Annotated in this window: 48 protein-coding genes (2 of these 48 only partly in view); 22 read left to right on the forward strand and 26 right to left on the reverse strand. The window is 74.1% G+C overall.

What is annotated here, in order from left to right:
• Positions 1-902: the 3' portion of an AfsR/SARP family transcriptional regulator gene (locus ACLJTM_RS24455; RefSeq protein WP_411106242.1), read on the forward strand. Its footprint begins 2,491 nt before the window's first position; the window shows 902 of its 3,393 coding nt (coding positions 2,492-3,393); the start codon falls outside the window, past its left edge; its stop codon occupies positions 900-902.
• A gap of 62 nt (positions 903-964) precedes the next feature.
• On the opposite strand, the gene ACLJTM_RS24460 is transcribed toward ACLJTM_RS24455, so the two are convergent.
• The 3 genes from ACLJTM_RS24460 to panB form a co-directional block, all read right to left on the reverse strand.
• Positions 965-1,816 carry an ABC transporter permease gene (locus ACLJTM_RS24460; RefSeq protein ID WP_411105856.1) on the reverse strand — a complete coding sequence of 284 codons (852 nt, stop codon included), beginning with the start codon at positions 1,814-1,816 and terminating at the stop codon, positions 965-967.
• Positions 1,813-2,835 (reverse strand): ATP-binding cassette domain-containing protein, encoded by a 1,023-nt coding sequence (locus ACLJTM_RS24465; RefSeq protein ID WP_411105857.1) that lies wholly within the window; start codon positions 2,833-2,835, stop codon positions 1,813-1,815. Before ACLJTM_RS24465 ends, ACLJTM_RS24460 begins: the two co-directional genes overlap by 4 nt.
• 187 nt (positions 2,836-3,022) lie before the next feature.
• Positions 3,023-3,892 (reverse strand): 3-methyl-2-oxobutanoate hydroxymethyltransferase, encoded by an 870-nt coding sequence (gene panB / locus ACLJTM_RS24470; RefSeq protein WP_411105858.1) that lies wholly within the window; start codon positions 3,890-3,892, stop codon positions 3,023-3,025.
• A 274-nt stretch (positions 3,893-4,166) separates the two neighbouring features.
• On the opposite strand from panB, the gene ACLJTM_RS24475 reads away from it, so the two are divergent.
• The gene (locus ACLJTM_RS24475) at positions 4,167-5,195 is read left to right on the forward strand and encodes an endonuclease/exonuclease/phosphatase family protein (protein WP_411105859.1); all 1,029 of its coding nucleotides are present in this window, start codon (positions 4,167-4,169) and stop codon (positions 5,193-5,195) included.
• A 64-nt stretch (positions 5,196-5,259) separates the two neighbouring features.
• On the opposite strand, the gene ACLJTM_RS24480 is transcribed toward ACLJTM_RS24475, so the two are convergent.
• Complete coding sequence (locus ACLJTM_RS24480) at positions 5,260-7,014, reverse strand: NAD+ synthase (protein WP_411105860.1); 1,755 nt, start codon at positions 7,012-7,014, stop codon at positions 5,260-5,262.
• Positions 7,015-7,164: 150 nt separating this feature from the next.
• Positions 7,165-8,439, reverse strand: coding sequence for a DUF4352 domain-containing protein (locus ACLJTM_RS24485; protein WP_411105861.1), 1,275 nt, complete (start codon positions 8,437-8,439; stop codon positions 7,165-7,167).
• A 586-nt stretch (positions 8,440-9,025) separates the two neighbouring features.
• On the opposite strand from ACLJTM_RS24485, the gene ACLJTM_RS24490 reads away from it, so the two are divergent.
• Both ACLJTM_RS24490 and ACLJTM_RS24495 read left to right on the forward strand, forming a co-directional pair.
• Positions 9,026-9,751, forward strand: a complete 726-nt coding sequence (locus ACLJTM_RS24490; RefSeq protein WP_411105862.1) for a DUF998 domain-containing protein — start codon at positions 9,026-9,028, stop codon at positions 9,749-9,751.
• A 50-nt stretch (positions 9,752-9,801) separates the two neighbouring features.
• Entirely contained in the window at positions 9,802-10,689 is an 888-nt protein-coding gene (locus tag ACLJTM_RS24495; RefSeq protein ID WP_411106243.1) for an alpha/beta fold hydrolase, read from the forward strand.
• 37 nt (positions 10,690-10,726) lie between these two features.
• Here ACLJTM_RS24495 and ACLJTM_RS24500 read toward each other — a convergent pair whose 3' ends face one another.
• From ACLJTM_RS24500 to ACLJTM_RS24510, 3 genes are all read right to left on the reverse strand, one after another.
• Positions 10,727-11,380: a DUF305 domain-containing protein gene (locus ACLJTM_RS24500; protein ID WP_411105863.1), complete on the reverse strand. Its 654-nt coding sequence runs from the start codon at positions 11,378-11,380 to the stop codon at positions 10,727-10,729.
• Positions 11,377-12,051 (reverse strand): DUF3105 domain-containing protein, encoded by a 675-nt coding sequence (locus ACLJTM_RS24505; protein ID WP_411105864.1) that lies wholly within the window; start codon positions 12,049-12,051, stop codon positions 11,377-11,379. Before ACLJTM_RS24505 ends, ACLJTM_RS24500 begins: the two co-directional genes overlap by 4 nt.
• A 68-nt stretch (positions 12,052-12,119) precedes the next feature.
• Positions 12,120-12,674 (reverse strand): hypothetical protein, encoded by a 555-nt coding sequence (locus ACLJTM_RS24510; protein WP_411105865.1) that lies wholly within the window; start codon positions 12,672-12,674, stop codon positions 12,120-12,122.
• Between the two features lie 172 nt (positions 12,675-12,846).
• Between ACLJTM_RS24510 and glnA the strand changes: the two genes are divergently transcribed.
• On the forward strand, positions 12,847-14,208 hold the full coding sequence (gene glnA / locus ACLJTM_RS24515) for a type I glutamate--ammonia ligase (protein ID WP_411105866.1): 1,362 nt from the start codon (positions 12,847-12,849) through the stop codon (positions 14,206-14,208).
• Positions 14,209-14,268: 60 nt separating this feature from the next.
• Here the strand turns inward: glnA and ACLJTM_RS24520 are convergent, their stop codons facing one another.
• A complete protein-coding gene (locus ACLJTM_RS24520) occupies positions 14,269-14,493 on the reverse strand; it encodes a hypothetical protein (protein ID WP_411105867.1) in 225 nt (74 codons plus the stop codon).
• A 159-nt stretch (positions 14,494-14,652) separates the two neighbouring features.
• Between ACLJTM_RS24520 and ACLJTM_RS24525 the strand changes: the two genes are divergently transcribed.
• Positions 14,653-15,324 carry a histone deacetylase gene (locus ACLJTM_RS24525; protein WP_411105868.1) on the forward strand — a complete coding sequence of 224 codons (672 nt, stop codon included), beginning with the start codon at positions 14,653-14,655 and terminating at the stop codon, positions 15,322-15,324.
• 587 nt (positions 15,325-15,911) lie between these two features.
• A complete protein-coding gene (locus ACLJTM_RS24530; protein ID WP_411105869.1) occupies positions 15,912-18,899 on the forward strand; it encodes a bifunctional [glutamine synthetase] adenylyltransferase/[glutamine synthetase]-adenylyl-L-tyrosine phosphorylase in 2,988 nt (995 codons plus the stop codon).
• Positions 18,900-19,059: 160 nt separating this feature from the next.
• On the opposite strand, the gene ACLJTM_RS24535 is transcribed toward ACLJTM_RS24530, so the two are convergent.
• The 3 genes from ACLJTM_RS24535 to ACLJTM_RS24545 form a co-directional block, all read right to left on the reverse strand.
• A complete protein-coding gene (locus ACLJTM_RS24535) occupies positions 19,060-19,959 on the reverse strand; it encodes a phosphatase PAP2 family protein (protein ID WP_411105870.1) in 900 nt (299 codons plus the stop codon).
• Positions 19,960-20,078: 119 nt separating this feature from the next.
• Positions 20,079-21,110, reverse strand: coding sequence for a LacI family DNA-binding transcriptional regulator (locus tag ACLJTM_RS24540; RefSeq protein WP_411105871.1), 1,032 nt, complete (start codon positions 21,108-21,110; stop codon positions 20,079-20,081).
• Positions 21,111-21,136: 26 nt separating this feature from the next.
• A complete protein-coding gene (locus tag ACLJTM_RS24545; protein ID WP_411105872.1) occupies positions 21,137-22,879 on the reverse strand; it encodes a glycoside hydrolase family 13 protein in 1,743 nt (580 codons plus the stop codon).
• A gap of 222 nt (positions 22,880-23,101) precedes the next feature.
• On the opposite strand from ACLJTM_RS24545, the gene ACLJTM_RS24550 reads away from it, so the two are divergent.
• Genes ACLJTM_RS24550 through ACLJTM_RS24570 form a run of 5 tightly spaced genes read left to right on the forward strand, consistent with a single transcriptional unit; the run spans position 23,102 to position 28,903 of the window.
• A complete protein-coding gene (locus ACLJTM_RS24550; protein WP_411105874.1) occupies positions 23,102-24,385 on the forward strand; it encodes an extracellular solute-binding protein in 1,284 nt (427 codons plus the stop codon).
• A gap of 7 nt (positions 24,386-24,392) precedes the next feature.
• The gene (locus ACLJTM_RS24555) at positions 24,393-25,421 is read left to right on the forward strand and encodes a carbohydrate ABC transporter permease (RefSeq protein ID WP_411105875.1); all 1,029 of its coding nucleotides are present in this window, start codon (positions 24,393-24,395) and stop codon (positions 25,419-25,421) included.
• A 2-nt stretch (positions 25,422-25,423) separates the two neighbouring features.
• Positions 25,424-26,263 (forward strand): sugar ABC transporter permease, encoded by an 840-nt coding sequence (locus tag ACLJTM_RS24560; protein ID WP_411105876.1) that lies wholly within the window; start codon positions 25,424-25,426, stop codon positions 26,261-26,263.
• Positions 26,264-26,312: 49 nt separating this feature from the next.
• Positions 26,313-27,902, forward strand: coding sequence for a glycoside hydrolase family 13 protein (locus tag ACLJTM_RS24565; protein WP_411105877.1), 1,590 nt, complete (start codon positions 26,313-26,315; stop codon positions 27,900-27,902).
• Positions 27,887-28,903 (forward strand): LacI family DNA-binding transcriptional regulator, encoded by a 1,017-nt coding sequence (locus ACLJTM_RS24570; RefSeq protein WP_411105878.1) that lies wholly within the window; start codon positions 27,887-27,889, stop codon positions 28,901-28,903. Before ACLJTM_RS24565 ends, ACLJTM_RS24570 begins: the two co-directional genes overlap by 16 nt.
• A gap of 64 nt (positions 28,904-28,967) precedes the next feature.
• On the opposite strand, the gene ACLJTM_RS24575 is transcribed toward ACLJTM_RS24570, so the two are convergent.
• Complete coding sequence (locus ACLJTM_RS24575; protein ID WP_411106244.1) at positions 28,968-29,411, reverse strand: VOC family protein; 444 nt, start codon at positions 29,409-29,411, stop codon at positions 28,968-28,970.
• A 164-nt stretch (positions 29,412-29,575) separates the two neighbouring features.
• Here ACLJTM_RS24575 and ACLJTM_RS24580 point away from each other — a divergent pair, with 164 nt between their 5' ends.
• Positions 29,576-31,273: a carbohydrate-binding module family 20 domain-containing protein gene (locus ACLJTM_RS24580; RefSeq protein ID WP_411105879.1), complete on the forward strand. Its 1,698-nt coding sequence runs from the start codon at positions 29,576-29,578 to the stop codon at positions 31,271-31,273.
• Positions 31,274-31,410: 137 nt separating this feature from the next.
• Positions 31,411-36,789 carry a pullulanase-type alpha-1,6-glucosidase gene (gene pulA, locus ACLJTM_RS24585; RefSeq protein ID WP_411105880.1) on the forward strand — a complete coding sequence of 1,793 codons (5,379 nt, stop codon included), beginning with the start codon at positions 31,411-31,413 and terminating at the stop codon, positions 36,787-36,789.
• A 121-nt stretch (positions 36,790-36,910) separates the two neighbouring features.
• Here the strand turns inward: pulA and ACLJTM_RS24590 are convergent, their stop codons facing one another.
• The 9 genes from ACLJTM_RS24590 to glnII form a co-directional block, all read right to left on the reverse strand.
• Positions 36,911-37,435: a GNAT family N-acetyltransferase gene (locus tag ACLJTM_RS24590; protein WP_411105881.1), complete on the reverse strand. Its 525-nt coding sequence runs from the start codon at positions 37,433-37,435 to the stop codon at positions 36,911-36,913.
• Between the two features lie 25 nt (positions 37,436-37,460).
• Positions 37,461-38,171, reverse strand: a complete 711-nt coding sequence (locus ACLJTM_RS24595) for a TetR/AcrR family transcriptional regulator (protein ID WP_411105882.1) — start codon at positions 38,169-38,171, stop codon at positions 37,461-37,463.
• Positions 38,172-38,245: 74 nt separating this feature from the next.
• Complete coding sequence (locus ACLJTM_RS24600) at positions 38,246-39,289, reverse strand: PDR/VanB family oxidoreductase (protein WP_411105883.1); 1,044 nt, start codon at positions 39,287-39,289, stop codon at positions 38,246-38,248.
• Positions 39,286-40,182 carry a metal-dependent hydrolase gene (locus ACLJTM_RS24605; protein WP_411105884.1) on the reverse strand — a complete coding sequence of 299 codons (897 nt, stop codon included), beginning with the start codon at positions 40,180-40,182 and terminating at the stop codon, positions 39,286-39,288. The genes ACLJTM_RS24600 and ACLJTM_RS24605 overlap by 4 nt, the downstream gene beginning before the upstream one ends.
• A gap of 126 nt (positions 40,183-40,308) precedes the next feature.
• On the reverse strand, positions 40,309-42,231 hold the full coding sequence (locus ACLJTM_RS24610) for a hypothetical protein (RefSeq protein ID WP_411105885.1): 1,923 nt from the start codon (positions 42,229-42,231) through the stop codon (positions 40,309-40,311).
• Positions 42,232-42,346: 115 nt separating this feature from the next.
• The gene (locus tag ACLJTM_RS24615; RefSeq protein ID WP_411105886.1) at positions 42,347-43,141 is read right to left on the reverse strand and encodes a tyrosine-protein phosphatase; all 795 of its coding nucleotides are present in this window, start codon (positions 43,139-43,141) and stop codon (positions 42,347-42,349) included.
• Positions 43,142-43,175: 34 nt separating this feature from the next.
• A complete protein-coding gene (locus ACLJTM_RS24620) occupies positions 43,176-43,775 on the reverse strand; it encodes a rhomboid-like protein (protein ID WP_411105887.1) in 600 nt (199 codons plus the stop codon).
• A 251-nt stretch (positions 43,776-44,026) separates the two neighbouring features.
• The gene (locus ACLJTM_RS24625) at positions 44,027-44,632 is read right to left on the reverse strand and encodes a winged helix-turn-helix domain-containing protein (RefSeq protein WP_411105888.1); all 606 of its coding nucleotides are present in this window, start codon (positions 44,630-44,632) and stop codon (positions 44,027-44,029) included.
• 450 nt (positions 44,633-45,082) lie between these two features.
• Entirely contained in the window at positions 45,083-46,102 is a 1,020-nt protein-coding gene (gene glnII / locus ACLJTM_RS24630) for a glutamine synthetase (RefSeq protein ID WP_411105889.1), read from the reverse strand.
• 193 nt (positions 46,103-46,295) lie between these two features.
• Between glnII and ACLJTM_RS24635 the strand changes: the two genes are divergently transcribed.
• On the forward strand, positions 46,296-47,234 hold the full coding sequence (locus ACLJTM_RS24635; protein WP_411105890.1) for a Gfo/Idh/MocA family protein: 939 nt from the start codon (positions 46,296-46,298) through the stop codon (positions 47,232-47,234).
• Between the two features lie 48 nt (positions 47,235-47,282).
• Here the strand turns inward: ACLJTM_RS24635 and ACLJTM_RS24640 are convergent, their stop codons facing one another.
• Together ACLJTM_RS24640 and ACLJTM_RS24645 are read right to left on the reverse strand one after the other, a co-directional pair.
• A complete protein-coding gene (locus ACLJTM_RS24640) occupies positions 47,283-47,819 on the reverse strand; it encodes a hypothetical protein (protein WP_411105891.1) in 537 nt (178 codons plus the stop codon).
• A gap of 250 nt (positions 47,820-48,069) precedes the next feature.
• Positions 48,070-48,441 carry an ArsC/Spx/MgsR family protein gene (locus ACLJTM_RS24645; protein WP_411105892.1) on the reverse strand — a complete coding sequence of 124 codons (372 nt, stop codon included), beginning with the start codon at positions 48,439-48,441 and terminating at the stop codon, positions 48,070-48,072.
• A gap of 106 nt (positions 48,442-48,547) precedes the next feature.
• Between ACLJTM_RS24645 and ACLJTM_RS24650 the strand changes: the two genes are divergently transcribed.
• The gene (locus ACLJTM_RS24650; RefSeq protein WP_411105893.1) at positions 48,548-48,799 is read left to right on the forward strand and encodes a hypothetical protein; all 252 of its coding nucleotides are present in this window, start codon (positions 48,548-48,550) and stop codon (positions 48,797-48,799) included.
• 6 nt (positions 48,800-48,805) lie between these two features.
• Here ACLJTM_RS24650 and ACLJTM_RS24655 read toward each other — a convergent pair whose 3' ends face one another.
• On the reverse strand, positions 48,806-49,984 hold the full coding sequence (locus tag ACLJTM_RS24655; protein WP_411105894.1) for a PP2C family protein-serine/threonine phosphatase: 1,179 nt from the start codon (positions 49,982-49,984) through the stop codon (positions 48,806-48,808).
• 89 nt (positions 49,985-50,073) lie between these two features.
• Here ACLJTM_RS24655 and ACLJTM_RS24660 point away from each other — a divergent pair, with 89 nt between their 5' ends.
• The 3 genes from ACLJTM_RS24660 to ACLJTM_RS24670 all read left to right on the forward strand — a co-directional run bounded on the left by ACLJTM_RS24660 (position 50,074) and on the right by ACLJTM_RS24670 (position 53,242).
• A complete protein-coding gene (locus ACLJTM_RS24660) occupies positions 50,074-50,829 on the forward strand; it encodes a VIT family protein (protein ID WP_411105895.1) in 756 nt (251 codons plus the stop codon).
• A gap of 90 nt (positions 50,830-50,919) precedes the next feature.
• A complete protein-coding gene (locus ACLJTM_RS24665; RefSeq protein WP_411105896.1) occupies positions 50,920-51,807 on the forward strand; it encodes a TIGR01777 family oxidoreductase in 888 nt (295 codons plus the stop codon).
• A 166-nt stretch (positions 51,808-51,973) separates the two neighbouring features.
• On the forward strand, positions 51,974-53,242 hold the full coding sequence (locus tag ACLJTM_RS24670) for an FAD-dependent oxidoreductase (protein WP_411105897.1): 1,269 nt from the start codon (positions 51,974-51,976) through the stop codon (positions 53,240-53,242).
• 79 nt (positions 53,243-53,321) lie between these two features.
• Here ACLJTM_RS24670 and ACLJTM_RS24675 read toward each other — a convergent pair whose 3' ends face one another.
• Positions 53,322-54,761: a regulator gene (locus tag ACLJTM_RS24675; RefSeq protein WP_411105898.1), complete on the reverse strand. Its 1,440-nt coding sequence runs from the start codon at positions 54,759-54,761 to the stop codon at positions 53,322-53,324.
• A gap of 173 nt (positions 54,762-54,934) precedes the next feature.
• On the opposite strand from ACLJTM_RS24675, the gene ACLJTM_RS24680 reads away from it, so the two are divergent.
• The 3 genes from ACLJTM_RS24680 to lipA form a co-directional block, all read left to right on the forward strand.
• Positions 54,935-55,252: a hypothetical protein gene (locus ACLJTM_RS24680; RefSeq protein ID WP_411105899.1), complete on the forward strand. Its 318-nt coding sequence runs from the start codon at positions 54,935-54,937 to the stop codon at positions 55,250-55,252.
• A 74-nt stretch (positions 55,253-55,326) separates the two neighbouring features.
• A complete protein-coding gene (lipB, locus tag ACLJTM_RS24685; RefSeq protein ID WP_411105900.1) occupies positions 55,327-56,124 on the forward strand; it encodes a lipoyl(octanoyl) transferase LipB in 798 nt (265 codons plus the stop codon).
• A 112-nt stretch (positions 56,125-56,236) separates the two neighbouring features.
• A protein-coding gene (lipA, locus tag ACLJTM_RS24690) for a lipoyl synthase (RefSeq protein ID WP_411105901.1) crosses the window boundary here: on the forward strand, positions 56,237-56,937 show its 5' portion. The gene runs 247 nt beyond the window's last position; 701 of the gene's 948 nt are visible here — the first part of the coding sequence; the start codon lies at positions 56,237-56,239; its stop codon lies beyond the right edge, outside the window.

Consider the following 56,937-nt stretch of genomic DNA (forward strand, 5'->3'; position numbering starts at 1 on the left):
TCGGCACGGCCCGCGCACTCGGCTACCGCTGGGAACTGGCCTCCGCCCTCCAGCTGCGCGCCAACATCCTCGCCAACCGCGCCGACTGGGCGGGCGACGCCGCCCGTGACGCCGACGAGAGCCTCGCCCTCTTCCGCGAGCTCGGCGACGCCTGGGGCTGCGCCGAGGCGCTCTCCGCGCGCGCCGAGTCCCGGGAGAAGCGCGGCGAGTACGGCCCGGCCACCCGGGACTACCGCGAGGCCATCGCCTACGCCGAACGCCTCGGGGCCAAGGCCCAGGTGGCGGTCCTGCGGGTACGGATGGCGGGCACCCTCGCCGAGGACGGCAGCTTCGAGGAGGCCGAGCAGATCCTCACCGAGGCCGCCGACACGGTGCAGCGCTACAGCAACGAGGCCCTGCCCGCCGCACGGATGTTCCTCGGCAGCATCCTGGGACGCACCGGCCGCTTCGCCGAGGCCCGTGCCCAGCTCCAGCTGCTCCGCGAGGAGTTCGCCTTCGGTGCCTTCGCCGTCTTCGACAACTTCCTGCTCGGCACGCTGGCCTGGCTGGACAACCGGGAGGGCGCGCACGAGGACGCCCTGAAGCGGCTGCGCCAGGCCATGGCCACCGCCTGGGATCCGATGGCGCGGCTGGTGGCGCCCCAGATGCCGGCCGTCTACCTGATGGGCGCCGCCCTCGCGCTGGCCTCGCCGGGCGGCCCCCGGCGGGAGTACGACGCCGCGCGGCTGCTCGGCGCCTACCGGGCCCATCTGCCGCCGGGGCACTTCCCGGTGACGACGGAACGCGAGGACGCCGCCCGTACCGAGGAACTGGCGCGGGCGGCGCTGGGCGACGCCGCCTTCGAGGCGGCCTGCGCCGAAGGCGGCGGCCTCACCCTGGAGGAGGCCACCGCCCTGATCTGACCCGGGCCCGTCGGGGCCCGTCCGGGACGCGATCCGAACGGACCGATCCGACCCCGGCCGGATCAGGTCTTCTGGCGGAACTTGCGGACCGCGAGCGGCATGGTGACGGCGGTGAGGCCCACCGACCAGGCCAGCGTGATCCACACGGAGTTGCCCAGGGCGGTCCCGTTGATCAGGCCGCGGGCCGCATCGGCCAGGTTCGACAGCGGATTGACGTCGGTGAAGCTCTGCAGCCAGCCCGGCATCGTCGTCGGCGGCGCGAAGATCGAGCTGCCGAACTGCAGCGGCATCAGGACCAGCATCGCCATGCCCTGGACCGCCTGCGCGGTCTTCAGGGTGAGACCCAGCAGGATGAAGATCCACATCAGCGAGGCGCCGAAGACCGCCGACAGCCCGATGGCGAGGAAGAGGTCCAGCACCGAGGACTTGATCGACAGGCCGAGCAGGAAGCCCATGCCGAGCAGGATCGCGATGGCGACCATCATCCGGCCGAGCTCGACCACGATCTTGGCGATGAGCACCGAGGAGCGGGCGATCGGCATGGACCGGAAGCGGTCCATCACGCCCTTCTTGAAGTCGTCGTTGACGCCGGTGCCGACCCCCATCGCGATGTTCATGCCCATCATCGCCATCAGGCCGGGCACCACGTAGTTGACGTACTCGCCCTGGTTGCCCTTGCCGGAGATCGCACCGCCGAAGACGAACACGAACAGGAGCGTGAAGATGACCGGCATGAACAGGACGTCGAACATCGACTCCGGATCCTGCTTGATCTGCAGGGCGTTGCGCCGGACCAGGGCGCCGATGTGGCGCAGGTTGCCCCGCAGGCCGATCCGGCCGTCGGCCTCGGCCCGCGGACCGGCGGGCGCAGGGGCCGCGGCGGTGGTGGGCTTCGTCGTGGTTACGGTGCTCATGCCGCGACCTCCTCGGTCTTCTCGGTGGGGACGCAGTCCTCGGCGGAGAGGGGCTTCTGGCCGGTGATGGCCAGGAACACCTCGTCGAGGCTGGGCAGGTAGGTGCCGAGGTCGGCGATCGCGTGCCCGCGGGCCGCCAGCAGGCCGACCACGGCGGTCAGCTGCTCGTCGCTGAGGATCGGGACGAGCAGGACGCCCTCGTCCGGTACGGCCTGGGAGCCGGCGACGCCGTCCAGGCCGGCCTCGGCCAGCGCACGGGCCATGCCGGGCAGGTCCGCCGGGTCCACCGGGCGGATCTTCAGGGTGCGCCCGCCGACCCGGGCCTTCAGCTCGTCGACCTTGCCGTTGGCGATGACCTTGCCGCGGTCGATGACCGTCAGCTCGCTGGCGAGCTGCTCGGCCTCCTCCATGTACTGGGTGGTGAGCAGCACGGTGGCGCCCTCGGCGACCAGCCGCTGCACCTCGTCCCACACCTCGTTGCGGGTGCGGGGGTCCAGACCGGTGGTCGGCTCGTCCAGGTAGAGGACGGCCGGGTTGCCGATCAGCGAGGCGGCCAGGTCGAGCCTGCGGCGCATGCCGCCGGAGTAGTTCATGACGGCCTTCTTGGCCGCCTCCGTCAGGGAGAACCGTTCCAGCATCTCGTCCGAGCGGCGCCGGGCGTCCTTGCGGGAGAGGTCGAGCAGCCGCCCGATCATGTAGAGGTTCTCCCAGCCGGAGAGCTTCTCGTCGACCGAGGCGTACTGGCCGGTGAGGCCGATGGTGCGGCGCAGCTGCCGGGGCTGGCGCACCACGTCGTAGCCCGCGACCCGGGCGGTGCCCGCGTCCGGGACGATCAGGGTGGACAGGCAGCGCACCAGGGTGGTCTTGCCGGCGCCGTTGGGCCCGAGGACCCCGAGGACCGTGCCCTCACGGACGTCCAGGTCGACACCGTCGAGGGCCTTGGTCTCGCCGTAGTGCTTGACCAGCCCCCGCACCTCTACGGCATGGGGGTTCTTGTCGTTTCGCGTCATGTCCCTCATGGGACCACCCGCCACTGACAAAGCACCGACAAGTGACCGACAGCCGGCCGACAGGCAGCCGGCCGCGAGCGGTCCCCGCCCTCCGGCGGCCGGCACCGGTCCGACGGCCCGGCGCCCGGACGCACGGCGGCCCGCCGACCCGCGGGTCGACGGGCCGCCGGATGCAGCGGGGGCATCCCCCCGGGGATCAGTGGAAGGCGTGCTCCGCCTGCGGGAACCCTCCGCCGACCACGTCCTCGGCGAAGGCCTTCGCCGCGTCCCCCATGGTCTGGCGGAGGTTCGCGTACTGCTTCACGAACCGCGGCAGCTTCCCGCTCGTGAGGCCCATCATGTCCGTCCACACCAGTACCTGCGCGTCGCACTCCGAGCCCGCGCCGATGCCGACGGTCGGAATGTTCAGGGACCGGGTGACCTCGGCGGCCAGCTCGGCCGGGACCAGCTCCAGCACCACCGCGAAGGCGCCCGCGTCCTGCGCCGCCTTCGCGTCGCGCAGCAGCCGGTGGGCGGCCTCGTCGCCGCGGCCCTGCACCCGGTAGCCCATGGCGTTGACGGACTGCGGGGTCAGGCCCAGGTGGGACATGACGGGGATGCCGGACTGCACGATCAGCTCGGTCTGGGGCAGCGAACGCTCGCCGCCTTCCAGCTTCACCGCTCCCACACCGGCCTCCTTGACGAGGCGGGTCGCACTGCGCAGCGCCTGCACGGCGCCTTCCTGGTACGAGCCGAACGGCAGGTCTCCGACGACCAGGGCCCGGCTGGTGCCCCGGACGACGGCCGCCGACAGCAGGGTCATCTCGTCCATCGTCACGGGGACGGTGGTCTCGTACCCGAGGTGGCAGTTGCCCATCGAGTCGCCGACCAGGATCACCGGGATGCCGGACTCGTCGAAGACGGACGCGGTCATCGCGTCGTAGGCGGTGAGCATGGGCCACTTCTCGCCCCGCTCCTTGGCGAGGGTGAGGTCGCGGACGGTGATGCGCCGGGTGCCCGTGCCTCCGTACAGGGTGGGGGAGGCCGACGGGGCGGATGCGCGGGCAGGCGAAACGGCATGCGTCATTGCAACGGCTCCTTGTGTCATCTCGAGGCACCCTCACGGCGTCCCCGGACTCCCCTCCATGGTGGCACCTGCCCGGCCCGAGGCGGAAGTGGGACGTGCCACGTCCGCCAATGTGCGCGTTTCGTGACAAGCGGAACCCCCGGGTCGAGGCCGTTCGTCCTCCCGGACGTACGACCGCGACAGACGGTCGTGATGTAGGGCACGGAAGGCCCCGTCCATCGCCTAGGGTCAAGGGGCGGGGACTGGGCGCGAGCACGGCAGCGAGGGCAGTGGCATGGCACAGGCGTACATGACGGAGACGGGAAACGGCGGCTCGGAGCCCGAGCCCTCCGGAACCCGCTTCCGGCGCCGACTGGCCGCCTTGCGGGGTGACCGGGGGATCTGGCGGCGCGGGCTGGTGCTGGCCGCCCTCTCCCTCCTGATCTCCCTGATCATGATCTTCCACGCCGAGCTGCCCAACGACGTGGGCAACCTCGGCAGCCTCACCGAGACCTTCCTGCCCTGGCTGGGCGCGGCGATCCCGCTGCTGCTGGCCGCCGCGGTCTTCCGCCGGTCCGCGACCGCGCTGATCGCGGTCGTCCTGCCGGCCGTGGTCTGGGCGAACCTGTTCGGCGGACTGGTCACCGGGAAGTCCGGGCCGGGCGGCAACCTCGTGGTCGCCACCCACAACGTCGACGCCGACAACCCCGACCCGCAGGGCACCGCCGCATCCGTCGCGAAGTCCGGCGCCGACGTGCTGGCCCTGACGGAGCTCAAGGCGGGCGCCGTCCCCGCGTACGAGAAGGCGCTCGCCGCCACGTACAAGTTCCACGCGGTCGAAGGCACCGTCGGGGTGTGGAGCAAGTTCCCGCTGACCTCCAGCAAGCCCGTGGACATCCGGCTGGGCTGGACCCGCGCCATGCGCACCACGGTCGCCACGCCCTACGGGGACATCGGCGTCTACGTCGCCCACCTGCCCTCGGTGCGCGTCAAGCTCAACGCGGGCTTCACCGCCAACCAGCGCGACGACAGCGCCGACGCGCTGGGCTCCGCGCTGGCCTCCGAACCGCTCAAGAAGGTCATCCTGCTCGGTGACCTCAACGGCACGATGAACGACCGCGCCCTGTCCGAGGTCACCTCGCAGATGCGCTCCACCCAGGGCGCGGTCGGCGACGGCTTCGGCTTCAGCTGGCCCGCCCCGTTCCCGATGGCCCGGATCGACCAGATCATGGTCCGCGGGATCACCCCGGAGGCCTCCTGGACCCTGCCGCGCACGGGCAGCGACCACCTCCCGGTGGCGGCCCGGGTGACCGCCCGGCTGTAGCCCGCCCGGCGCACGGCCCGGCCGTACGGCTCCCCGCCGGCCGGGCCCCGCCCCGCAGCGCAGGTCAGGCCTGCTCGCGCCAGCCGTTGGTGAGGGGCAGCCGGCGGTCCTTGCCGAAGCCCTTCGCGGAGATCTTCGTGCCCGGCGGGTACTGGCGGCGCTTGTACTCCGCCGTGTCCACCATCCGCAGGGTCCGCGCGACCAGCTCCGGCTCGAAACCGGCCGCGACGATCGACTCCATGCCCTGGTCGCGGTCCACGTACAGGGCGAGGACCGCGTCGAGCACCGGGTAGTCGGGCAGCGAGTCCGTGTCGACCTGGCCCGGGCGCAGCTCCGCGCTCGGCGGCTTCACGATCGAGTTCTCCGGGATCGGCGGGGTCTCGCCGCGCTCGGCCGCCGCCCGGTTGCGGTAACGGGCGAGCCGGAAGACGTCCGTCTTGTAGACGTCCTTGATCGGGCCGTACCCGCCCACCGAGTCCCCGTACAGGGTGGAGTAGCCGACGGCCAGCTCCGACTTGTTGCCCGGCGCGAGGACCAGGTGGCCCTCCTGGTTGGACAGCGCCATCAGCAGGGTGCCGCGCAGCCGCGACTGGAGGTTCTCCTCGGCGAGGCCGGTGAGCGCCAGCGAGGCCGTGTACGCGTCGAACATCGGCTCGATGGACACGGTCCGGAAGTTCAGGCCGGTCCGCCGGGCCAGGTCGGCCGCGTCCCCCCGGGAGTGCTCCGAGGAGAACTTCGAGGGCATGGACACCCCGTGGACGTTCTGCGCGCCGACCGCGTCGCAGGCGATCGCCGCGACCAGCGCCGAGTCGATCCCGCCGGACAGCCCGATGAGGACGGAGCGGAAGCCGTTCTTGAGCACGTACGCCCGCAGGCCCACGACCAGCGCGTCGTAGACCTCCTCCTCGTCGTCGAGGCGGTCCGCGTACCCGCCGGTGACGACCGGCTCGTACGGGGCCACGGGCTCCTCGGAGAGGATGACGCGGTCGATGCGCAGCCCGTCGTCCACCACGCCCTCGGGGGCGTCGGCCCGGTCGGCGGGCAGGTCGAGGTCGACGAGCACGCAGCCCTCGGAGAACTGCGGGGCGCGCGCGATGACTTCGCCGTCCCGGTCGACGACGATCGAGTCCCCGTCGAAGACCAGGTCGTCCTGGCCGCCGATCATCGCCAGGTAGGCGAGGGTGCAGCCGGCCTCCCGGGCCCGCCGGCGGACCAGTTCGAGACGCTGGTCGTCCTTGTTGCGCTCGTACGGGGAGGCGTTGACGGAGATCAGCAGCCCGGCCCCGGCGGAGCGGGTGGCCGGGACGCGGCCGCCCTCCTGCCAGAGGTCCTCGCAGATCGCGAGGGCCACGTCGACGCCGCGCACCCGGACCACCGGCTGGGTGGTGCCCGGCACGAAGTAGCGGAACTCGTCGAACACGCCGTAGTTGGGGAGGTGGTGCTTGGCGAAGCGCAGCACGACCTGCCCGCGGTGCAGCACGGCGGCCGCGTTCTCCGGGGAGCCGGCGGGCCTGCCGAGCCGGGGGACGGCCTTCTCGGTGCGGTCGAGGTAGCCGACGACGACCGGGAGGTCACCGAGGCCCTCGGCCGCGAGGCGCTCCGCCAGGGCGCGCAGGGCGGTGCGGGAGGCCTCGACGAAGGAACCGCGCAGGGCGAGGTCCTCGACGGGGTACCCGGTCAGCATCATCTCCGGGAACGCCACCAGGTGGGCCCCCTGTTCGGCGGAGTGCCGGGTCCAGTGGACGACCGAGTCCGCGTTGGCGGCGATGTTGCCGACATGCGAGTCGATCTGATTCAGAGCGAGACGAAGGTGAGGCACGGGCCCAGTCTAATCGTCTTTCTGACGCGATGTCCTGGAGCCGGGGTCCCGGAGGGGCCCGCAAACGGTGCGGGGCGCCCCCGTCCGGGGACGCCCCGTCTGGGGACGGCCTCGTCCGGGGACGCCCCGCACCGCCGCGGGGACGGCGGGTCAGCTGATCGGGCCGCTCCAGACCGCGTCGTCGTAGTCGCTGGGCAGGCCCGGCGAGATCTCGAAGTGCAGGGTCTTCGACTCCTTGGCCACGTCGAAGACGAAACCTCCGGTGGCCGATTCGCCGGGCATGACCGAGCCCTTGAACAGCTTCGGCAGCGAACCGTCGAAGACCATCTCGGTCTCGGTGCCGTTCTCGTCGCGGGCGTGCGGCAGCGCCGTGGTCACGTCGATGGGGGCGTCCGACTTGTTGGTGATCTTCACGGTCACCTTGACCCCGCGGCCGGTGCGCTCCTGGGGGTAGGCGTTCTTGCCCACCGTGTACGCGGTGGCCTCCTGCACGGTGACCTCGACCCCGTCCGGATAGGTGAACGTGCCGCCCCAGGGCAGCGCGGAGGTCTTTCCGGGGATCTGCGAGGGCGAGGACTTCGGCGCGGGGCTCGACGGGTAGGCCGGGTAGCTCGGGTCGTCGAACGGGTCGCTCTCCGCCAGGTCCCGGTCGATCTGCTCGTCGAGCTTCTCCACCATGGTGGCGGTGAGGAGGAAGCCGCCCGTGGCCGTGCCCAGGCTGAGGACGCCGAGGACGATGCCGATCACGGCCATCGCCTTGCGGGGGGCGCCCCGGTTCGCCCTGACGAGGCCGCCGATGCCCAGGCCCAGCCCGGTCAGGCCGAGGATGGCGCCGGCCCAGAAGAGGAAGGGGGCAATCCCGACGAGGGCGCCGACGCCGCCGAGGACCAGGGCGGCGATCGCCAACCCGTTCGTGGTCGGGGCGGCCTGCGGATAGGTGGGGTACGGGACGCCGGTGAAGCCGGGCCCGCCCCAGGGGTTGCCGGGGCCGCCGGGCATCCCGGGCGCGGCGAACTGCGAGGCCGGGGCCTGGGGGGTGAGCGGGGCCTGAGGGGTCGGCGGGGCGAAGGGCGACGGCGCGGGGGCCGGAGCCCCGGCGGGAGTGGCCGCCGCGGGGGCCGGCGCGGGGGCCGGAGCCTCGGCGGGAGTGGTTGCCGCGGGGGGTGCGTCGGCCGGGCGTGCGTCGGCCGGGGCCGGGTGCTTCTCCAGGGAGGTGGGCCGCGCGGGCGCGGGGGCCGGAGCCTCGGCGGGAGTGGCCGCCGCGGGGGGTGCGTCGGCCGGGGGTGCGTCGGCCGGGGCCGGGTGCTTCTCCAGGGAGGTGGGCCGCGCGGGCGCGGGTATCGGGGGTGCGTCGGACAGGGGCGTGCCGGCCGGCTCGGTGGGCGGGCCGGGCGGGTTGCTGGGCGGATTCGGCGGTGTGCTCATACCGGCGGGCGCATCCTTATGTCGCGACTGGGGTGATCACCGGACAGCGTGCCACGCCGCCCCGCGCACCCCTCCGGGTTTTCGGGATCCGCCTCGGAGCCGGCGGTCCGCCCCCGGCCGCGGCCGACCGGAACCGCAGTCGGCGCCAACACCCCCTGCGAACAGGCCCGTTGGCTTCGCGGGCCGCGGTGGCCGAGGGTGCCCGATGCCCCCGCCCGCGGGGCGGCCCACCCGGGCCGCGGGCCCGGCGAGCGCCACATCGTTGCCGAGTCGTTGGACTTCGGCAGAACCCGGAGCGGCCCGGCCCTCCCCGGGCAGGGATGCCCGCCCCGCCCGGGACACCAGGCCTCCGGGCAACGCGATGCGCCGCGCAGGCGTCCTCCGGGGCGTGCAGCTCAGCCGGACAGCCCAGCGGCGGCCGGCGGAACCGCCCGCACGCCCTCCGCGGCGGCCCGTCGGGCCCCGCGCGGTACCGGCGCACCCCCCGGCGCACCCCCCGGTGCACCCCCCGGTGCACCCCGCCCCGGGGGCGGGTGTCCGGCGACAGGACCGACCGCCCCCGGGCGTGCCTAGGATCGGAACCACCATGTCCCAGAACAGCTCTTCCGCGGGCTCGTCACGGAGCTCCCCGCCGTTCGGCGCCCGCCCGGTCGCCGCCCTCGTCGGCCTCGGTGCGGCCGCGTACACCGCCTGGGTGCTGGAGGTCGTCTTCGCCACCGGCCTCAACCCCGTGGAGACGTACGTCAGCGAGCTCGCGGCACAGGACCAGCCGCTCGGCGGCCTGTTCCGGGCCACCGACTTCACCGCCGGCCTGCTGGTCTTCGCAGGCGGGCTGCTCGCCCTGCTGAGGCTCGTCCGGCACCCCGACTCCCGCCGCCTCTGGGCGGTCACCGGCTGGGCCGGCGTCACCCTGTTCGGCGCGGCCACCGCAGCCGACGCCTGGCTGCCGCTGAGCTGCGCCCCCACCGCGGACCCCGAGTGCGCCGCCCGGGAGACCGCCGGGCTGGTCCCCGCCACCCACCAGGCGCACGCCGTCAGCAGCAGCCTCGCCATGACCGGCGCCCTCATCGGCCTGCTGGCCCTCACCCACGCAGCGCGCCGCCACGGCCGCCTCGCCCCGCTCGCCCGCTTCGGCCCCGCCCTCGTCGTCCTCGAACTGCTCGCGACCGCCTGGACGCTGACCTCCGTCGCCCTGTTCACCGCCGGCCGCGGCACCTGGGCCCTCGGCGCCGGCCAGCGGCTCCAGGTGCTGCTCGTGGCGCTGTGGCTCGGCCTGCTCGCCCACTCCGTCCACAAGGAGGGCCGCACGTGACCCGCCGGCCCGCCCACGGCGCGCCCGGCCGCTCCGTGCCCGCCCGCTCCGTGCCCGGCCGCATCGTCCGCGGCGCGGGCGGCGACGCGGTCCCGCTGCACGTCCTGGTCGAGGGCAGCGGGCCGGTGTGCGTGCTGAGCGCCGGGCTCGCCATGGCCTGGTTCGACTGGGACGCGGTCGCCGCGCGGCTCACCGCCGCCGGCCGCACCGTCGTCCGCTTCGACCGCCCCGGACACGGCCTCAGCGGCCCGGCCCGCACCCCGGCGAGCGCCGCCGGGGAAGCCCGTCGGATCGCCGGGCTGCTGGACGTCCTCGGGCTGGCCGGACCGGTCACCGTGGCCGGTCACTCCATCGCCGGGTTCCACGCCGAGGCGTTCGCCCGCCTGTACCCGGGGCGCACCGCCGCCCTGGTGCTGGTGGACTCCAGCGTGGAGGAGGACCCGCACGCCCTCTGGCCCGCCGCCCTGCGCGCCGCCGCCGCCCGCGGGCTCGGCCGGGCGCTGACCGCCGCCGGGCTACCGGCCGCGCTGGGCCCGCCGGCCCGGCGCGCCACCGTACGGGCCTCGCGGACCGGCGGCGCCGACCCCGCGCCGCGGGACCTCGTACGCCGCTGCTACCGCACCGGCCGGGTCTGGCGCGGGGCCCTGCTGGAGAACGCCGGCTACCCGGACACGGCCGCCGAGGTGCTCGCGCTGCGCCGTACGCACCCCCTGGCCGCCCCCGCCACCGTCCTCGTCGGCCACGACGGAGGCGGCGGCCGCGGCACGCAGCGCTGGCTCGACCGGCAGGCAGCGCTCGCCGACCGGCTCGGGGCCCGCTTCGACGTCGCCGCCCCCGCCGGCCACCTGGTCATGCTGGACCGCCCGGAGCAGGTGGCCCGGGCCATCCGCACGGCCGCGGACACCCGGACCCCGGCAGCACGGATACCGGGCCCCTGACCGCGGAACCGGAGCCCCTGACCGCGGGTCCGGGGACCTAACCGCGGGGCGCGGCCCCGCGCTTGGCGAGCATGTCCGCCATCAGGGTGAGCTCCGACTGCTGGGCCTCGGCCATGCCCTGGGCCAGGGCCCGCTCGGCGGGCGTCACGCACTGCCGCGCACAACCCTCGGCCATGGCGACGCCGCCCTTGTGGTGGTCGGTCATCAGCTGGAGGTAGAGCACCTCCGCCTCCCGGCCCGACACCGTGCCCAGCCGGGTGATCTCCTCCTTGGTCGCCATGCCCGGCATCAGCGCGCCCGGTGCGGCGGTGTGCGCCCCGTGGCCCGCATGCCCGTCACCCGTTCCCATCCAGGACATCGGCGGCTCGCCCGCCACCGTCTTCGGCAGCCCCCACAGGTCCAGCCAGCCCAGCAGCATGCCGCGCTGGTTGGCCTGGGTGTTGGCGATGTCGTACGCGAGGCTGCGCACGGCCTCGTCCTGCGTACGGTCCCGCACGACGAAGGACATCTCCACCGCCTGCTGGTGGTGGACGGCCATGTCCCGGGCGAAGCCCGCGTCGGGGGAGTGCAGAGCGGGCGTACGGGGAGCCGCGTCCGCGCCGCCGCCGCTCGCCGCGGAGACCGTGGCCGCCGCGGCGAACAGCAGGGCGAGCAGGACCGCGGCGCCGGCGGCCCAGTACGTACGGCTCACTTGTCGGCCAGGCCGTTCGTGCAGGCCGCGCCGGGCTCGGGGGTCTGCGGGCCCTGGACGTACCGGGTGAAGAACTGCGCCACCCGCGGGTCGTCCGCCGTGTCCACGGTCAGCTGCTTGCCCCAGGCGCTCAGCATGATCGCGCCGGCCTGCTCCTTGACCGGGCTCATCAGCGAGTACGGGGTCTTGCGGACCGTCTCGGCCAGCTTGTCCACCTCGCCCTTGGCGGCCTTCTCGTTGTACGTCACCCAGACCGCGCCGTGCTCCAGCGAGTGGACGGCGTTCACCTCGGGCAGCGGGTTCGCGTACACGTCGCCGTTGCAGTTCATCCAGCGCGGGTGGTGGTCCCCGCCGACCGGCGGGTTCATCTCGTACTTCACCGGGGTCTCGACGTGGTTGCGGCCCAGCTTCTTCGCGTCCCAGGTCTGCTCGCCGGCGACGGGGGCCTTGGCGGCCGCCTCCTTGGCGTCCTGCTTCTCCTGCTGGTCGATCATCACCCAGGCGCCGAAGCCGACGAGGGCGGCGACCACGAGCGTCGAAGCGGTGATCGCGACAGCCTTGTTGCGCCGGTCGCGGGCCTTGTCGGCCCGGCGCATCTCGGCTATCCGCGCCTGGCGGGACTGCTGGTCCTCGCGGTGGTTGCGGTCGTTGTTGCCGGTCCTGCTCGCCATGTGCCGTGGTCCTTCTGCTGAGGGGGGTGGAGGGTGGATCCGGTGGTGCGCGTGCGGCGCCGGACCCGTCAGGTCCGCAGCACTTGGAGGGCGTGGAGGTCGGGGGCGCGGGCGAGCGTCCCGGCGGGCCGGGGACGCGGCGCCACGGCCGGGCGGGCGCCGGGTACGGGGCCCGTCCGGCCCCCGGCCACGGCGGGCGGCGGGACGGGCAGGACCCCCGGGGTGACGTGGGCGGAGCCCGAGCAGCCCGGCGGCCCGGAAGGGGACAGGCAGACGGGGCCCGCCGGATACCCGGCGGGCGCGCCCGGCCGCACGTGCCCCGCGGGCCGTGCGTCCGGTACGTACCCCGCGTCCGATGCGTGCCCCGCGGGCCCCGTGTCCCGTACGTGCCCCGCGTCCGGTGCGTGCCCCGCGGGCCTCGCGTGTCGTACGTGCCCGTCGCCGGAGGCGGCCTGGACCCCGGCCGCGCCGGGCCGTGCGCACAGGAACAGCGCACCCGCCAAGGCCCCGGCCAGCACCGCCGCCAGCACCCCGGCCAGGACTCCGGAGGCCGTCGGCAGGACGGCACGGCGCGTCGCGGGACGCCCGCGGCGTCCGCCCTGCGTGTGCTCCCGGCCCCCCATGGGCGCAGATGGTAATGCTCATGACGGGCCTGCGGTCAGGTCGGGGGTGCCGCGACCTCGGGCAGGTGCGTAATGTGGCGGAAACCACCGCTGGCGATACTGGGCCGACCCGACTGTGCCCGCGCTCTCGCGGCGATGGTGCACAGGCCGTCTGAACTGCGAGGATGAAGGCATGGACAAGCAGCAGGAATTCGTCCTCCGGACGCTTGAGGAGCGCGACATCCGCTTCGTGCGCCTGTGGTTCACCGACGTACTGGGCTTCCTGAAGTCCGTCGCGGTCGCCCCCGCGGAGCTGGAGCAGGCCTTCGACGAGGGCATCGGCTTCGACGGCTCCGCCATCGAGGGCTTCGCCCGGGTCTACGAGTCCGACATGATCGCCAAGCCGGACCCGAGCACGTTCCAGATACTGCCGTGGCGCGCGGAGGCCCCCGGGACCGCCCGGATGTTCTGCGACATCCTGATGCCGGACGGCTCACCGTCCTTCGCGGACCCCCGCTACGTCCTCAAGCGCATCCTCGCCAAGACCTCCGACCTCGGCTTCACCTTCTACACCCACCCGGAGATCGAGTTCTTCCTGCTGAAGGACAAGCCGCTGGACGGCTCCCGTCCGGTGCCGGCCGACAACTCCGGCTACTTCGACCACACCCCGCAGAACGTCGGCATGGACTTCCGCCGCCAGGCGATCACCATGCTCGAATCGATGGGCATCTCGGTCGAGTTCAGCCACCACGAGGGCGCCCCCGGCCAGCAGGAGATCGACCTGCGCTACGCGGACGCGCTGTCCACGGCCGACAACATCATGACCTTCCGCCTGGTCATGAAGCAGGTCGCCCTGGAACAGGGCGTGCAGGCCACCTTCATGCCCAAGCCCTTCTCCGAGTACCCGGGTTCGGGCATGCACACCCACCTCTCCCTCTTCGAGGGCGACCGCAACGCCTTCTACGAGTCGGGCGCCGAATACCAGCTCTCGAAGGTCGGCCGCTCCTTCATCGCAGGCCTGCTCAAGCACGCCGCGGAGACCGCGGCGGTCACCAACCAGTGGGTCAACTCCTACAAGCGCATCTGGGGCGGCTCCTCCCGCAGCGCCGGCGCGGGCGGCGAGGCCCCCTCGTACATCTGCTGGGGCCACAACAACCGCTCGGCCCTGATCCGCGTCCCGATGTACAAGCCGGGCAAGACGGGCTCCTCCCGGGTGGAGGTCCGCTCGATCGACTCGGGCGCCAACCCCTACCTGACGTACGCGGTCCTCCTCGCGGCGGGCCTCAAGGGCATCGAGGAGGGCTACGAACTGCCGGCGGGCGCCGACGACGACGTCTGGGCCCTCTCCGACGCCGAACGCCGCGCGATGGGCATCGAACCCCTCCCGCAGAACCTCGGCGAGGCCATCGCCCTGATGGAGCGCAGCGAACTGGTCGCCGAAACCCTCGGCGAGCACGTCTTCGACTTCTTCCTGCGCAACAAGAAGCAGGAGTGGGAGGAGTACCGCTCGGAGGTCACGGCCTTCGAACTCCGCAAGATGATGCCGGTGCTGTAACGCCGGCCGCCGTCCGGACTCCCGGGCCCGGTGGGCGCCGCCCACCGGGCCCGGGGCCGTTCAGGGCGCCGTTTCGGGTGACAGCACCGGGGAGGCGGCGGCGTGTTCCGTGCAGGCCGCCCACCAGCTGTCGCCGCCGGCGGAGGAGACCTGCACGCTCCATGCCGCGGGGCGGGGGCAGGGGGCCGCCCAGGTGCAGTCGCCCCGCGCTGACAGGGTGCCGCTCCGGTGGTGGTCGGCCGACCAGGGGTGCTTCTCCTGGAGTTCCATGACGTGCGGTTCCATGACGGACAGACAAGCACGGGTGCCTGCCGCCGCGCAGCCGAACGGGACGGTCCCCGGGCCCGGCCGTGCCGGGCAGGGCCCGGTAGCCTGGCGGGGTGGTGCGCTGGGCGGCAGGTGGCGGCCGGAAGCGTTCTGCCGGGCCGGTGAGGAGGGCGAGGCATGGGTGTGCACACCGCCGTGTGGTCCGGGCCGGTGCGGCAGGTGCCCGAGCGGGTCTGGTACGCGTCCTACGGGTCCAACATGCACCTCGACCGGCTGGCCGCCTACATCGCCGGCGGCACCCCGCACGGGACGGCGCGGACGTACCCGGGCTGCCGGGACCGGCGGGCCCCGGAGCGGTCGATCGCCGTCGAGCTCGACGGCGCCCTGTACTTCGCCACCGAGTCCATGGTGTGGACGGGCGGCCGCGGCTTCCACGATCCGGGCGCGCCCGGCCGGATGCGGGGGCGCGCCCACCTGGTGACCGTGGGTCAGCTGTCCGACATCGCCGCGCAGGAGATGTACGGAGTGCCGGGCGCGGACCTGGACCTGACCGGGGTGCTCCGTGACGGCCGGGACGCCGTGGGCCCCGGACGGTACGAGACGCTGATCTGCCCCGGGGAGATCGAGGGGATTCCCGTGGTGACGTTCACCGCGCCGTGGTCCCTGCACGACGTCGAGCTCCTCGCGCCTTCCGCCGCCTACCTGCGGTACCTGGCCGGCGGACTCCTGGAGTCCGGGCCGTGGTCCGAGCCGGACATCGCCGCCTACCTGTCCGCCTGCCCCGGCGCGGCCGGCCTCTGGACGCCGGAGCAGGTCCTGGACCTGCTGACGGCCGGCCTCCCCGGGTGACGCCGGGGGCCCGGGCCCGCCGGGGCCGCGCCCCCGGGTTCCAGGCGGGCCGCCGGGGCGCCCGCGGAGAGCATCCGCGGCTCCGACCAGGAGGCGGAGGAGCCGAGCCCCGTCGTGCGGACCGTGCCGCCGGCGGCACGGTCTGCGAGCAGGCGGCCCGCAACGGCGACCGCGCCGTGGCCGGCCGGGCCACCGGCTAAACCCGCCGCCCAGCCCGGCGCGCGGCCCGCCGCCCCGCCCCCGCCGCCCGGCTGCCCTCGGCGCCCGACCGGTGGCTGATCCCGCCGTCCGGGCGCCCGGCCGTCCGCCGCGGCCCGGCCCCCGGCCGCAGGCTGAACCCGCCGCCCGGCCGTCCGCCCCGACCCGCCGCCCGACCCGGCCCAGCCCCCGCCGCCCGGCCCGGCCCCCGCCGCCCGGCCCAGCCCCCACCGCCCCGCCCGGCCCCGGCCCCCGGCCCGCCGCCGTGGCGGCGCGTTTGTGGTGAGTCGACGGGGGCCCGGCGTGATCGGCGGCGCATCGCCTAGGCTCAGCCCCAGGCACGCCAGGGCAGGGGCAGCCGATGACCGACGACCGCGGGAGGCGGCGGGATGACAGTCCCGGGACGCAGGAGCAGCACCTTCATCCGGCTGCTGCGCAGCGGGTTCACCGACCCGTCCGCCGCCGCCCGGCTGCTCGACGCCGACGCGCTGGCCGCCGTACGGGCCGATCCGGTGCTCCTCGACGCGCTCGGCGCGACCGCCGACCCCGACCTGGCCCTCCTCGGGCTGGTCCGCCTCGCCGAGGCGCAGCCCCCCGAGGAGCTGCCAGGCCTCCTCGACACGCTCGTCAGCGCCAAACCGCTGCGCGACCGGCTACTCGGGGTGCTCGGCGCGTCCGAGGCGCTCGCCGACCACCTGGCCCGCCACCCGCTGGACTGGCAGGCCCTGGTCACCTACGAGGCCGCCGACCTCCACCCGGGCCTGCGCGAGTTCGAGAAGGGGCTGGCCGGGGCGCACGACCCGGTCGCGCTGCGCGTCGCCTACCGCCGCTGCCTGCTCTCCATCGCCGCCCGCGACGTCTGCGGCACCATAGACGTCGCCGACACCGCCGCCGAGCTCGCCGACCTCGCCACCGCCACCCTCCGCGCGGCCCTGCGCATCGCCGCCGCCGCGGCCGCCGAGGACGCGGCCGCCTGCCGGCTCGCCGTCATCGCGATGGGCAAATGCGGCGGCAACGAGCTGAACTACGTCTCCGACGTCGACGTCATCTTCGTCGCCGAGGCCGCCGCCGGCGTCGACGAGGCGAAGGGCCTGCAGGCCGCCACCCGGCTGGCCTCCCACCTCATGCGGATCTGCTCCGAGACCACCGTCGAGGGCACCATCTGGCCGGTCGACGCCAACCTCCGCCCCGAGGGCAGGAACGGCCCGCTCGTACGGACGCTCTCCTCCCACCTCGCCTACTACCAGCGCTGGGCCAAGACCTGGGAGTTCCAGGCCCTGCTCAAGGCGCGGGCCGTGGCCGGGGACGCCGCCCTCGGCGCCGAGTACATCGAGGCCATAAGCCCGCTGGTCTGGCAGGCCGCCGAACGCGACAACTTCGTCGCCGACGTCCAGCAGATGCGCCGCCGCGTCGTCGACAACATCCCCGCCGCCCAGGTCGACCGGGAGCTCAAACTCGGCCCCGGCGGACTGCGCGACGTCGAATTCGCCGTCCAGCTGCTCCAGCTCGTGCACGGCCGCAGCGACGCGACCCTGCACTCCGGCAGCACCCTCGACGCCCTCCACGCCCTCGCCGCGGGCGGCTACGTCGGCCGGGCCGACGCGGCCCAGCTGCACGACGCGTACCGCTTCCTGCGCGCCATGGAGCACCGCATCCAGCTCTACCGGCTGCGCCGCACCCACCTCGTCCCGGAGGACGAGGCCGACCTGCGGCGCCTGGGCCGCTCCCTGGGCCTGCGCACCGAACCCGTCGCCGAGCTCAACAAGGCCTGGCGGCGCCACGCCTCCGTGGTCCGCCGGCTGCACGAGAAGCTGTTCTACCGGCCCCTGCTCGACGCGGTCGCCCAGCTCACCCCCGGCGAGACCCGGCTCTCGCCCCGCGCCGCGGGCCAGCGCCTCGAAGCCCTCGGGTACGCCGACCCGGCCGCGGCCCTGCGCCACCTGGAAGCCCTCGCCTCCGGCGTCACCCGCAAGGCCGCCATCCAGCGCACCCTGCTGCCCGTGATGCTCGGCTGGTTCGCGGACTCCGCCGACCCGGACGCCGGACTGTTCAACTTCCGCAAGGTCTCCGACGCCCTCGGCAAGACCCCCTGGTACCTGCGGCTGCTGCGCGACGAGGGCGCCGCCGCCGAAAACCTCGCCCGGGTGCTGTCCGCCGGCCGCCTCGCTCCCGACCTGCTGCTGCGGGCCCCCGAGGCGGTGGCCCTGCTCGGCGACCCCGGCGGCCTGCAGCCGCGGACGCACGCGGCGCTGGAGCAGGAGGTCCTCGCCGCCGTCGGCCGGGCCGGGGACCCCGAGGCCGCCGTCGCCGCCGCCCGCGGAGTGCGCCGCCGCGAGCTGTTCCGCACCACCGCCGGAGACATCATCGGCTCCTACGGCACGGAGGACAGGCCCGCCGAGGAGGACCACGGGGCGTTGGTCGACCGGGTCGGCGGAGCCGTCTCCGACCTGACCGCCGTGACCGTCGCCGGCGCCCTGCGGGCCGCCGTGCAGAGCAACTTCGGCGACACCCTGCCGACCCGTTTCGCCGTCATCGGCGTCGGCCGGTTCGGCGGCCACGAGCTGAGCTACGGCTCCGACGCCGACGTCCTCTTCGTCCACGAGCCCCGCGAGGGCGTCGACGAGCAGGAGGCCGCGAAGGCCGCGCAGACCGTCATCGCGGAGATGCGCCGCCTGCTCCAACTGCCGACCACCGACCCGCCGCTGCTCATCGACTGCGACCTGCGCCCCGAGGGCCGTTCCGGGCCGCTGGTGCGCACCCTGGCCTCGTACGCGGCGTACTACCGGCGCTGGGCCCTGACCTGGGAGAGCCAGGCCCTGCTGCGCGCCGAGCCCGTCGCCGGGGACAAGGAGCTGGGCGCCAGGTTCATCGAGCTGATCGACCCGCTGCGCTATCCCGCGGAGGGCCTCGGCGAGGACGCGGTGCGCGAGATCCGCCGCCTGAAGGCGCGCATGGAGTCGGAGCGGATGCCCCGCGGCGCCGACCCGACCCTGCACACCAAGCTCGGCCGCGGCGGCCTCAGCGACGTCGAGTGGACCGTCCAGCTGATGCAGATGCGGCACGCCTGGGCCGAACCGGGCCTGCGCACCACCCGCACCCGCGAGGCACTGGCCGCCGCCCACGCGGCCGGCCTGATCCGCACCGAGGACGCGCAGATCCTCGACGAAGCCTGGATCCTGGCCACCCGCGTCCGCAACGCGGTGATGCTGGTCCGGGGCCGGGCCGGCGACACCTTCCCGTCCGAGACCCGCGAACTGGCCGCGGTGGGCCGCTACCTCGGCTACCCGGAGGGCACGGCCGGCGAGATGCTGGACGACTACCGCCGCATCACCCGGCGCGCCCGCGCCGTGGTGGACGAGCTGTTCTACGGCGCCTGAGGGGGCGCGCCCCCGCCCGTGGCGGGGGCTGCGCTCCGGCCGAGGCCACGACGACGGCCGCGACGTCGGCGGAGACGCGGGCCGAGACGGTGGCGGAGACGGGGGCCGCAACGGTGGCGGAGACGAGGGCCGAGACGGTGGCGGGGGCGGACGCGGAGGCTCAGGACCGGGCGCGGGCGCGGTAGCGGTGCACCAGCGCGGTCACCGGATGCGGGCCGGCGAGCCCGGGGTGGCGCGGCAGGCGGTGGGGGAGCGAGCCGAACCACGCCCGCGAGACCGTGTAGCCGAAGGCCAGGCAGAGCATGCCGCCCACGGCGTCGAGCCAGAAGTGGTTGGCGGTGGCCACGATGACGACGAGGGTCGCCGTCGGGTAGAGCAGGCCCAGGATCCGGGCCCACGGGGCGGAGGCGACCGCGAAGATCGTCAGCCCGCACCAGAGCGACCAGCCTATGTGCATCGAGGGCATGGCGGCGTACTGGTTCGACATGTGCTTCAGGTTCCCGGAGGCCATGGACCCCCAGGTGTGGTGCACGAGCACGGTGTCGATGAAGTCCTGCCCGTTCATCAGCCGGGGCGGCGCGAGCGGGTAGAAGTAGTAGCCGACCAGAGCGACACCCGTGGTGGCGAAGAGCACCAGGCGGGTGGCCGCGTAACGCCCGGGGTGGAAGCGGTAGATCCAGACCAGCACGCCGATGGTCACCACGAAATGCAGGGTGGCGTAGTAGTAGTTCATGCCCACGATCAGCCACGTCACGGAGTTCACGGAGTGGTTGACGCTCTGCTCGACGGCGATCCCCAGGGCGCGCTCCGCGCTCCAGATCCAGTCGGCGTTCGCGAGGGCGGCCGCCTTCTGCTCGGGTACCGCGTTGCGGATCAGCGAGTACGTCCAGTAGCTGACGGCGATCAGCAGGACCTCGAACCAGATCCGCGGCCGGCGCGGGCTGCGCAGCCGGGCGAGCAGGGCGCCGTCGGACGCCGGCCCGGCCTCCTCGTGCCCGGTCACGGGGTGCGACGAGACGTCCGTCCGGGTTTCCAGTGTCTTCACGCTCGCTTCACCCATGGGGAGAGAGTCTGCCAGATGCGATCTCCCCTCCGATCATCCCTCGGGACGGTCTTCGGCGCCCGGGGTCCCCCTGGGGGAGGACCCGGCCCCCGCGGCGTGCGGGCCGCCGGCTCCCGCTACGGCCTGCGGTGCTGTCCCGGACCGGAAGCCGTCGAGCCGCGCACCACCAGCTCGGGGAGGAAGACGAACTCGCTGTGCGGGGCCGGCGTACCGCCGATCTCCTCCAGCAGGGTCCGTACGGCGGCCTGGCCCATCGCCAGCACCGGCTGCCGGATCGTGGTCAGCGGCGGATCGGTGAACGCTATCAGCGGGGAGTCGTCGAAGCCGACGACGGAGACGTCCTGCGGCACCCGCAGCCCCTGCTGCCGGGCGGCCCGGATCGCGCCGAGCGCCATCATGTCGCTGGCGCAGACCACCGCCGTGCAGCCGCGGGAGATCAGCGCGGTCGCGGCGGCCTGCCCGCCCTCCAGGGTGTAGAGGGAGTGCTGGACCAGTTCCTCGGTCTGCGCCCCGGTCAGGCCGAGACGCTCCTGCATCCCCAGCCGGAAGCCCTCGATCTTGCGCAGTACCGGCACGAACCGCTTCGGCCCCACCGCGAGCCCGATGCGGGTGTGCCCGAGCGCGGTCAGGTGGGTCACGGCGAGCTGCATCGCGGCCCGGTCGTCGGGGGAGACGAAGGGCGCCTGGACCTTGTCGGAGAAGCCGTTGATCAGGACGTAGGGGACGCCCTGCCCGCGGAGCTGGTCGTAGCGGCCCATGTCCGCGGTGGTGTCGGCGTGCAGGCCCGAGACGAAGATGATCCCGGAGACCCCGCGGTCGACCAGCATCTCGGTCAGCTCGTCCTCGGTGGACCCGCCCGGGGTCTGTGTGGCCAGCACCGGCGTGTACCCCTGGCGGGTCAGGGCCTGGCCGATGACCTGGGCGAGCGCCGGGAAGATCGGATTGTCCAGCTCGGGGGTTATGAGGCCGACGAGTCCGGCGCTGCGCTGGCGCAGTCGTACCGGCCGTTCGTATCCGAGCACGTCGAGTGCGGCCAGAACGGATTCGCGGGTGCCCGCGGCCACACCGGGCTTGCCGTTGAGCACGCGGCTGACTGTGGCTTCGCTGACCCCCGCCTGGGTTGCGATGTCGGCAAGCCGTGCGGTCACGGGATGGGACTGTACCGGTCGCACGTTCAGATTGCCCACCACGTGCAGGAATCCGCGGGAAGCCGCACGGTGCGCCCGTCGGTGTCCACCGGGGCACTGGAGAGCACGGGGCGTCCGGGCGCGGGGAGTTCCACCGGCACGGGCCGGGTGTTGAAGGAGCAGGCGAAGCCCGGCCGGACGAACAGCAGCACGCCCTCGGGCGCGGGCAGCCACCGCATCCCGGCGAGCCCGGCGCCGGTCCCGTCCGTCCCGGCCTCCCGTCCCGCTCCGGCCGCCCCTTCCGCTCCGTTCTCCCCTTCCTCTGCGGCCGGCCCGTCCTCGCCGAAGGCCACGGTCGCGCCCGCTTCCGGGGCGCCCAGCCCCGGCAGGGCCCGGCGCAGTTCCAGCGCGGCCCGGTACAGCTCCAGCGTGGAGTGCGGGTCGCCGGTCTGTGCGGCGACGCTGAGGCCGCCCCATCCCGCGGGCTGCGGGAGCCAGCTGCCGGCCGGCCCGAACCCGTACGGGGGCTCGGCCCCGGACCAGGGGATCGGCACCCGGCAGCCGTCGCGCAGGCCGTCCTGCCCGGCGGTGCGCAGGAACGCCGGGTCCTGGCGGGCCCCGGCCGGCAGGTCGAGGACCTCGGGCAGGCCGAGCTCCTCGCCCTGGTAGAGGTACGCCGACCCGGGCAGCGCCAGCATCAGCAGCGCGGCGGCCCGGGCCCGGGCCAGGCCGCGGGCCCCGTCCCCGTACCGGGTCACGTGCCGTACAACGTCGTGGTTGGACAGCACCCAGGTGGTCGGCGCCCCCACCGCGGTGGTGGCGGCCAGTGACTCGTCGATCACGGTGCGCATCGCGGCGGCGTCCCAGGGGCACTTCAGGAAGCGGAAGTTGAAGGCCTGGTGCAGCTCGTCCGGGCGCACGTACTGCGCGAGCCGCTCGGAGGTCGGCGCCCAGGCCTCGGCGACGCCGATGCGCGCGCCCTCGTAGGAGTCCAGGAGCCGGCGCCAGGAGCGGTGGATGGCGTGGACCCCGTCCTGGTCGAAGAAGGGCAGGGCCTGGGTGCCGATGAGGGTGGCCTGGGCGCCGCGGCCGAGGTCCGGCAGGCCGGGGGCCTTGACCATGCCGTGGGCCACGTCGATGCGGAAACCGTCCACGCCGAGGTCGAGCCAGAACCGCAGGACCGACTCGAACTCGGCGGCGACCTCGGGGTGCTCCCAGTTCAGGTCGGGCTGCTCGGGTGCGAACAGGTGCAGGTACCAGGACCCGTCCGGGGTACGGGTCCAGGCGGGCCCGCCGAAGACGGACTCCCAGTCGTTCGGCGGCTGCGCGCCGCCGGGGCCGCGGCCGGGCCGGAAGTGGTAGCGGGCGCGGGCCCCCGGGTCCCCGGCGAGGGCGGCGCGGAACCAGGCGTGCCGGTCCGAGGTGTGGTTCGGCACCACGTCGACGACGACCCGCAGGCCGAGGGCGTGCGCGGCCCGGACGAGGTCGTCGGCGTCGGCGAGGTCGCCGAAGAGCGGGTCCACGGCCCGGTAGTCGGCGACGTCGTAGCCCCCGTCGGCCTGCGGGGAGACGTAGAAGGGGGTCAGCCACACGGCGTCGACCCCGAGCCGGGCCAGGTGCGGCAGCCGCTCGCGGACCCCGCGCAGGTCGCCGACGCCGTCCCCGTCGCTGTCCGCGAAGCTGCGCACGTACACCTGGTAGATGACGGCATCGCGCCACCAGCCGCCACCGCTTGCGGTCGCGTTGCTGGAAGCGCTTGCAAGCCGGGAGGCGGTCAGCTCATGGGTCATATCGGGGTCAACGCGAGCACAGCCCCCCTGGTTGCGGGCCCGGACAGTCGAAGACGACTCGAACTAACAGCAAGCTGCGGCAACCGTACGGACACACGGATGTAACGATCACCAGGTCTTGCAGAAAATTGCCGCAAGGTCTTTCGGGCGGCTTTCAGTCTTGTTAGGTTCCTGGCAACTCGGGACCGCGAGGAAGCGGCCGGGATCATCGAAGGAGTTCATATGCGGCGTGGCATAGCGGCCACCGCGCTGGTCGCGGCCCTGGCGCTCGCGGCGACGGCTTGCGGTGGGGACACTCAGGACGGCAAGGACGCGGCCGGCGAGACGAAGGCCGGTGGCGAGCTCTCCGGCACGGTCACGTGGTGGGACACCTCGAACGACGCCGAGAAGGCCAGCTTCCAGAAGATCGCCGAGGCGTTCACCGCGAAGCACCCGAAGGTGACCGTCAAGTACGTCAACGTCCCGTACGGCGACGCGCAGAACAAGGTCAAGAACGCCTTCAGCAGCGGTTCCGACGCTCCCGACGTGATCCGCGCCGACGTCGGCTGGGTCGCCGACTTCGCCTCGCTGGGCTACCTCGACGAGGTCCCCGCCGAGACGGCGAAGAAGGTCGACGCCGAGTTCCTGCCCCAGGCCGCGGCCAGCGGCAAGTACGAGGGCAAGACCTACGCCGTACCGCAGGTCATCGACACCCTCGGCCTCTTCTACAACAAGAAGATGCTCGCCGACGCGGGTGTCCAGCCCCCCACCACCCTGGAGGAGCTGAAGACCGCCGCCGCCGCCATCAAGGCCAAGACCGGCAAGGCCGGCCTCTACCTGCGCGGCGACGACTCGTACTGGTTCCTCCCGCTGATCTACGGCGAGGGCGGCGACCTGGTCGACGCGAAGAACAAGACGGTCACCGTGGACAACGCGGCGGGCGTCAAGGCCTTCAAGACGGCCCGCGAACTGGTCACCTCCGGCGCGGCGGTCACCAACGCCACCGACGGCTGGACCAACATGCAGACCGCCTTCAAGTCGGGCGAGGCCGCCATGATGATCAACGGTCCGTGGGCCGTCGCCGACACCTACGCCGGCGACCAGTTCAAGGACAAGGCCAACCTCGGCGTCGCCGCCGTCCCGGCCGGCTCCGTCAAGGCGGGCGCCCCGCAGGGCGGCCACGACCTCGGCGTCTACGCGGGCTCCAAGAACCGCGCCGCGGCCCACGCCTTCGTGGACTACATGACCTCCCAGGAGGTCCAGGTCCAGTCCGCCAAGGACCTGAGCCTGCTCCCGACCCGGACCGCCGCCTACGAGGCGCCGGACGTCAAGAGCAGCGAGATGGTGCAGTTCTTCAAGCCGGCCGTGGACAAGGCCGTCGAGCGCGCCTGGATCCCCGAGAACGGCTCCCTCTTCGAGCCGCTGAAGGTCGAGTACACCAAGGCGATCACGGGAGCCTCCTCCCCGGAGGACGCGGCCAAGGCGGCCGGCGCCGAGTTCCGCAAGATCCTCAAGGGTTGGAAGTAGAGAAACCATGGCTGCTCACACCAGCCAGTCGGTGGCCGCGGCCGCGGGCGACGACGTCGGACACACCGACGCCGCCCGCGGCCGGGGCCGCAGGACTGACAGCGGGAAGCGCGGTGGAGCGAGGCGCGCCCTCGCCACCCACTGGTACGCCTGGGCCATGATCGCCCCGGTGGTGCTCGTCCTCGGCGTGATCATCGGCTGGCCGCTCGTGCGCGGCATCTACCTGTCGCTGACCGACGCCAACGAGCGCAACGTCGCCCGGACGATCGGCGCCAACCACATCGAGGCCACGTACGAGTTCGTCGGACTCGACAACTACGTGTCCGTGCTCGGCGACCCCGTCTTCCTGCAGCGGCTGGTGTGGACGGTGGTGTGGACCGTCGCCTGCGTCTCCGTCACCTTCGCGCTCGGCCTGGCCCTGGCCACCATGCTCAACCGGGACTTCCGGGGCCGCGCCGCCTACCGGATGGCGCTCATCCTGCCCTGGGCCGTCCCCGGCTTCGTCTCCGTCTTCGCCTGGCGGTTCCTCTTCAACCGGGACAACGGCATTCTCAACAAGGTCCTCGAAGGCGGCGGGATCTCCGCGATCCCGTGGCTGGACGACCCGACCTGGGCCAAGCTCTCGGTCATCACCGTGAACGTGTGGCTCGGCGTCCCCTTCATGATGGTCGCCCTGCTCGGCGGACTGCAGTCGATCCCCGGCGAGCTCTACGAGGCCGCCGAGATGGACGGCGCGAGCGCCTGGCAGCGCTTCCGCCACATCACCCTGCCCGGTCTGCGCGCGGTGAGCATGACGGTGGTCCTGCTCTCCACCATCTGGACCTTCAACATGTTCCCGGTGATCTTCCTGCTCACCCGGGGCGGCCCCGGCGACTCCACCGAGATCCTGGTGACCCAGGCGTTCCGCGAGGCGTTCATCGCCAGCCCGCGCGATTTCGCAGGCTCCGCCACGTGGGGCGTCCTCATCCTCGCCCTGCTCATGATCTTCGCGCTGGTCTACCGGCGCTCGCTGCGCAAGCAGGGAGAGGTGTGGTGACCATGACCACCCGCACACGGGGCCGGCGCGGCCCCCTCGCCTCCGCCGGACTGCACCTCACCCTGCTGGCCGCCTCCGTGATCGCGGTCTTCCCGGTCCTGTGGATCCTGCTGACCTCGCTCAAGCCCGCGCAGTACGCGATCACCACGGACTTCGTGAAGGAGCCGACCCTCGGCAACTACCGCCACCTGCTGGAGGACAGCCACTTCTTCAGCTGGTTCGCGAACTCCGTCCTCGTCGCGGGCGTCACCACCGTCCTCGGCGTGTTCATCGCCGCGACCACCGGCTACGCGGTCAGCCGCTTCCGGTTCCCCGGCATGCGGCCGCTGATGTGGACCCTGCTCATCACGCAGATGTTCCCGATGGCGATCCTCATCGTCCCGCTGTACAACCTGATGGGCGACCTCGGGCTGCTCAACCAGCCCCTCGGCCTGATCATCACCTACCTCACCATCGCCGTGCCGTTCTGCGCCTGGATGATGAAGGGGTTCTTCGACACCATCCCGGTGGAGATCGACGAATCCGGCCGGGTCGACGGGCTCAACCCCTTCGGCACCTTCTGGCGGCTGATCCTGCCGCTGGCCAGGCCCGGGCTCGCCGTCACCGGTTTCTACGCCTTCATCACGGCCTGGGGCGAAGTCGCGTACGCCTCCGCCTTCATGGTCGGCGAGGAGAACCTCACCCTGGCCGGCGGACTGCAGACCTTCGTCACCCAGTACACCTCCGACTGGGGAGCGATGAGCGCCGCTTCCGTGCTCATCGCCATCCCGGCCGCGATCTTCTTCGTCTTCGCCCAGCGCCACCTCGTCGCCGGAATGACGGCGGGCGCCACCAAGGGCTGACCACCCGCGCCCGCCCCCGCACCACCGGCCCGACCTCTCCAAGGACGACATGACCCAGCACCTCGCCGAGACCTTCCCCACCTCCGCCGGCACCCTGCCCGGCTGGTGGAGAGAAGCGGTGATCTACCAGGTCTATCCGCGCAGTTTCGCCGACTCCGACGGGGACGGCATGGGGGACCTCGAAGGCATCCGCAGCCGTCTGCCCTACCTCAAGGACCTGGGGGTCGACGCCGTCTGGCTCAGCCCGTTCTACGCCTCCCCGCAGGCCGACGCGGGCTACGACGTCGCCGACTACCGGGCCATCGACCCGATGTTCGGCACCCTGCACGACGCCGACGCCGTGATCCGCGAGGCCCACGCCCTGGGCCTGCGCATCATCGTCGACCTCGTCCCCAACCACTGCTCCGACCAGCACGAATGGTTCAAGCAGGCACTGCGAGAAGGCCCCGGCACCCCGCTGCGCGAGCGGTTCCACTTCCGTCCGGGCCAGGGCGAGCACGGCGAACTGCCGCCCAACGACTGGGAGTCCATCTTCGGCGGGCCCGCCTGGACCCGCGTCGCCGACGGGGAGTGGTACCTGCACCTCTTCGCGCCCGAGCAGCCCGACTTCAACTGGGAGCACCCCGCCGTCCAGGACGAGTTCCGCTCCATCCTGCGGTTCTGGCTCGACCTCGGCGCCGACGGCTTCCGCATCGACGTGGCCCACGGCCTGGTCAAGGCCCCCGGCCTGCCCGACCTCGGCCGGGACGAGCAGCTCAAGCTGCTGGGCAACCAGGTGCTGCCCTTCTTCGACCAGGACGGGGTCCACGAGATCTACCGGTCCTGGCGCCGGGTCCTCGACGAGTACGCGGGCGACCGCATCGGCGTCGCCGAGGCCTGGACCCCGAGCGCCGACCGCACCGCGCTCTACCTGCGCCCCGACGAGCTGCACCAGGCCTTCAACTTCCACTACCTGAACACCGGCTGGGACGCCGAGGCGCTGCGCGGCGCCATCGACGACTCGCTCGACTCGATGCGGCCGGTGGGCGCCCCGACGACCTGGGTGCTGTCCAACCACGACGTCGTACGCCACCGGACCCGGTTCGGCAGCCTGGAGCGGGCGCGGGCGGCCGCGCTGCTGATGCTGGCCCTGCCCGGCTCGGCGTACGTGTACCAGGGCGAGGAGCTCGGCCTGCCCGAGGTCACCGACCTGCCGGACGAGGTGCGCCAGGACCCGTCCTTCTTCAAGGCGAACGGCCAGGACGGGCTGCGCGACGGCTGCCGGGTGCCGATCCCGTGGTCCGGGGACTCGGCTCCGTACGGTTTCGGCACCGGAGGCAGCTGGCTGCCGCAGCCCGCCGAGTGGGCGGGGCTGAGCGTGGCGGCGCAGACCGGCGACCCGGCGTCCACGCTGGAGCTCTACCGGGCGGCGCTGCGGATGCGTCGCGCGCACCCGGCGCTCGGCGCGGGCGACCGCGTCGAGTGGCTGCCGGCCCCGGAGGGCGTGCTGGCCTTCCGGCGCGGGGACTTCGTGTGCACGGCGAACACCACGGGTGAGCCCGTACGGCTGCCCGCGCCCGGCGCGGTGCTGCTGGCCAGCGGCGAGCTCGCCGAGCCGGACGTCCTCCCGGCGGACTGCACGGTGTGGTGGCAGGGGTGACTTCCCCGCTGCGGCTGGCGGACATCGCCGCGCAGGCCGAGGTCAGCGAGGCGACCGTCAGCCGGGTGCTCAACGGCAAGACGGGCGTGGCGGCCGGCACCCGGCACAAGGTGCTGGCCGCGCTCGACCTGCTGGGCTACGAGCGCCCGGTACGGCTCAGGCGCCGCAGCAACGGGCTGGTCGGGCTGCTGATCCCCGAGCTGACCAACCCGATCTTTCCGGCGTTCGCGCAGGTCATAGAGCAGGCGTTGGCCGGGCACGGGTACACGCCGGTGCTGTGCACGCAGACGCCGGGCGGGGCCACCGAGGACGAGCTGGTCGAGCAGTTGGAGGAGCGCGGGGTCACCGGGATCGTGTTCCTGTCCGGTCTGCACGCGGACTCGGCGGCCGACCCGGGGCGCTACCAGCGGCTGGCGGCGCGCGGGGTCCCCTTCGTGCTGATCAACGGTTTCAACGAGCGGATCAGTGCGCCGTTCGTCTCGCCCGACGACCGGGCGGCGGCGGAGATGGCGGTGCGGCACCTGGAGGACCTCGGGCACCGCAGGATCGGGCTGGCGATCGGGCCGACCCGGTACGTGCCCTCGGCGCGCAAGGAGCAGGGCTTCGCCGCGGCGGTCCCCGGGGCCGACGCGGAAGGCCTCGTGCAGCGCACCCTGTTCACCGTGGAGGGCGGCCACGCGGCGGGCATGGCCCTGCTGGAGCGCGGCTGCACGGGCATCGTGTGCGGCAGTGATCCGATGGCGCTGGGGGTCATCCGGGCCGCCCGGGAGCGGGGGCTGCGGGTGCCCGAGGACGTGTCGGTGGTGGGCTTCGACGATTCGCCGCTGATCGCCTTCACCGACCCGCCGCTGACGACCGTGCGCCAGCCCGTGCGGGCGATGGCCACGGCCGCGGTGGGCGCCCTGCTGGAGGCGGTGTCCGGCACCCCCGTCCAGCGCACCGAGTACGTCTTCCAGCCCGAGCTGGTGGTCCGCGGCTCCACGGCCCAGGTCCCGGCCTGACGGCGGGCGGCCGGCCGCGGCCCCGGCCGCACCGTCGGCCGCGGGCCGCACCGCAGGCCGGCCGTCACACCACGCAGAACTCGTTGCCCTCGGGGTCCTGGAGCACGACCGCGTAGTACGGCATGTCCGGCTCGTCCATGATCCGCAGGATGGTGGCGCCGGCCTCGGTGAGGCGGGCCACCTTGGCCGTGACCCGCTCGATCCGCAGGCCGATGGCGGCCTCGCGCCCGCCGCCCACCTTCAGGTCCAGGTGGAGGCGGTTCTTGCCGGTCTTCGGTTCGGGGACCTGCTGGAACCAGATCCGCGGGCTGCGGCCCTGCGGGTCCACGATCGACTCGGGGGTCTCCCCGGCGTGCTCGCCCAGCTCCTCCGCGGGCACGCCCGTCGCCTGCCAGTAGGCGCGCCAGGTGGCGTGCCCGCCGGGGGGCGGTTCGGGTACGTAGCCCAGGGCCTCGACCCAGAAGGCCACCATGCGGGCGGGGTTGGCACAGTCCACGGTCAGCTGCATCTCCATGGGCCCAGGGTCGCAGCCGCCACCGACAACACCCGGGCGCCCTGCGAGGGACACCTTCGCGAAACAATTCTGCAATCTCTTGCGCAAGGTCTTGCAGGGGTGGGGTGCGACGCCTACGGTCGCCTCCAATCCCCACCTCTCCCGCCAGGAGGCCCCCCATGCCCCCCACCCGCAGAGCCGCCCTCGCGGCCCTGGCCGTCGCCGCCGCCACCCTCATGCCGTCCGCCCCCGCGGCCGCGGCCCCGCCCGGGGAGCGGGACGTCACCGCCGTCCTCTTCGAGTGGAAGTTCGACTCGGTGGCCGCGGCCTGCACCGCGAGCCTCGGCCCCGCGGGCTACGGCCAGGTCCAGGTCTCGCCGCCCCAGGAGCACATCCAGGGCCCCCAGTGGTGGACCTCGTACCAGCCCGTCAGCTACCGGATCGCCGGACGGCTCGGCGACCGGGCCGCCTTCAAGCGCATGGTCGACACCTGCCACGGCGCCGGGGTCAAAGTGGTCGCCGACTCCGTCATCAACCACATGGCCGCCTCCGACGGCACCGGAACCGGAGGCTCCTCGTACACGAAGTACGGCTACCCGGGCCTCTACTCCGGCGCCGACATGGACAACTGCCGCGCCACGATCTCGAACTACCAGGACCGGGGCAACGTCCAGAACTGCGAACTGGTCCAGCTCGCCGACCTGGACACCGGTGAGGACCACGTCCGGGCCACGATCGCCGGATACCTCAACGACCTGCTCTCCCTGGGCGTCGACGGCTTCCGGATCGACGCGGCCAAGCACATGCCCGCCGCGGACCTGGCGAACATCAAGTCCCGGCTGACGAACCCCGGGGCCTACTGGAAGCAGGAGGCGATCTTCGGCGGGGGCGAGGCCGTCTCGCCGGACGAGTACCTGGGCACCGGCGACGTGCAGGAGTTCCGCTACGCCCGCGACCTCAAGCGGGTCTTCCTCAACGAGAACCTCGCCCACCTGAAGAACTTCGGGGAGGCCTGGGGCCACATGCCGGGCGGGAAGGCGGCCGTCTTCGTCGACAACCACGACACCGAGCGCGGCGGGGACACCCTCAGCTACAAGAACGGCTCCGCCTACACCCTCGCCAACGTGTTCATGCTGGCCTGGCCGTACGGGTCCCCGGACGTGCACTCCGGCTACGAGTGGAGCGACAAGGACGCCGGACCGCCCAACGGGGGCGCGGTGAACGCCTGTTACACCGACGGCTGGAAGTGCCAGCACGCCTGGCGGGAGATCTCCTCCATGGTGGCCCTGCGCACCACGGCCCGCGGGCAGGCCGTCACGAACTGGTGGGACAACGGCGGCGACCAGATCGCCTTCGGCCGCGGCGCCAAGGCGTACGTCGCCCTCAACCACGAGGGCTCGGCCCTGACCCGGACCTTCCAGACCTCCCTGGCGGGCGGCGACTACTGCGACGTGCAGAGCGGCCGCACCGTCACCGTCGACTCCGGCGGCCGGTTCACCGCCACCGTCGCCGCGGGGACCGCCCTCGCCCTGCACACGGGCGCCCGCACGTGCCAGGGCGGCCCCACCCCGCCGCCGTCCGCGCCCGCCGGCGCCTCCTTCGCCGTGAACGCCACCACCGTCCTCGGCCAGGACATCCACGTCACCGGGGACCGCGCCGAACTCGGCGGCTGGAACCCCGCCGCCGCCCTCAAGCTCGACCCGACCTCCTACCCCGTCTGGAAACTCGACACCCCGCTGCCGGCCGGCGCCTCCTTCGCCTACAAGTACGTCCGCAAGGACGCCTCCGGCTCCGTCACCTGGGAGAGCGGGGCCAACCGCACCGCGACCGTCCCGGCGAACGGCACGGTCGTGCTGAACGACACCTGGCGCAACTGAGCCGCCGCCCCACCGACCGGGGCCGCCCGGCACCCTTCTCCCCGCCACCGCCGGGCGGCCCTCATCCACGCGACCCCGCGACCCGCGACATGCGGCCGCGACCCGCGACACGTGACACGTGACCAAGGAGATCCGCCGTGATACGCCCAGCCGCAGGAGTCCTCGCCGCCGCTCTGGCCGTGACGCTCCTGCCCTCCCTCCCCGCGGCGGCCGCGTCCCGGCCCCCCGCCCCGCCCTCGGACGCGAAACTGGCCGCCGAACCGGCCCGGCACGACCTGACCCGGGAGCAGTTCTACTTCGTGCTCCCGGACCGGTTCGCGAACGGCGACCCGCGCAACGACCGGGGCGGCCTGACCGGCAGCCGCCTGGAGACCGGCCTGGACCCCACGGACAAGGGCTTCTACCAGGGGGGTGACCTCAAGGGCCTCACCGACCGGCTCGACTACGTCAAGGGCCTGGGCACCACGGCGATCTGGCTGGCGCCGATCTTCAAGAACCAGCCGGTGCAGGGCACGGGCGAGGACGTCTCGGCCGGATACCACGGCTACTGGATCACCGACTTTACGCAGGTGGACCCGCACTTCGGCACCAACGCCGACCTGGAACGGCTGATCGACAAGGCGCACGGGAAGGGGATGAAGGTCTTCTTCGACGTCATCACCAACCACACCGCCGACGTCGTCGACTACCGAGAGGGCTCCCACGACTACCTCTCCAAGGGAGCCTTCCCCTACCTGACCAAGGACGGGGTGCCCTTCGACGACGCCGACTACGCCGACGGGACGGGGGCACCTCCCGGCGGCGGCCGGGGGAGGACGTTCCCGAAGACCGACGCCGACACCTTCCCGCGCACCCCGTTCGTGCCCCCGGCGAAGAAGGACCTGAAGGTCCCCGCCTGGCTCAACGACCCGTCCATGTACCACAACCGGGGCGACTCCACCTTCGCCGGGGAGTCCTCCGGACAGGGCGACTTCTTCGGCCTCGACGACCTGTGGACCGAGCGCCCCGAGGTCGTCAGCGGGATGGAGAAGATCTACCAGAAGTGGGTCAAGGACTTCCGGATCGACGGCTTCCGTATCGACACGGTCAAGCACGTCAACACCGGCTTCTGGACCCAGTGGGCCACCGCCCTCGACGCGTACGCCGCGAAGCACGGCCGGGACGACTTCTTCATGTTCGGCGAGGTCTACTCCGCCGACACCGCCGTCACCTCCCCCTACGTGACCCGCGGGCGGCTCGACTCCACCCTCGACTTCCCGCTCCAGGACGCGATCCGCGCGTACGCCTCCCAGGGCGCGGCGGCCGGGCGGCTGGGCTCCGTCCTGGCCGAGGACTACCGGTACACCACCGACAAGGCCAACGCCTACGAGCAGGTGACCTTCCTCGGCAACCACGACATGGGCCGCTTCGGCACCTTCCTCCGGCAGGACCGCCCGGCGGCGGGGGAGCAGGAGCTGCTGGACCGCTACCGGCTCGCCAACGAGCTGATGTTCCTCTCCCGGGGCAACCCGGTGGTCTACTCCGGTGACGAGCAGGGCTTCACCGGCGCGGGCGGCGACAAGGACTCCCGCCAGCCCCTCTTCGCCTCCCGGGTCGCCGACTACCTCGACGACGACCAGCTCGGCACCGCCCGTACCCACGCGAGCGACGCCTACGATCCGCAGCACCCGCTCTACCGGCAGATCAGCGCCCTCTCGAAGCTGACCCGGGACCACCCGGCCCTGCGTGACGGCGTCCAGAGCGAGCGCCTCGCCGACGGCTCCGTGTACGCCTTCGCCCGGACCGACCCCCGCACCCGCACCGAGTACCTGGTCGCCGCCAACAACGCCGCCGAACCCCGGACGGTGGAACTCGACGCCCCGGCCGGCACGCAGTACCGGAGCCTGTACGGCGGCTTCGCGCTGCCGCGCGCCTCCGCGGCGGGCAAGCTCCGCGTCCAGGTACCCGCCTTCGGCTCGGTGGTCCTCCGCGCCACCGCCCCGCTCGCCAAGCCCGCCACCGGACCCGCCCTGACGCTCAAGGCCCCCGACCCGGGCGCCGCCGGCACCGTCGAGCTGACCGCCGAGGTCACCGGCGGCGGCCTGAACCGGGTCGTGTTCGCCGCACAGAGCGGCAACGACCCGTGGCAGGTGCTCGGCTCCGCCGACCACGCCCCCTACCGGGTCACCCAGCACGTCACCGCCCCCGCCGGCACGCCCCTGCGCTACAAGGCCGTGGCCGTGGACTCGGCGGGCCGCACCACGAGCGCCCTCGCCGACTCCCTGGCCGGCCAGGCCCCGCCGGAGGAGACCCCGACCGCCACCCGGCGCGACTATGCCGTCGTCCACTACAACCGGCCCGACGGCGACTACACGGACTGGCGGCTCTACGCCTGGGGCGACCTCGCCGAGGGCGAGGCCACCCCCTGGCCCGAGGGACACGGCTTCACCGGCCGCGACGCCTACGGCGCCTTCGCGTACGTCAAGCTCAAGCCCGGCGCCTCGTCGGTCAGTTACCTCGTCATCGACAAGGACGGCACCAAGGACGTCGCCGCCGACCGCACCCTCGACGTGACGAAGAGCGGCGAGGTCTGGCTGGAACAGGGCAAGGAGCCCGCCCGCACCGAACGCCCCGCCCAGCCGCCGCAGGACACCACGAAGGCCGTCCTGCACCTCAACCGCCCGGACGGCGCCTACGAGGGCTGGGGCCTGCACGTCTGGACCGGAGCCGCGAACCCGACCGACTGGTCGAAGCCGCTGCTGCCCGTGCGCACCGACTCCTACGGCGCCGTGTACGAGGTCCCCCTCGCCGCCGGCGCCACCTCGCTCAGCTACATCCTGCACAAGGGCGACGAGAAGGACCTGCCCACCGACCAGTCCCTCGACCTCAAGGCCACCGGCCACGAGGTCTGGATGCTCGGTGGCCGCCAGGAGTACCTCCTGCCGCAGCCCGCGGGCTCTGCCGCCGCCCTGGACCTCACCACCTCCAAGGCCGTGTGGATCGACCGCGACACCCTGGTCTGGGACGCTCCCGCCGCCGCTGCCTCCGTCCAGCTCCTCGCCTCCCGCGAAGGGGCGATCACCGCCGACAAGGGGACCCTGAACGAGGCCGGCGCCGCGTGGCTGCGGCTGAACCGCACCGAACTCACCGCCGCCCAGAAGCAGAAGTTCCCGCACCTGGCCGCCTCCGCCGCCCACACCGTGGACCCGCGCGACCGCGAACGGGTCCGCGAGGCCCTGCGCGGCCAGCTCGTCGCGAGCGCCCGTACGGCCAACGGGGCCGTCCTCGCGGCCACCGGGGTCCAGCTCGCCGGGGTCCTCGACGACCTGTACGCGGCGAACGCGGCGCACACGGCGCTCGGTCCCGTCTTCAAGGACGGCCGGCCCACCCTGTCCGTCTGGGCCCCCACCGCCCGGCAGGTCGCCCTCGAACTCGACGGCCGCACCGTCCCCATGCGCCGCGACGACGCCACCGGCGTCTGGTCGGTGCGCGGCGAACGCGGCTGGACCGGGAAGAAGTACCGCTACGCCGTCACCGTGTGGGCCCCCGGCGCCCGCCAGGTGGTCCGCAACCTGGTCACCGACCCCTACTCCACCGCCCTGACCGCCGACTCCACCCACAGCCTGGCCGTGGACCTGACCGACCCGGAGCTCGCCCCGCCCGGCTGGCGCGGCCTGCGCAAGCCCGCACCCGTCCCCTTCACCTCCGCGCAGATCCAGGAACTGCACGTCCGCGACTTCTCCGTCGCCGACCGCACCAGCGCCCACCCGGGCCAGTACCTGGCCTTCACCGACAGCGGTTCGGCGGGCATGCGCCACCTGCGCGACCTGGCCGCGGCCGGCACCTCGTACGTGCACCTGCTGCCCGTCTTCGACATCGGCACGGTCCCGGAGAAGCCCGCCGACCGCACCGAGCCCGCCTGCGACCTCACGGTGTACGCGCCCGACTCCGAGGAGCAGCAGGCCTGCGTGGCCGCCGCCGCCGCGAAGGACGCCTACAACTGGGGCTACGACCCGCTGCACTACACCGTCCCGGAGGGCGGCTACGCGAGCGACCCGGACGGCACCGCCCGCACCGTCGAGTTCCGCAGGATGGTCCAGTCGCTGAACGGGGCCGGCCTGCGCACCGTCATGGACGTGGTCTACAACCACACCGTCGCCGCCGGCCAGTCCGACAAGTCCGTCCTGGACCGGATCGTGCCCGGCTACTACCAGCGGCTGCTGGCCGACGGCTCGGTGGCCACCTCCACCTGCTGCGCCAACACCGCACCCGAGAACGCCATGATGGGCCGGCTCGTCGTGGACTCGGTCGTCACCTGGGCCAGGGAGTACAAGGTCGACGGCTTCCGCTTCGACCTCATGGGCCACCACCCCAAGGCCAACATCCTGGCCGTGCGCTCCGCCCTGGACGCCCTGACCGTCGCCAAGGACGGGGTGGACGGCAAGAAGATCGTCCTCTACGGGGAAGGCTGGAACTTCGGCGAGGTCGCCGACGACGCCCGCTTCGTACAGGCCACGCAGCAGAACATGGCCGGCACCGGCATCGCCACCTTCTCCGACCGGGCCCGCGACGCGGTCCGCGGCGGCGGCCCCTTCGACGAGGACCCGCGCGTCCAGGGCTTCGCCACCGGCCTGTTCACCGAGCCGAACGGCTCCCCGGCCAACGGCACCCCGGCCGAGCAGAAGGCCCGGCTGCTGCACTCCCAGGACCTGATCAAGGTCGGCCTGTCCGGCAACCTCGCCGGCTACACCTTCACCGACTCCGCGGGCCGGCGCACCAAGGGCTCCGAGGTGGACTACAACGGCGCCCCGGCGGGCTACGCGGCCGCTCCCGGCGACGCCCTCGCCTACGCGGACGCCCACGACAACGAGACCCTCCACGACGCCCTGGCCTACAAACTGCCCGCGGCGACCACCCCCGCCGAGCGGGCCCGCATGCAGACCCTGGCCATGGCCACGGCCACCCTCTCGCAGGGGCCGTCCCTCTCCCAGGCGGGCACGGACCTGCTCCGCTCGAAGTCCCTGGACCGCAACTCCTTCGACAGCGGCGACTGGTTCAACGCCGTCCACTGGGACTGCCGGGACGGCAACGGCTTCGGCCGCGGCCTGCCCCCCGCCGCCGACAACCGCGCCAAGTGGCCCTACGCGAAGCCCCTGCTGACGGGGCCCGCCCCGGGCTGCGCCGAGATCACCGGCGCCGCAGGCGCCTACCGGGACCTGCTGAGGATCCGTACGGCGGAGCCGGTCTTCTCCCTCGCCTCCGCGGAGGCCGTCCAGGCACGGCTGGCCTTCCCCCTCTCGGGCGCGCAGGAGACGCCGGGCGTGATCACCATGTCCCTCGGGGACCTGGTGGTGGTCTTCAACGCCACGCCCGCCGCGCAGGTGCAGCGGGTCCCGGCTCTCGCGGGCGGCGGGTACGCCCTGCACCCGGTGCAGGCCGCGGGCGCGGACCCCGTCGTCAAGCAGGCGGCGTACCGGGCGGCGACAGGGGAGTTCACGGCGCCGCCCCGGACGGTGGCGGTCTTCAAGCGCTCCTGACGCGGCCGGGACGCGGCGGCGGTACGGAACGGGGCGGCGGCGGCCGTGCGGGGGCGCCGCCCCGCCGTGCGGGGGCGCCGCCCCGCCGTGCGGGGGCGCCGCCGCGGCCCGGACCCCGCCGTCAGCCGTCGAGGCGCCGCTCCAGCAGGATCACCCCGTAGACCCGGCCGTCCTTGCCGCGCTTGGACGGGAACTCGCCGACCACCCGGTAGCCGGCGGCCCGGTAGTACGCGAGCAGCCGCTGGTTGCCCGACCTGCAGTCCAGGCGCGCCCGCTCCCGCCCGGTGCGGGCGATCCGGTGCTCGGCGTGCTCAAGCATCCGCCGCCCGGCCCCGGCGGGCGCCGTCTCCCGGTCCACCATCAGCCGGTGCACGTAGCCCGCGACGGGCGGCTGGATCCCCCAGGCCTCCTCGTCGGACCACCACAGCTCGTACGCGCCCACGATCCGCCCGTCGGCGTCGGCGGCCAGCCACACCTCGCCCTCGCGCATCTTCGCGCGGAAGTGCGCGGCGTCCTTGTCGCCCGGCTTCCACTGGTCGATGCCGTTCTTGCGCATCCACCGCGCGGCCCGGTCGTGGAGGGCCACCAGGAGGCCGGCGTCCTTCTCCTCGGCCGGCCGGAACAACACCCCGTCGTCAATGATCACGCGGGCATTATCGCCGCGACCATGATCAGCGGGCGTCGGCGGCCCCGCCGGGCACGAGGGCGACGAGCCGGGCGACCAGCTCCCCGAAGGGCCCGTCCGCCGGCTCGCCGGCGAGGATCCGGACCAGGATCCCCGCCATCTCCGCGTCGTACGCGGCGCTCACCGCGGCCAGCGCGGCGAAGTCGTGCACCAGCTGCAGCTCCAGCTCGGACCGGGGGATCTTGCGCCCGTCCAGCCAGATCAGGGCGGTGGACTCGGCGAGGGACACCCACGAGCGCACCACGAGCTCCAGCCGGGCCGGCGGCCGCTCCACCCCGATGTGCGTGATGATCTGCTCGTACGCGGCCTGCCGCACCTCGTCGATCATCGCGTTGGCGCGGCTGCTGCCGGCCGCCGGACCGCCGCGCATCAGCGCCGAGAAGCCGGGGCCGTGGTCGTCGACGAAGGCGAAGTAGCGGCCCATGACCCGCAGCAGCCGGGCGCCCAGCGGCCCTTCGAGGGGCTCGACGAACCGCCCCGCCAACTCGTCGGCCGCCCGCCGCAGCGCGGCCTCGTACAGGCTCAGCTTGCCGGGAAAGTAGTGGTAGACGAGCGGCCTCGATATGCCGGCGGCCGCCGCGATCTCGTCGATCGACACGTCGTCGGGCGACCGGTGGCTGAACAGCTCCAGGGCCACCCCGATCAACTGCTGCCGCCGCTCCTCGACAGCCATCCTGCGTCGCACCCCGGTTGTCATGCGGACACCCTACTTCGCCCCTCCCCCCCTCCGGCCAGGGCCGCAGGGCGGTGAAGGGGCGTCAGGCGGCGGTCTCAGAGGTCCAGGACGAGGCGGCCGTCCTTGGCGCGGGAGACGCACAGCAGCATCGAGTCCTCGCGCTCCTGGTCCGTGAGGAGTTCGTCGTGGTGCTCGACCCCGCCCGCCAGGACCCGCTGCCGGCAGGTCCCGCAGAAGCCCTGCCCGCAGGAGTACGGGGTGTCCGGCAGGACCCGGCGCACCGCGGCGAGGGCGCTCTCCCCGGCGCCGACCTCCACCGCGCCGCCCGAGCGGCGCAGTTCGAGGGTGAAGGGCCGGGCCGGACCGGGCGCCGCCGGGGCGAAGCGCTCCAGCCGGACCGCGGCGGGGTCCGGGGCGGCCGCGGTGACGGCCCGCATCAGCGGATCCGGGCCGCAGCAGTAGACCAGCGCGTCCGGACCGGCCGCGGCCACCGCGGCCAGATCGGGCAGGCCCGCCTCGTCCTCCGGGAAGACCCGTACCCGGTCGCCGTAGCCGGCGAGTTCGGGCAGGAAGGGCATGCTCGCGCGGTTGCGGCCCCCGTACAGCAGGGTCCACCCGGCGCCGGCGGCCGTGGCGGCCCGGAGCATCGGCAGCAGCGGGGTGATGCCGATGCCGCCCGCGACGAACACGTACGAGGGTGCGGGCAGCAGCGGGAAGCGGTTGCGCGGGGGCCGCAGTTCGAGTGCGGCGCCTTCGACCAGCCGCGCGTGGGCCTCGCGGGAGCCGCCCCGGCCGTCCTCGACCAGGCGGACCGCGATCGTGTACGCGTCCTGCTCGGCCGGGTCCCCGCACAGCGAGTACTGGCGGACCAGGCCCGAGGGCAGGAGGACGTCCACGTGCGCGCCCGGGGTCCAGGCGGGGAGTCCGGCGGCGCGCAGGGTCAGCTGCACCACCCCGTCCGCCGGCTCGGTACGGGAGGTGATCCGCGCCCGCAGCGGACGGCGCGGGGAGTGGCCGGAGACCGGGTCCTCCAGGGCCGGAAGGGGCCACAGCGGGGAGCGGGCGATCCGGCGGCGCAGGGCTCGCCTGGCCGCCCAGGCCGCTCCCGCCACCGCGGTGGCCGTCAGGGCGCCCCTCATGCGTGCGCACCGCCGTTCGCCCCGGGGGAGGTGGCGAGGTAGGCCACCGCCTGGGCGGTGGAGCCCTCCTGCGAGGGGTGGTAGGTCCGGGAGAGGTACTTCGGTATGGACCGGAGCATCGCGCCGGAGGAGGGGAGCGTGCCCTGCCGGCCCGCCCGGAGGAACCGGCCGAAGGAGGCCTTGCCGTCGACCAGGTGCGGGTCGTTCTCCATGAAGAAGCGCACGCCGCGTTGCCACAGGAAGACCAGGGCCGAGAAGGCGGTGGCCCAGGTCCGCACCCGGCGGCGGTAGTTGCCGTCCACATGCATGAACAGGTCGAAGGCCACCGACCGGTGCTCGACCTCCTCCGCGCCGTGCCAGCGCAGCAGGTCCAGCATGACGGGGTCCGCGCCCCGCCGGTCCAGCTCGTCGGCGTTGAGCACCCAGTCGCCGAGGAAGGCGGTGTAGTGCTCGATCGCCGCGATCATCGCGACCCGCTCCATCAGCCACCAGTGCCGGGCCCGGCCCGGCGGCAGGGTGCGGTCGCCGAGGAGCTTCTCGAACAGCCAGTCCACCTGGGCGGTGTAGGGGGTCGGGTCCAGGCCGAGCCGCTTCAGGTGCGGCAGCACGTCGTCGTGCGCGGCCGCGTGCATGGCCTCCTGGCCGATGAAGCCGACGACGTCCGCGCGCAGCTGCTCGTCCTCGATGAGGGGGAGCACCTGCTTGTAGACGTGCACGAACCAGCGCTCCCCGGCCGGGAGCAGCAGGTGCAGCACATTGATCATGTGCGTGGCGAAGGGGTCGCCCGGCAGCCAGTGGAGCGGGGTGTCCTCCCAGCCGAAGGACACCTTCCGCGGGGCCAGGTCCATGTGTTCCGACGCCACGGGGGCGGGCGCGGGCGGCGTATTAGACATGGCGTCAATGTACTGATGGGTAGCGGAGAGGAGAACCCCTCTGCACCCCTTTCCTGCGCCCGACCCCGGATGCGCCGGCCCCGGATACACCGCCCGACCCCGGATGCGCTGACCCCGGTCAGAGCACTAGCGCAGTACGCCCGCCTTGGTGCCGTCCGTGAGTCTGCCCGACAGGTCGACCTGGGCGCCCTCGGGCGCCTTGACGGCCAGTCGGTTGCCGTTCGCGGAACCCTTGACCCCGTTCCCCGACACCGACAGCGAGGCGAACTGCGCACTGCCCGCCGCCAGGACGTACCACTGGCCCGCCCGCGACTTCCACAGCACGCCCGCCAGCACCCGCGGCTCCCGCGGCCCGCACGCCGCCGACCCCTCCGACCTGGCCGCCTGCGCAGCCAGCGGCGCGCCCGGGGCCAGGAACTGCGCCTGCACCCGGTCGGCCGCACCCTGCCAGGTCTCGGCCCGGGTGCACAGCCAGGCGGCCGTGCCGTCGCCCTCCGGCAGCGGCTGCTTGGCGTACGTCCAGGCGTTGACCGTGCGGACCCCGTGCGAGCGGACCGAGGGCAGGAGGCAGGCGATCCTCGACCAGTCGCCGAGTTCCGCCGCCTCCGTCACGTCCCGCTCCGCGCCCGGCGCCCCGGCGGTCAGCCGGGCCGGGGTCAGCTCGCCGAGGTCGGTGATCAGCCGGGTGGCGCCGTCCCCGGTCAGGGCCAGGGCGCTCCAGCCCGTGCACGTCCCCGACGCGGCCGGTCCCGTCACGGGCGGCGTGACCCCCTCCGGGGTCAGCTTCAGCGCGGCCGCCCCGTCGCCCGGCTTGAGGAGGTCCCGCTGGGCCGCCGCGGTCACCCACGGCGCCGCGAGGTAGCGGACGTTGCCGTCGACCCGGCTGAGCACCAGCGCCGTCGCGGTGTCCGCGGAGGCCCCGTCGGTCCGGGCGAAGTCGAGGGCGGCGCCGGCGGACCCGGTCCGCGGTTCCGCGTACCGCACCACGCGCAGGCCGTCGTACAGCAGGACCACCACGGCCTGGTCCACCGTGCCCGCGAACAGCAGCTGCGGCGGCCCCATCGGCGGCCCGGCGGGGGTGCCGGGGGTGGCCGAGACGATCACCGAGGAGCCGGGGCGCGCCCAGACGGCCAGGGCCCGGCGCAGCAGCCCCGTGTCGTCGGCGCGCTCGCCGCGCGCAGGCCAGGCCGAGAAGTCCGTACGGGAGGACGTGCGCCAGAGCGTGGGCGCCGCCCGGACCAGCCTGCCCGGGTCCAGGGCCTGTTCGGCCGCCGCGTTGCGGGCGTACGCGGGAGCCGCGGCCCCGTCCGCACCCCAGCCGCCGCCGGGCAGTGCGAGGAACGCCGCGCCCACCGCGAGGGCGATCGCCGCGGCGAGGCCGGCCCGGGCCAGCCGGCGCCTGCGCAGCAGGTCGGTGGGCCGGGCCTGCAGCACGCACGGGTCGAACTCGGGGGAGGCGAACAGGCCGTCGTGCGCCGGGTCCCCCGATCCGGCGACCGCGGCGGCCGGGTCCGCGACCCCGGCCTCGGTGAGCACCCGGAGCACCTCCGCCTCGGGCAGCCGCTCCAGGGCCCGCAGTACGCAGGCGGCCCGCCCGGGGCCGTCCAGGGTGCTCAGCCACTGGTCGAGGGCGAGCTCCTCGGCCCCGCCGGAGCGGGGGAACAGCCGCAGCCCCCAGACCTGGGGGAGCACCGGCGGGAGCTGCGAGCGCCGGGGCAGGGCCCGGAAGGTCAGCGGGACCCCGGCTTCCAGGGCGGTGCGCAGCACGCGCAGCCGGACGTACGGATACCCCGAGTCCTGCGAGCCGCCGCGCTGGCCCGGGACTCCGCCGCGCACCTGGGCGGCGGCGGAGTCGGCCGACCGCCGGCCGCGCGGCAGGGCCCGCTGGACCAGCGCATGGGCGGTGAGCACCCGCCGGTTGCGGCCGAGGGCGGGCGGCAGCACCAGGTAGGCGAGCCGCACCAGCCGCGCGTAGTGCTCGACGATGGCGGCCTCGGCCAGTTCGACGTCGGGAGACGGGGGGCGGGTGGCGGTATCCGGCGCAGTCACGTTCAGCAGAACGAGCGATTCGTCGGATGGTCACCCGTCCCCGGCGCACCCGTTCGGGGTGCGACCGCCCGCGCAGGCCCCGCCGGGGCCCGGCGGGCGGGGGCCGGGCCGCGGTTCAGCCCGCCAGGCGGGCGCGGAGCGCCTCGACCGTCCCGTCGGGGACCCCGAGCCCCTCGCGCACGTACTTCTCCATCGAGCCGTAACGGGTCGCGACCTCGTCCAGCGCGGCCTCCAGGTACTCCGGGAAGACCCCGATCAGCGCGAGCGCGAGGTCGGGGTCGCCGCCGGCCGCCGTGAAGCCCTCGATCATCGGGGCGAAGGCCTGCTTGACCGCCGGGTTGACGGAGAGGTACTCGGCCCTGAGCGCCGCCTCGTCCGCGCCGAGCAGCGCCAGGACGACGGTCGCGCCCCAGCCCGTCCGGTCCTTGCCGGCCGTGCAGTGGAACAGCAGGGGGCCGGCCTGCGGGTCGGCGAGCTCGGTGAGCAGGGTCCGGTACGCGGCCCGGCCGGAGCCGGAGCTCACGAAGGACCGGTAGATGTCGCCGAACAGGGCCTGCACCTTGCCGCCGCCCAGGTGCTCCTCGGCCACCGCCGGGTCGGACAGCAGGTCCTTGAGCTGCGCCGCAGCCGGCATCCGGCCCGCGCTCACCTGGTCCGCCAGCACGTCCTCCACCAGGACGCGCACCCCGGCCGGCACCCGGTCGGGGTGGGCCTCGCGCTCGGGCGCGGTGCGGAAGTCGATGACCGTGCGCAGGCCCAGCGCGGCCACGGCCGGGTCGGCCCGCAGGTCCAGCCGGTCGAGCTGGCCCGAACGCAGGACCAGGCCGGGGCGCACGGTGCGGCCGCCGGAGAGCGGGGTGCCGCCGAGGTCGCGCAGGTTGGCGACGGTGGTGGACGGGGTGGCGGTCATCGTGGCGGCTCCAACCGAGGGCGGGTTACTCGTGTCATGTGACGGTCGGTGCCATTTTCCGGTGCTGTGCTCCGGAAAGACAATCGGCGGCCAGCGAGACCGCCACTCCGACCCCCAGTGCCGCCAGGTGCCCGGCGTCGGTGAAGGTGCGCCCGCGCCGCAGCACGGGCGCCGCGGCCAGTGCCAGCAGCCCCACCCGCGCGGCCGTGCGGACGGTCCCGCGCGGCAGGGCCGAGGTCAGGGCGCCGAGCACGGCGTTGAACCCGTAGCTGGTCCCCACGTCCAGGGCCCGCCGGGTCCCCGGATCCGGCGAACCGCGCAGGGCCCCGTACACCAGGACGGTGGCGCCGGTGTGGCCGAGGAGGAACACCGCGGCCGCCCACCAGGCGCCGTACGCGTACTCGGCGTACCCCAGGACCGCGACCAGCAGCAGCGCATAGGGCAGCGGCATCGGCTCCTCGACGACGAGGGCGCTGCTGACCAGCGTCTCCCAGCGCCCGGCCGCGAGGTTGTCGACGTTCGTCGAGCAGGACCGCAGCAGCTGCTCCCGCCGCGCGGGCCCGGTCCGCTCCAAGGCGTACGCCCCGAGCTGCACGGCGCCGGCGTAGACCGCTCCCCATGGCAATGGATTCACCCGGCCATGATCGGACACCACCCTGCGGCCGTCGTCGGCGGGCCCCAGGGCAGGCGCTGCGCTCCGCACGGACCGCCGTGTTTGCGGCCGTGTGCGTCGCCTCGGGCGCTCTGGGGCATTCCTCCGTACCCGGTGCGGACATCCCCGGCAGGGCTTCCGGGGGTTTCGTGCCGACCTGCGCCCTCGCCTGGCCGGCCGCCGGGCCCGTGCCCCGTAGCGGGGTACGGGCCCGGCGCCCGGCCGCGGGCCGGTCAGGGCGCGTACTTGTAGCCCACGCGGCGGACCGTCTGGATGGAACCGCGGTGCGCGGCGCCCAGCTTGCGCCGCAGGCGGGCGATGTGGACGTCCACGGTCCGGCCGTCGCCGACGTGCCCGTACCCCCAGACCGTGGTCACCAGCTGGTCCCGGCTGTGCACCCGGTGCGGGTGCGCCACCAGGTGGGCCAGCAGCTCGAACTCCAGGTACGTCAGGTCGAGCACCTGCCCGTCGACCTCGGCCGTGCGCTGCGCCGGGTCGATGCGGACGATGTGGTCGCCCGTGGGGCCGGCGGCGGCGGGGGTCGGGGCGGCGGCGGGGGCCTGCGGGACGCCGACGGCCTGCGGGGCGAAGGCGATCGGCGGCTGCTGGTCGGCCGGTACGAGGACCAGGTAGCCGACCATCGGCGGCCGGCCCGGCAGTGCCGGGAGGGTGTGCTGGGGGGCGGGGAGCCAGGTCGCCCCGGGCGGGAGCAGGTCCACCACGCGGGCCACCTCGTCCCGGTCCACGGCCCGCAGCCGGTGGCGGGCACTGGGCGGGAAGGGCGGCAGGGGGGCGGTCGCAGCGGAGGAAGCGGAGGTCAGGGTGCGGGTGTTGGCCATGAGTGGTCAGCTCTTTCACGCGGAGTGGACGGCAGGAGACGTACGGACGTCGTCGTACCGCGCAGACCGAAGGCCCCGGGGTTCTGCTGAGAGGTTCCGAGGCGTTAGAGGGCCGGCGCGTTCTTCGCGCGGCAACACACCCGGTCGAAATCATGGTCCTGACGGGAAGGCCAGAACGGCTCGAGGTCGCTGCGACCTGTCGAGGTGTGCAAGTAGCCGGCCATGCGCTCATTCAAGCAGAAGACCGGGGCGCGGGGCAGACCCCGTCTCAGCTGATGGAGCGGAATCTCATATTCCGCGAGTTGGTCTCCACCGGGCACGGGTAGGTACCCCCCTATTCCGGTCATCGCGGGCATGGAGACGCCCGCCGGGCACGGGGGCGCGGCGGGCGCAGGGAGCTCGGGCGGCACCGGGAGGCGCCGGGGGCTCGGGAGGCACCGGGCCGGTCCGTCAAACCAGGCCGTCCTTCTCCAGGCCGGTGCAGCAGGTGTCCGTGATCAGGCGGGTCACCACGTACGGGTCCACGTTCGCGTTGGGGCGGCGGTCCTCGATGTAGCCCTTGCCGTCCCTCTCCACCTGCCACGGGATGCGGACCGAGGCGCCGCGGTCCGAGACGCCGTAGCTGAACTCGTTCCACGGGGCCGTCTCGTGCAGGCCCGTCAGGCGCTCGTCGATACCGGCGCCGTAGTTCTTGACGTGGTCCAGCGGCTTGCTGCCCTCGCCCAGGGCCTCGCAGGCGGAGATGATGGCGCGGTAGTCCTCGCGCATCGCCCTCGTGGAGAAGTTGGTGTGCGCACCCGCGCCGTTCCAGTCGCCCTTCACCGGCTTCGGGTTCAGCGTCGCGGAGACGTTGAAGTCCTCGGCGGTGCGGTAGAGCAGCCAGCGCGCGATCCACAGCTGGTCGGAGACCTCCAGCGGGCCGACGGGGCCGACCTGGAACTCCCACTGGCCGGGCATGACCTCGGCGTTGATGCCGGAGATGCTCAGGCCCGCCGCGAGGCAGTGGTCCAGGTGCTTCTCGACGATGTCGCGGCCGAAGATCTCGTCCGAGCCGACGCCGCAGTAGTAGCCGCCCTGCGCGGCCGGGAAGCCGTTCACCGGGAAGCCGAGCGGCCGGGCGCCGTCGAAGAAGGTGTACTCCTGCTCGATGCCGAAGACCGGCTCCTGGCCCGCGAACCTCTCGGCGACCGGACGCAGCAGTGCGCGGGTGTTCGACTCGTGCGGAGTCATGTCGATGTTCAGGACCTCGCACAGCACGAGGACGTCGTCCCCGCCGCGGATCGGGTCCGGGCAGGAGAACACCGGGTTGAGGACGCGGTCCGAGGCGTGGCCCTCGGCCTGGTTCGTGCTCGACCCGTCGAAGCCCCAGACCGGCAGCGCGTCGCCGTCGCCGAGGACCTTCGTCTTGGAGCGAAGCTTCGCCGTCGGCTCGGTGCCGTCGATCCAGATGTACTCAGCCTTGTAGCTCACGGGCCCCATCCTCAGACTCTGCGGGTGCTGCCGGCCGCTGCTCCATCGCCGCGGTGATGACCGCAGCGTGCCCCGCCGCGATTTCCCTTCCGTTGCCCGGGTGTGAACCCCGTGTTACCGCCTCCGCCGCGCCGGCCGGGCGGGTCGTGCGGGCGGGTGGGGAGCACCCGTGCGGGTGGGGCAGACTGGGCGCGTGAGCCTTTCGCCTGATGTGAGCCCCGCCGGAGCCGACTCCGGGAACACCCGCCTGCCCCGGGTCGGGCTGCTGGGCACCGGTCCCTGGGCCCGGCGCACCCACGCACCGGCCCTCGCCGCCCACACCGGCTCCGAGTTCGCCGGTGTGTGGGGCCGCCGGCCCGAGGCCGCGGCCGAGCTGGCCGGCGCCTTCGGAGTGAAGGTGTACGAAGACCCCGACGCCCTGTTCGCGGACTGTGACGTCGTCGCCTTCGCCCTGCCCCCGGACGTGCAGGCCCCGCTCGCCGTCCGGGCGGCCGCCGCAGGCCGCCACCTGCTCCTCGACAAGCCCGTCGCCACCACTGTTCAGGACGCCCGCGCGGTGGCCGAGGCCGTGGCGCGCCACCAGGTGGCCTCCGTCGTCTTCCTCACCCTCCGGTTCGCCGAGCCCGCCGCCGGCTGGGTCGAGGAGCAGGCCGCGCGCACGGGCTGGTTCACCGCTGCGGCGCACTGGCTCGGAGCCGTCTTCCCGCCCGACGGCGCCCCCGGCGCCTACGCCGACTCGCCCTGGCGCAAGGCCAAGGGCGGCCTGTGGGACGTCGGTCCGCACGCCCTGTCCGTCCTGGTCCCGGTCCTCGGCGAGGTCACCTCCGTCAGCGCCACCCGGGGCCCCTCCGACGTGGTCCAGCTGGCGCTGCGGCACTCCGGTGGCGCGGCCAGCACCGCCGTCCTGTGCCTCGGCGCACCGACCGCGGCCGCCGGGGTGGGCGTGGAACTGCGCGGAGCCGAGGGCGTCTTCGAGCTGCCCGGCTGGAACGACGTGCCGGGCGCCTACGGGCGCGCGCTGGACGCCCTGCTCGACTCGGCCCGTACCGGGGTGCCGGATCCGCGCGGCGCCGCATTCGGGGCCCGGCTGACCGAGATCCTCGCCGAGGCCGAGGCGCAGCTGCCCGAGTGACGCCGGGGCGGGCCGCCGGGTGACGCCGGGGCGGGCCGCCGGGAGCGCCTACTTGATCAGGGCGTTCGCCACGATGACGACCAGGCCGATCGCGGCGTCCGCGAGGCCGAGCAGCAGGGCCTGCCGGAGCCGGTGGCCCACCCGGAGCGCGACGGTCGCACCCCAGGCGAACAGCAGCGCGGTGTTCACCCCGAGCCCGACCGCGGTCACCCCGTAGGGCTCCCACCCGGCGATCCCGGCGAGGACCAGCAGCAGGACGGTGGGGAGGGTGGCCGCGACCATCGGCCACTCGTTCCCGAGGGCCGCGGTCAGCAGCCGCCCCCGGTGTCCGGCCGAGCCGGGCCGGTGGGAGGCCAGGTGGTGCGCGTAGCCGTGCGCGAGGGCGGCCGCGGCGGCCGTGACGAGCACCCACCCGGCGTCGTGGAACGGGGTGTACTCCCCGCCCCTCTGGTCCAGTGCTGCCAGTAGTGCGCTGGCCAGGACCGTTCCGTAGACCCCGCCGAACAGCCAGTCGGCTCCCCGCCGGGGCGGGGGGAGGGGGCGGGTGTCGGGAGGGGGCCGCACGGGTGCCTGCTGCTCGGTCACATCGTCCCTTTCAGGTGGAAGATCCGGTTTGTCTGCCAGCTTCACCCTACGAGGAGCGGTGTGGGGACGAGATGAAGGAACGACCCCGCGGCCCCGGTCCGCAGTCGGCGGTCCGCGGCCCCGGTCCGCAGTCGGCGGTCCGCGGTCCGCGGTCCGCAGTCGGCGGCCCCGGTCCGGAGTCGGCGGTCCGCAGTCCGCAGTCCGCAGTCCGCGGCCCCGGTCCCCGGCCGGGCTCTGCGCCCCGCGGCCCTCAGGCCTTGCGGGACAGGGCCTCGCGGACCGCCTCCTCGGAGCGGGCGACCACGGCCGTGCCGTCCTCGGCGGTGATGATCGGGCGCTGGATGAGCTTCGGATGCGCGGCCAGCAGGGCGATCCACCGCTCCCGCGCCTCCTCGGTGCCCTCCCGCGGCAGCCCGGCCACGCCGGCCTCCCGGGCCAGCGGGTCCGCAGTGCGCGTGATGTCCCACGGCTCCAGCCCGAGCCGCCCGAGCACCTCGCGGATCTCGTCCTGCGAGGGCACGTCCTCCAGGTAGCGGCGCACGGTGTAGTCCGCGCCCTCGGCGTCCAGCAGGGTGAGCGCGCCCCGGCACTTGGAACAGGCGGGATTGATCCAGATCTCCATGCGCCGCAGCCTAGTCGGGGCCGTCCGGCCAGGGGCTTCTGTCAGTGGCCGCCGGTAGAATGGAGGACATACGACAGGACGCCAACTACCGTTTGGGAGGCTGTAGATGGCCACTGCCACCACCGTCCGGCCCGTCCAGAGGAAGCCACTGCCGGCGGGTCTGCCCCGCGAGTGGTACGAGAGCCACAACCGCCGTCTGAAGGCCATGCGGCTGGCCATATCCCTGCTCGACTCGGGGACGTACGACGCCCGGCGCGCCACGAACCGGAAGATCCGCACCATGGCCGTCCGGACGGGTCTGCGCCGGCCCTCGAACGTCACCTGCACGATGGTGCGCGCCTTCATCCGCGAGGGATAGCCCCGCTCAGCATCCGGCCTTCGGGAGGCCGGACCGGCCGCCCCGCTCCCCGAGCCGGGCGGCGGCCTCCCGCAGGCCCCGCGCCCTGCCCGGGGGCGCTGCCGTCCCGTCCAGCGAGAGCAGTAGCAGTGCCACGTCGTCGCGCGGGCCCCCGCTGAACTCCAGCAGGTCGTCCCAGATGGCCCGGACCAGGCCGCCCGGGTCCCGCGACAGCACCGGCACCCGCGCGGCCAGCGGGTAGAAGTGGCCCGCCCGGTCCCGGGCCTCGGTCACCCCGTCGGTGTACAGCAGCAGCCGGTCTCCGGGCGCCGGCCGCACCTCCGCCACCTTCGAGGACTCCGCGCCACCGAGTCCCAGGCCCAGCGGCGGCCCCGGCTCCACCGCCACCTCCTCCACCGAGGTCCCGCTCAGCAGCAGGGGCGGCGGATGCCCGCAGGAGACGAGCCGTACGAGGTCCTGCCCGGGCGGGAACTCCACGAGCACCGCCGTCACGAACAGCTCCGGATGCCCCTCGGCCCCGTCCGGCCGGGTCCCCTCCACCCGCAGCCGCCGGTCCAGCCGGGCCGCCACCGCCACCAGTTCCGTGTCGTCCAGCACCGCCTCGCGGAAGGCGCCCAGCAGCGCCGCCACCGTGGCGACCGCCGCCAGGCCGTGGCCCTGCACGTCGGCGACCAGGGCCCGTACCCCGAACGGCCCCGCCCGTACGTCGTACAGGTCGCCGCCGACCAGGGTGCCGCGCTGCGCCGCCCGGTACAGCCCGGAGCAGTGCACCGGGCCCACCCGCGGCGGCACCGGCGGGAGCACCGCCAGCTGCGCCGCCTCCGCCACCGTCCGCACGCTGACCAGCTGGGCGTCCCGGCGCCGCCGGACCAGCGCGATCACCACGCTCAGCAGTCCGACGGCTGCCACGGTGGCCAGGTCGGAGCCGCGGGCGTGGGCCACGCCGATGGCCGGCACGCCGAGCAGGACCAGCACCAGGGCGGCGAACACGGCGGTGCCCACCGCCCCGTAGGCGAAGGCCGCGACCGGGGGCAGCGCCGCCAGGAAGTACCCCAGCTCCACGTCGCCGGGGGTGACCGCCTGCGCGAGCACCAGCACCACCAGGGCCGCCACGGGGGCCAGGCGGGCCCAGCGGGGCGGTGGAGCCCCGCGCAGCCAGCCCGGCTCCTCGCGTCCGCGTCTCACCCCTCCACCCTGGTACCAGGCCCGCGTCCGCGCACCCCGGACCCGTCCCACGGGTGGCCGGGCCGGGCCGCGGCCGCGACAGTGGGGGCGTGACGGACGAAGAGGCCCCGCGCAGGACGCCGACCCCGGCGCACGTCGAAGCCCACGGCTCCGGGGGCGGCGGCGCCGGCGCGGCGATCAGCACCCGGCTCAACTGGCTGCGCGCGGGGGTCCTCGGCGCCAACGACGGGATCATCTCCACGGCCGGCCTGGTGGTCGGTGTCGCCGGCGCCACCACCACCCGCTCCACGATCCTGGCCGCGGGCGTCGCCGGGCTGCTGGCGGGCGCCCTGTCGATGGCGGCGGGGGAGTACGTCTCCGTCAGCTCCCAACGGGACTCCGAGCAGGCCGCACTGGAGCTGGAGCGCAAGGAGCTGGCCACGGAGCCGGAGGCGGAACTCGACGAGCTCACCGACCTGCTGGCCGAGCGCGGCCTCAGCCGGGAACTGGCCCGGGAGGCGGCCAAGCAGCTGACGGAGCGGGACGCGCTGCGCGCCCACGCCCGGGTGGAGCTGGGCATCGACCCCGACGAGCTGGCCAATCCCTGGCACGCGGCCCTCGCCAGCCTCGTCGCCTTCACCGTGGGCGCGCTGCTCCCCCTGTCGGCGATCGTCCTGCCCGGCTCCTCCGTCCGAGTCCCGGTCACCGTGGTGTCCGTGCTCGCCGCCCTCACCCTGTGCGGGGTGGTCAGCGCCCGGCTGGGCGCAGCCCCGGTCCCGCGCGCGATCCTGCGCAACGTCACGGGCGGCGCCCTGGCCATGGGAGTCACCTACGCGGTGGGCAGCTGGCTGGGGACCACCGCCTGACCCCGCCCCCGCGCCGCCCGGCGGGCCCGCGTGCCCCGCCGGTCGCGCGGCAGGGCCCCCGGGGAGCGCGCGGGCGGGCAGGATGGGGCCATGCGTATCGCGGTCACCGGTTCCACCGGTCTCATCGGCAAGGCCCTCGTGCAGTCCCTCCGGGCGGACGGGCACGAGGTGGTCCGCTTCGTGCGCCGGGCGCCAGCCGCCGCGGACGAGGCGCGCTGGGACCCCGCAGAGGGCACGGTGGACCCCGCCGGGCTGGCCGGTTGCGGGGCGGTCGTGCACCTGGCCGGGGCCGGGGTGGGGGAGCACCGCTGGACCGAGGCGTACAAGAGGGAGATCCGCGACAGCCGCGTCCTCGGCACCGCCACGCTCGCCGGGGCGCTGGCCGCCCTGGACGGGCCGCCCGCCGTCCTGGTCTGCGGCTCGGCCATCGGCTACTACGGGGACACCGGCGACCGGCCCGTGGACGAGGACGCCCCCGCCGGGCGGGGGTTCCTGCCTTCGGTCTGCGTCGAGTGGGAGGCGGCGGCGCAGCCGGCCGCGGCGGCCGGGATCCGTACGGTCTTCGCCCGGACCGGCCTGGTCGTGGCCAAGGAGGGCGGCGCCTGGGGACGGCTGTTCCCCCTCTTCCGGGCGGGCGCCGGCGGCCGGCTCGGCAGCGGGCGCCAGTTCTGGTCGCACATCTCCCTGCACGACGAGGTCGCGGCCCTGCGGCACATCATCGACACCCCCGCCCTCACCGGCCCCGTCAACCTCACCGCCCCCGAGCCGCGGACCAACCGCGAGGTCACCGCGGCCATGGCCCGGGTGCTGCACCGGCCCGCGCTGCTGCCGGTACCGGCAGCGGCTCTGCGGATCGTGCTCGGGGAGTTCTCCGACGACGTGCTCGGCAGCCAGCGGGTGCTGCCCGCGCGGCTGCTGGACTCGGGGTTCGTCTTCCGCGACCCGGGCATCGAGGACGCAATCCGCGCCGCGCTCTGAGCCCGCGGGCGACCACCGTGCGACCACCGTGCGACCGTTTGTGACCCGGATGCGACCGTTGTGCGACCGGATCTGACCGCAATAGCCGACCGAACTCGGGTTCCCCTGGAGTCCGTTGGGGGAAGGAGGAACCCCACACAGCCGCGCCGACCTCGGGGAGGGGCACGTGCTCAGCAGCGCACACCATGCCGCACACCATGCGGACGTCGTCATCGTAGGAGCCGGGGTCTCGGGACTCGCGGCCGCACACCACCTGATCGCGGCGGGGGTCACCGTCACCGTCCTGGAGGCCGCGGACGGCTCCGGCGGCCGGATGGCCACCGAGTCCGCCGACGGGTTCCGGCTGGACCGCATCGGCCAGCTGCTCACCACCTCGTCCGCCGAACTCACCCGCACCCCCGGCCTGGAGGACCTGGTCCTGCGCCCCTTCGCGCCCGGCGTCCTGGTCCACGGCGAGGGGCGGCAGGTCCGGGCCGGGGCGCTCACCCCGGCCCGCGCACTGGCCAGCGGCTCCCTCGACCAGGCCCGGCTCAGCGCCGCCCTCGGCCGCCTCGCCGCCCTGCCCGAGGAACGGCTGATGGCCCGTACGGAACGGACCGCGTCCGCCGCCCTGCGCTCCCGCAGCCTGCCGCCGCGCTCCGCCGGGACGGTCCTGCGGCCGCTGCTCACCGCCCTGCTGCGGGACCCGGAGCTCACCACCTCCAGCCGGGTCGCCGACCTCGCCCTGCGCACCTTCGCCCGCGGCCGCCTCGCCGTCCCCGAGGGAGGGGCCTCGGCGCTGCCCGCACTGCTCGCCGCCGGACTGCCGCCCGGCACCGTCCGCACCGGCATCCGGGTCCGCTCCGTGGCGGCCAACCTGGTCACCACCGAGGAGCACGGCGACTTCCGCTGCCGCTCCGTCCTGCTCGCCACCGGGGCCCGCGCCGCGGCCCGGCTCCTGCCCGGCCTGCGCGTGCCCGGCTTCCACGAGGTGACCGTCCTGCACCACGCCACGCCCGCCCCGCTGCCCTGGGACGGCTCACTGCTCCTGGACGGCGACCCCGGGTGGCCCGTGGCCCACACCGCGGTGATGAGCGCGGTCGACCCGACGCGGGCCCCGGCCGGCCGCAGCCTGGTCACCACGACCGTGTTCGGCCCGCCGCCGCCCGTCCGCACGGTCGCCTCCCGGCTGGCCCGGCTGTACGAGAGCGCCACCCGGGACTGGGAGCTGCTGGCCGTCCACCACACCCCGGAGGCCGTGCCCGCGATGCCCCCGCCCTTCGACCCGCGGCGCCCGGTACGGGTCGTGGCCGGGCTGTACGTGTGCGGCGACCACCGCGACACGAACACCGTGCCGGGCGCCCTGCGCTCGGCACGCCGCGCCACCACCGCCGTCCTGCGCGATTTCGGCATCCCGCTCCCCGCCCCGGAACCCGTCCTCCCGGTGGCGGCCTGAGCACCACTGCCGCCGGCCCGGCCCCCGGACGGGGCCGGGCCGGGCCCGTCCGGGGGCCGGGCCGGGCCGGCCGGCGGCCCTAGGAGAGCGCGGCCACCCGGTCCCGGTAGGTCCGTACCGCCGAGGCGTCCCGGAAGGGCTCCAGGCGCCGCTCGAAGTCCCGGACGTACTCCACGGCACGCACCGACCGCATCTCCATGGCCTGCTGCGCCGCCTCCGCGCCCAGGGCGCACGCCTGGTCCAGCTCACCGAGCCCCAGCCGGGCCGTGGCCAGCACCACCCGGCAGAACAGCCGTGAGCGGGCGTAGCCCGGGGCCCGCAGCTGCAGGGACCGCTCGGCGTGCTGCGCCGAGGCCCGGTACTGCTGGAGGTCCCGGTGGCAGTGCCCGAACTCGTCCGCCAGCTGGGCCTCGTCGAAGAACCGGCCCCAGTGCGGGACGTCGTCCCCGGGCCGGGCCGCCCCCAGCGCCCGCTCGGCGCGCACCAGCGAGGCCGTCGAGGCGCGGACCTCGCCCAGCACCGCGTGGCCCCGGGCCTCCGCCGCGTGCAGCAGCGCCTGCACCACCGGGGGCGGGCCGGAGCCCACGCCCTGCTGGGCCACCCGGGCCAGCTGCACCGCCTCCCGGCCGTGCCCCAGGTAGACCGCCTGCCGGCTCATGGTGACCAGCACGTAGCTGCCGTAGGACCGGTCGCCGGCCGCCTGGGCGAGGCGCAGCGCCTGCACGAAGTACCGCTGCGCGAGCCCGTGCGCCGCGATGTCGTAGGAGGTCCAGCCGGCGAGCCGGGTGAGGTCGGCGGCGGCGGAGAACAGCCGCCGCCCGGTGGTCTCCCCGTAGGTCCCGCGGAGCATCGGCTCCGCCTCGTGCTCCAGGTACCGCACCAGCGCCTGCCGGGCGTGCCCGCCGCCGTAGGCCTGGTCCAGGGTGCAGAACAGCTCGCTCACCGAGCGCAGCGCCGCGATGTCGCCGCTGGTCACGCGCTGCCCCGGGCTGCGGTCGACCTGCCGCTGGCGGGGCACCGAGGACCGCCCCTGGACCGGGACCCGGGCCGCCGCCTGGTCCGCGCCCCGGCCCACCCGCTCGTCGGCCCGGCCGATCAGCCAGTCCCGGCTGGGCACGACCAGCCCGGCCGGGGTGAAGGCGATCTTCCGCAGCTCGGCGTGGGAGCCGGAGTCCTTGCGCCACAGGCCGCTCGCGATGTCCACGGCCTCCTCGGGCGTGGCCGCGAACTCCAGCCCCGCGTACACCGGCGCACAGGCGTCCAGGCCCAGGTCCTGCGCGGACAGCCGCCGGCCGAGGCGCCGGGTGAAGACCTCGGCGATCAGTGCGGGGGTGGTCCCGCGCGGCTGCTGCCCGCGCAGCCACCGGGTCACGGAGGTCTTGTCGTACCGCAGGTCGAGACCGTGCTCCAGACCGAGCTGGTCGACGCGGCGGGCGAGCCCGGCGTTGGAGAACCCGGCTTCCGCGATCAGTGCCGCGAGCTGCCGGTTGGGGACGCGCTGGGCAGGTCGTTCCGTCATCGGCTCCACGGTCTCCTGACGTGACGGACCGGGGTCCCGGCCCTGTGAACGGCGTGAATGTAGCGGCGAACACCGCCTGGACCGCCCTGTCTGTCCCACATTCATCCGATCGTGTGCAGAATCTGCGGGGCCCTTTACGGACGCAGCCTTCCGGCCCGCGTACGCTGCGCCCCATGAACCGCCGTTCCAGCCGGGCGCGCCGTCCCGGGGCGGGTCCCAGGTCCGCCGCCCCGCTCCCCCCGCTGCCGCAGCCCGAGCTGACCGAGGCGGAGTGCCGCCGCTGCGGGACCCTCATCGCGGGGCTCGACGGCCGGTACGCGTGCGGGGTGTGCGGCTGGGTGAACGACCACTCGGAGGGGCACCGGCGGCTGCCGCGGGCGGACGAGGACCCGGACCGGCCGGCCACGGGCCGGCGCCGGCCCGCGCAGCGGCCCGGCCCGGCCGCGGACGGGCCGGGGGCGGCCTCGCCGCAGCCCGGGACGGGGCCCTGACGGGGCCCGGACGCGCCGCCGTACCCTTGCCGGTGGATACGTGCACACAGCAGGTTCAACGAGGAGGCGCCGCGGTGGCTGAGCTTGGGTTTGTCCATCTGGGCTTCGGGCCGGATGCGGTCGAGTACACCGAGGCCTGGGAAGAGCAGCGCCGCGTGCACGCCGCGCGGTTCGCGGAGGAGACCGGGGACACCTGCCTGCTGCTGGAGCACCAGCCCGTCTACACCGCCGGCCGGCGCACCGACCCCGCCGAGCGCCCGCTGGACGGCACCCCGGTCGTGGACGTGGACCGCGGCGGCAAGATCACCTGGCACGGACCCGGCCAGCTCGTCGGCTACCCGATCATGAAGCTGCCCCGTCCGGTGGACGTGGTCGCGCACGTGCGGCGGCTGGAGGAGGCCCTGATCCGCACGGCCGCCGACTTCGGCCTGGAGACCACCCGCGTGGAGGGGCGCTCGGGCGTCTGGGTGCTGGGCGACCCCGCCGAGGACCGCCCCCGGCTCGGCGGCCTGTCCCTCGACTTCGACCCGCGGACCGCCGACGAGGAGTTCGACCCCCGGCTGAACGGCCCCGAGTACGCCCCCTCCAACGCCGGCCAGCGCCGTGAGGACCGCAAGCTCGCCGCCATCGGCATCCGGGTGGCCAAGGGCGTCACGATGCACGGCTTCGCGATCAACGTGAACCCGGACAGCACCTGGTTCGACCGGATCATCCCCTGCGGCATCCGGGACGCCGGTGTGACCTCGCTCTCCTACGAGCTGGGCCGCGAGGTCACCATCGCCGAGGTGCTGCCGGTGGTCGAGCGGCACCTGAAAGACGTACTGGAACACGCGGAGCTCCAGCCCCGCGCGCCCCGGTCTGCCGCGGGCTGAGGCCCCCGGGGGAATGCGCCCGGCCACCCCCGGGTTGGCCGACGTAAGAGCGTATGAAATTACGGGCGTACCCTGGTGGGCGCCGAAGAATCGAAGTCACAGGGAGCCGGTCGTGTCCGCAGTCGCACCCGACGGACGCAAGATGCTGCGCCTGGAGGTCCGTAACGCCCAGACGCCCATCGAGCGCAAGCCCGAGTGGATCAAGACCCGGGCGAAGATGGGTCCCGAGTACACCAAGATGCAGGCCCTGGTGAAGGGCGAAGGACTGCACACGGTGTGCCAGGAAGCCGGTTGTCCCAACATCTACGAGTGCTGGGAGGACCGCGAGGCCACCTTCCTCATCGGCGGCGACCAGTGCACCCGGCGCTGTGACTTCTGCCAGATCGACACCGGCAAGCCCGAGGCCCTCGACCGCGACGAGCCGCGCCGCGTCGGCGAGTCCGTGGTGACCATGGACCTGAACTACGCCACCATCACCGGCGTCGCCCGCGACGACCTGGCCGACGGCGGCGCCTGGCTGTACGCGGAGACCGTGCGCCAGATCCACGAGCAGACCGCCGGCCGCGAGAGCGGCCACACCAAGGTCGAGCTCCTGGCCCCCGACTTCAACGCCGTCCCGGAGCTGCTGGAGGAGGTCTTCGCCTCCCGTCCCGAGGTCTTCGCGCACAACGTCGAGACGGTGCCCCGGATCTTCAAGCGGATCCGCCCCGGCTTCCGGTACGAGCGCTCGCTGGACGTGATCACCCGGGCCCGCGCGTACGGTCTGGTGACCAAGTCGAACCTGATCCTCGGCATGGGCGAGGAGCGCGAGGA

The sequence above is a fragment of the Streptomyces sp. cmx-4-9 genome, assembly GCF_046548835.1.
Lineage (GTDB): Bacteria > Actinomycetota > Actinomycetes > Streptomycetales > Streptomycetaceae > Streptomyces.

Bases quoted from the DNA above. Each gene is read 5' to 3' on its own strand.
- ACLJTM_RS24460 (WP_411105856.1), bottom strand. From the start codon at position 1,816: ATGAGCACCGTAACCACGACGAAGCCCACCACCGCCGCGGCCCCTGCG.
- ACLJTM_RS24465 (WP_411105857.1), bottom strand. From the start codon at position 2,835: ATGAGGGACATGACGCGAAACGACAAGAACCCCCATGCCGTAGAGGTG.
- panB (WP_411105858.1), bottom strand. From the start codon at position 3,892: ATGACGCATGCCGTTTCGCCTGCCCGCGCATCCGCCCCGTCGGCCTCC.
- ACLJTM_RS24475 (WP_411105859.1), top strand. From the start codon at position 4,167: ATGGCACAGGCGTACATGACGGAGACGGGAAACGGCGGCTCGGAGCCC.
- ACLJTM_RS24485 (WP_411105861.1), bottom strand. From the start codon at position 8,439: ATGAGCACACCGCCGAATCCGCCCAGCAACCCGCCCGGCCCGCCCACC.
- ACLJTM_RS24490 (WP_411105862.1), top strand. From the start codon at position 9,026: ATGTCCCAGAACAGCTCTTCCGCGGGCTCGTCACGGAGCTCCCCGCCG.
- ACLJTM_RS24505 (WP_411105864.1), bottom strand. From the start codon at position 12,051: ATGGCGAGCAGGACCGGCAACAACGACCGCAACCACCGCGAGGACCAG.
- ACLJTM_RS24510 (WP_411105865.1), bottom strand. From the start codon at position 12,674: ATGGGGGGCCGGGAGCACACGCAGGGCGGACGCCGCGGGCGTCCCGCG.
- glnA (WP_411105866.1), top strand. From the start codon at position 12,847: ATGGACAAGCAGCAGGAATTCGTCCTCCGGACGCTTGAGGAGCGCGAC.
- ACLJTM_RS24520 (WP_411105867.1), bottom strand. From the start codon at position 14,493: ATGGAACCGCACGTCATGGAACTCCAGGAGAAGCACCCCTGGTCGGCC.
- ACLJTM_RS24525 (WP_411105868.1), top strand. From the start codon at position 14,653: ATGGGTGTGCACACCGCCGTGTGGTCCGGGCCGGTGCGGCAGGTGCCC.
- ACLJTM_RS24530 (WP_411105869.1), top strand. From the start codon at position 15,912: ATGACAGTCCCGGGACGCAGGAGCAGCACCTTCATCCGGCTGCTGCGC.
- ACLJTM_RS24535 (WP_411105870.1), bottom strand. From the start codon at position 19,959: ATGGGTGAAGCGAGCGTGAAGACACTGGAAACCCGGACGGACGTCTCG.
- ACLJTM_RS24545 (WP_411105872.1), bottom strand. From the start codon at position 22,879: ATGACCCATGAGCTGACCGCCTCCCGGCTTGCAAGCGCTTCCAGCAAC.
- ACLJTM_RS24550 (WP_411105874.1), top strand. From the start codon at position 23,102: ATGCGGCGTGGCATAGCGGCCACCGCGCTGGTCGCGGCCCTGGCGCTC.
- ACLJTM_RS24555 (WP_411105875.1), top strand. From the start codon at position 24,393: ATGGCTGCTCACACCAGCCAGTCGGTGGCCGCGGCCGCGGGCGACGAC.
- ACLJTM_RS24560 (WP_411105876.1), top strand. From the start codon at position 25,424: ATGACCACCCGCACACGGGGCCGGCGCGGCCCCCTCGCCTCCGCCGGA.
- ACLJTM_RS24565 (WP_411105877.1), top strand. From the start codon at position 26,313: ATGACCCAGCACCTCGCCGAGACCTTCCCCACCTCCGCCGGCACCCTG.
- ACLJTM_RS24575 (WP_411106244.1), bottom strand. From the start codon at position 29,411: ATGCAGCTGACCGTGGACTGTGCCAACCCCGCCCGCATGGTGGCCTTC.
- ACLJTM_RS24580 (WP_411105879.1), top strand. From the start codon at position 29,576: ATGCCCCCCACCCGCAGAGCCGCCCTCGCGGCCCTGGCCGTCGCCGCC.
- ACLJTM_RS24595 (WP_411105882.1), bottom strand. From the start codon at position 38,171: ATGACAACCGGGGTGCGACGCAGGATGGCTGTCGAGGAGCGGCGGCAG.
- ACLJTM_RS24600 (WP_411105883.1), bottom strand. From the start codon at position 39,289: ATGAGGGGCGCCCTGACGGCCACCGCGGTGGCGGGAGCGGCCTGGGCG.
- ACLJTM_RS24605 (WP_411105884.1), bottom strand. From the start codon at position 40,182: ATGTCTAATACGCCGCCCGCGCCCGCCCCCGTGGCGTCGGAACACATG.
- ACLJTM_RS24615 (WP_411105886.1), bottom strand. From the start codon at position 43,141: ATGACCGCCACCCCGTCCACCACCGTCGCCAACCTGCGCGACCTCGGC.
- ACLJTM_RS24625 (WP_411105888.1), bottom strand. From the start codon at position 44,632: ATGGCCAACACCCGCACCCTGACCTCCGCTTCCTCCGCTGCGACCGCC.
- ACLJTM_RS24645 (WP_411105892.1), bottom strand. From the start codon at position 48,441: ATGGAGATCTGGATCAATCCCGCCTGTTCCAAGTGCCGGGGCGCGCTC.
- ACLJTM_RS24650 (WP_411105893.1), top strand. From the start codon at position 48,548: ATGGCCACTGCCACCACCGTCCGGCCCGTCCAGAGGAAGCCACTGCCG.
- ACLJTM_RS24665 (WP_411105896.1), top strand. From the start codon at position 50,920: ATGCGTATCGCGGTCACCGGTTCCACCGGTCTCATCGGCAAGGCCCTC.
- ACLJTM_RS24675 (WP_411105898.1), bottom strand. From the start codon at position 54,761: ATGACGGAACGACCTGCCCAGCGCGTCCCCAACCGGCAGCTCGCGGCA.
- ACLJTM_RS24680 (WP_411105899.1), top strand. From the start codon at position 54,935: ATGAACCGCCGTTCCAGCCGGGCGCGCCGTCCCGGGGCGGGTCCCAGG.